At 68.4% G+C, this 55450-nt stretch carries 52 protein-coding genes and 3 tRNA genes (2 of these 55 running past the window's edge); 10 read left to right on the top strand and 45 right to left on the bottom strand.

From position 1 onward, the window contains the following. The 15 genes from H8S61_RS00525 to H8S61_RS00455 all read right to left on the bottom strand — a co-directional run. Window positions 1-1513 carry the 5' portion of an ABC transporter ATP-binding protein gene (locus tag H8S61_RS00525; protein WP_244977705.1) on the bottom strand. Its footprint begins 383 nt before the window's first position, so 1513 of the gene's 1896 nt are visible here — the first part of the coding sequence; the start codon lies at window positions 1511-1513; its stop codon lies beyond the left edge, outside the window. Window positions 1514-1629: 116 nt separating this feature from the next. Then, the gene (locus H8S61_RS00520) at window positions 1630-2934 is read right to left on the bottom strand and encodes a chloride channel protein (protein ID WP_366457579.1); all 1305 of its coding nucleotides are present in this window, start codon (window positions 2932-2934) and stop codon (window positions 1630-1632) included. A 180-nt stretch (window positions 2935-3114) separates the two neighbouring features. Beyond that, the gene (locus H8S61_RS00515; RefSeq protein WP_186937558.1) at window positions 3115-3822 is read right to left on the bottom strand and encodes a hypothetical protein; all 708 of its coding nucleotides are present in this window, start codon (window positions 3820-3822) and stop codon (window positions 3115-3117) included. Continuing rightward, entirely contained in the window at window positions 3819-4682 is an 864-nt protein-coding gene (locus H8S61_RS00510) for an ATP-binding cassette domain-containing protein (RefSeq protein WP_160941769.1), read from the bottom strand. Before H8S61_RS00510 ends, H8S61_RS00515 begins: the two co-directional genes overlap by 4 nt. Continuing rightward, window positions 4675-5046, bottom strand: coding sequence for a GntR family transcriptional regulator (locus H8S61_RS00505; RefSeq protein ID WP_160941770.1), 372 nt, complete (start codon window positions 5044-5046; stop codon window positions 4675-4677). Before H8S61_RS00505 ends, H8S61_RS00510 begins: the two co-directional genes overlap by 8 nt. 175 nt (window positions 5047-5221) lie before the next feature. Beyond that, window positions 5222-6796 (bottom strand): phytoene desaturase family protein, encoded by a 1575-nt coding sequence (locus H8S61_RS00500; protein WP_222617523.1) that lies wholly within the window; start codon window positions 6794-6796, stop codon window positions 5222-5224. A 1-nt stretch (window position 6797) separates the two neighbouring features. After that, window positions 6798-7373: a TetR/AcrR family transcriptional regulator gene (locus tag H8S61_RS00495; protein WP_186937556.1), complete on the bottom strand. Its 576-nt coding sequence runs from the start codon at window positions 7371-7373 to the stop codon at window positions 6798-6800. Window positions 7374-7484: 111 nt separating this feature from the next. Further along, on the bottom strand, window positions 7485-10406 hold the full coding sequence (locus H8S61_RS00490; protein ID WP_186937554.1) for a GNAT family N-acetyltransferase: 2922 nt from the start codon (window positions 10404-10406) through the stop codon (window positions 7485-7487). A gap of 151 nt (window positions 10407-10557) precedes the next feature. Further along, window positions 10558-11115, bottom strand: a complete 558-nt coding sequence (locus H8S61_RS00485; RefSeq protein ID WP_160941773.1) for a YceD family protein — start codon at window positions 11113-11115, stop codon at window positions 10558-10560. Next, entirely contained in the window at window positions 11116-11589 is a 474-nt protein-coding gene (locus tag H8S61_RS00480; protein ID WP_009304513.1) for an ATP synthase subunit B family protein, read from the bottom strand. A gap of 189 nt (window positions 11590-11778) precedes the next feature. Continuing rightward, window positions 11779-12261, bottom strand: a complete 483-nt coding sequence (gene coaD / locus H8S61_RS00475; protein WP_154334013.1) for a pantetheine-phosphate adenylyltransferase — start codon at window positions 12259-12261, stop codon at window positions 11779-11781. A gap of 26 nt (window positions 12262-12287) precedes the next feature. Then, window positions 12288-12881, bottom strand: a complete 594-nt coding sequence (gene rsmD, locus H8S61_RS00470) for a 16S rRNA (guanine(966)-N(2))-methyltransferase RsmD (protein ID WP_186937552.1) — start codon at window positions 12879-12881, stop codon at window positions 12288-12290. Between the two features lie 5 nt (window positions 12882-12886). Next, window positions 12887-15091: an ATP-dependent DNA helicase RecG gene (locus H8S61_RS00465; protein ID WP_186937550.1), complete on the bottom strand. Its 2205-nt coding sequence runs from the start codon at window positions 15089-15091 to the stop codon at window positions 12887-12889. Beyond that, complete coding sequence (locus tag H8S61_RS00460) at window positions 15084-16718, bottom strand: DAK2 domain-containing protein (protein WP_160941776.1); 1635 nt, start codon at window positions 16716-16718, stop codon at window positions 15084-15086. Before H8S61_RS00460 ends, H8S61_RS00465 begins: the two co-directional genes overlap by 8 nt. Window positions 16719-16802: 84 nt before the next feature. After that, the gene (locus H8S61_RS00455) at window positions 16803-17150 is read right to left on the bottom strand and encodes an Asp23/Gls24 family envelope stress response protein (protein WP_160941777.1); all 348 of its coding nucleotides are present in this window, start codon (window positions 17148-17150) and stop codon (window positions 16803-16805) included. 221 nt (window positions 17151-17371) lie between these two features. On the opposite strand from H8S61_RS00455, the gene rpmB reads away from it, so the two are divergent. After that, window positions 17372-17563, top strand: coding sequence for a 50S ribosomal protein L28 (rpmB, locus tag H8S61_RS00450; protein ID WP_009304520.1), 192 nt, complete (start codon window positions 17372-17374; stop codon window positions 17561-17563). A gap of 102 nt (window positions 17564-17665) precedes the next feature. Here rpmB and H8S61_RS00445 read toward each other — a convergent pair whose 3' ends face one another. The 5 genes from H8S61_RS00445 to rpe are packed head-to-tail and all read right to left on the bottom strand — an operon-like array spanning window position 17666 to window position 22169. Next, window positions 17666-18385 carry a zinc ribbon domain-containing protein gene (locus H8S61_RS00445; RefSeq protein ID WP_160941778.1) on the bottom strand — a complete coding sequence of 240 codons (720 nt, stop codon included), beginning with the start codon at window positions 18383-18385 and terminating at the stop codon, window positions 17666-17668. Between the two features lie 48 nt (window positions 18386-18433). Continuing rightward, on the bottom strand, window positions 18434-19342 hold the full coding sequence (locus H8S61_RS00440; protein WP_186937548.1) for a Nif3-like dinuclear metal center hexameric protein: 909 nt from the start codon (window positions 19340-19342) through the stop codon (window positions 18434-18436). Between the two features lie 46 nt (window positions 19343-19388). Then, the gene (locus H8S61_RS00435) at window positions 19389-20198 is read right to left on the bottom strand and encodes a histidinol-phosphatase HisJ family protein (protein ID WP_160941780.1); all 810 of its coding nucleotides are present in this window, start codon (window positions 20196-20198) and stop codon (window positions 19389-19391) included. Window positions 20199-20250: 52 nt separating this feature from the next. Beyond that, window positions 20251-21456: a cysteine desulfurase family protein gene (locus H8S61_RS00430; protein ID WP_186937546.1), complete on the bottom strand. Its 1206-nt coding sequence runs from the start codon at window positions 21454-21456 to the stop codon at window positions 20251-20253. A 5-nt stretch (window positions 21457-21461) separates the two neighbouring features. Beyond that, window positions 21462-22169 (bottom strand): ribulose-phosphate 3-epimerase, encoded by a 708-nt coding sequence (gene rpe, locus H8S61_RS00425; RefSeq protein ID WP_160941782.1) that lies wholly within the window; start codon window positions 22167-22169, stop codon window positions 21462-21464. Window positions 22170-22340: 171 nt separating this feature from the next. Here rpe and H8S61_RS00420 point away from each other — a divergent pair, with 171 nt between their 5' ends. From H8S61_RS00420 to H8S61_RS00410, 3 genes are all read left to right on the top strand, one after another. Continuing rightward, a complete protein-coding gene (locus tag H8S61_RS00420) occupies window positions 22341-22820 on the top strand; it encodes a methylated-DNA--[protein]-cysteine S-methyltransferase (protein ID WP_186937544.1) in 480 nt (159 codons plus the stop codon). An 87-nt stretch (window positions 22821-22907) separates the two neighbouring features. Beyond that, complete coding sequence (locus tag H8S61_RS00415) at window positions 22908-24923, top strand: NAD(P)H-hydrate epimerase (protein WP_186937542.1); 2016 nt, start codon at window positions 22908-22910, stop codon at window positions 24921-24923. 361 nt (window positions 24924-25284) lie between these two features. After that, window positions 25285-26067, top strand: a complete 783-nt coding sequence (locus tag H8S61_RS00410) for a class I SAM-dependent methyltransferase (protein ID WP_186937540.1) — start codon at window positions 25285-25287, stop codon at window positions 26065-26067. Between the two features lie 9 nt (window positions 26068-26076). Here the strand turns inward: H8S61_RS00410 and H8S61_RS00405 are convergent, their stop codons facing one another. From H8S61_RS00405 to H8S61_RS00345, 13 genes are all read right to left on the bottom strand, one after another. Continuing rightward, the gene (locus tag H8S61_RS00405) at window positions 26077-27078 is read right to left on the bottom strand and encodes an NAD(P)H-dependent glycerol-3-phosphate dehydrogenase (RefSeq protein WP_186937538.1); all 1002 of its coding nucleotides are present in this window, start codon (window positions 27076-27078) and stop codon (window positions 26077-26079) included. Window positions 27079-27084: 6 nt separating this feature from the next. Continuing rightward, window positions 27085-27744 (bottom strand): glycerol-3-phosphate 1-O-acyltransferase PlsY, encoded by a 660-nt coding sequence (gene plsY, locus H8S61_RS00400; protein WP_186937537.1) that lies wholly within the window; start codon window positions 27742-27744, stop codon window positions 27085-27087. Between the two features lie 6 nt (window positions 27745-27750). Further along, window positions 27751-29067 carry a ribosome biogenesis GTPase Der gene (gene der, locus H8S61_RS00395; RefSeq protein WP_186937535.1) on the bottom strand — a complete coding sequence of 439 codons (1317 nt, stop codon included), beginning with the start codon at window positions 29065-29067 and terminating at the stop codon, window positions 27751-27753. 33 nt (window positions 29068-29100) lie between these two features. Further along, complete coding sequence (locus H8S61_RS00390; RefSeq protein WP_186937533.1) at window positions 29101-30561, bottom strand: DUF512 domain-containing protein; 1461 nt, start codon at window positions 30559-30561, stop codon at window positions 29101-29103. Further along, window positions 30558-31394, bottom strand: a complete 837-nt coding sequence (ispH, locus tag H8S61_RS00385; RefSeq protein WP_186937531.1) for a 4-hydroxy-3-methylbut-2-enyl diphosphate reductase — start codon at window positions 31392-31394, stop codon at window positions 30558-30560. The genes H8S61_RS00390 and ispH overlap by 4 nt, the downstream gene beginning before the upstream one ends. Then, window positions 31391-32305, bottom strand: coding sequence for a lysophospholipid acyltransferase family protein (locus H8S61_RS00380; RefSeq protein ID WP_186937530.1), 915 nt, complete (start codon window positions 32303-32305; stop codon window positions 31391-31393). The genes ispH and H8S61_RS00380 overlap by 4 nt, the downstream gene beginning before the upstream one ends. Continuing rightward, window positions 32302-32979 carry a (d)CMP kinase gene (gene cmk / locus H8S61_RS00375; RefSeq protein ID WP_160941792.1) on the bottom strand — a complete coding sequence of 226 codons (678 nt, stop codon included), beginning with the start codon at window positions 32977-32979 and terminating at the stop codon, window positions 32302-32304. Before cmk ends, H8S61_RS00380 begins: the two co-directional genes overlap by 4 nt. Then, a complete protein-coding gene (aroA, locus tag H8S61_RS00370; protein ID WP_186937528.1) occupies window positions 32976-34304 on the bottom strand; it encodes a 3-phosphoshikimate 1-carboxyvinyltransferase in 1329 nt (442 codons plus the stop codon). The genes cmk and aroA overlap by 4 nt, the downstream gene beginning before the upstream one ends. Beyond that, window positions 34294-35466: a prephenate dehydrogenase/arogenate dehydrogenase family protein gene (locus tag H8S61_RS00365; RefSeq protein ID WP_160941794.1), complete on the bottom strand. Its 1173-nt coding sequence runs from the start codon at window positions 35464-35466 to the stop codon at window positions 34294-34296. The genes aroA and H8S61_RS00365 overlap by 11 nt, the downstream gene beginning before the upstream one ends. A gap of 87 nt (window positions 35467-35553) precedes the next feature. Then, window positions 35554-36438 (bottom strand): pseudouridine synthase, encoded by an 885-nt coding sequence (locus H8S61_RS00360; protein WP_160941795.1) that lies wholly within the window; start codon window positions 36436-36438, stop codon window positions 35554-35556. Next, on the bottom strand, window positions 36431-37240 hold the full coding sequence (gene scpB, locus H8S61_RS00355; RefSeq protein ID WP_154334038.1) for an SMC-Scp complex subunit ScpB: 810 nt from the start codon (window positions 37238-37240) through the stop codon (window positions 36431-36433). Before scpB ends, H8S61_RS00360 begins: the two co-directional genes overlap by 8 nt. A gap of 4 nt (window positions 37241-37244) precedes the next feature. Further along, on the bottom strand, window positions 37245-38036 hold the full coding sequence (locus H8S61_RS00350) for a segregation and condensation protein A (RefSeq protein WP_186937527.1): 792 nt from the start codon (window positions 38034-38036) through the stop codon (window positions 37245-37247). A gap of 13 nt (window positions 38037-38049) precedes the next feature. Then, window positions 38050-38727 carry a site-2 protease family protein gene (locus H8S61_RS00345; RefSeq protein WP_160941798.1) on the bottom strand — a complete coding sequence of 226 codons (678 nt, stop codon included), beginning with the start codon at window positions 38725-38727 and terminating at the stop codon, window positions 38050-38052. A 324-nt stretch (window positions 38728-39051) separates the two neighbouring features. Between H8S61_RS00345 and H8S61_RS00340 the strand changes: the two genes are divergently transcribed. After that, window positions 39052-39837: a glucose 1-dehydrogenase gene (locus H8S61_RS00340; protein WP_186937525.1), complete on the top strand. Its 786-nt coding sequence runs from the start codon at window positions 39052-39054 to the stop codon at window positions 39835-39837. A gap of 77 nt (window positions 39838-39914) precedes the next feature. On the opposite strand, the gene H8S61_RS00335 is transcribed toward H8S61_RS00340, so the two are convergent. Next, window positions 39915-42518, bottom strand: a complete 2604-nt coding sequence (locus tag H8S61_RS00335; protein WP_186937523.1) for a cell wall-binding repeat-containing protein — start codon at window positions 42516-42518, stop codon at window positions 39915-39917. Window positions 42519-42622: 104 nt separating this feature from the next. Beyond that, window positions 42623-43702 carry a 3-phosphoserine/phosphohydroxythreonine transaminase gene (gene serC, locus H8S61_RS00330; protein WP_186937522.1) on the bottom strand — a complete coding sequence of 360 codons (1080 nt, stop codon included), beginning with the start codon at window positions 43700-43702 and terminating at the stop codon, window positions 42623-42625. A 548-nt stretch (window positions 43703-44250) separates the two neighbouring features. Here serC and H8S61_RS00325 point away from each other — a divergent pair. Then, window positions 44251-45897, top strand: coding sequence for an FAD-dependent oxidoreductase (locus H8S61_RS00325; RefSeq protein ID WP_186937520.1), 1647 nt, complete (start codon window positions 44251-44253; stop codon window positions 45895-45897). Window positions 45898-46010: 113 nt separating this feature from the next. Further along, window positions 46011-46934 carry a LysR family transcriptional regulator gene (locus tag H8S61_RS00320; RefSeq protein WP_186937518.1) on the top strand — a complete coding sequence of 308 codons (924 nt, stop codon included), beginning with the start codon at window positions 46011-46013 and terminating at the stop codon, window positions 46932-46934. On the opposite strand, the gene H8S61_RS00315 is transcribed toward H8S61_RS00320, so the two are convergent. The 4 genes from H8S61_RS00315 to H8S61_RS00300 form a co-directional block, all read right to left on the bottom strand. Further along, on the bottom strand, window positions 46931-47401 hold the full coding sequence (locus tag H8S61_RS00315) for a tRNA (cytidine(34)-2'-O)-methyltransferase (protein WP_186937517.1): 471 nt from the start codon (window positions 47399-47401) through the stop codon (window positions 46931-46933). The genes H8S61_RS00320 and H8S61_RS00315 overlap by 4 nt on opposite strands. Beyond that, entirely contained in the window at window positions 47398-49458 is a 2061-nt protein-coding gene (locus H8S61_RS00310) for an ABC-F family ATP-binding cassette domain-containing protein (RefSeq protein ID WP_186937515.1), read from the bottom strand. Before H8S61_RS00310 ends, H8S61_RS00315 begins: the two co-directional genes overlap by 4 nt. 187 nt (window positions 49459-49645) lie before the next feature. Continuing rightward, window positions 49646-50065, bottom strand: coding sequence for a cupin domain-containing protein (locus tag H8S61_RS00305; RefSeq protein WP_186937514.1), 420 nt, complete (start codon window positions 50063-50065; stop codon window positions 49646-49648). 39 nt (window positions 50066-50104) lie between these two features. Beyond that, window positions 50105-50644: a flavodoxin family protein gene (locus tag H8S61_RS00300; protein WP_186937513.1), complete on the bottom strand. Its 540-nt coding sequence runs from the start codon at window positions 50642-50644 to the stop codon at window positions 50105-50107. Window positions 50645-50806: 162 nt separating this feature from the next. Here H8S61_RS00300 and H8S61_RS00295 point away from each other — a divergent pair, with 162 nt between their 5' ends. Continuing rightward, on the top strand, window positions 50807-51184 hold the full coding sequence (locus H8S61_RS00295; protein ID WP_154334046.1) for a MerR family transcriptional regulator: 378 nt from the start codon (window positions 50807-50809) through the stop codon (window positions 51182-51184). Between the two features lie 90 nt (window positions 51185-51274). Here the strand turns inward: H8S61_RS00295 and H8S61_RS00290 are convergent, their stop codons facing one another. From H8S61_RS00290 to H8S61_RS00275, 4 genes are all read right to left on the bottom strand, one after another. Beyond that, entirely contained in the window at window positions 51275-51478 is a 204-nt protein-coding gene (locus H8S61_RS00290) for a cold-shock protein (protein WP_101722236.1), read from the bottom strand. Window positions 51479-51697: 219 nt separating this feature from the next. Then, a tRNA-Asn gene (locus tag H8S61_RS00285) sits at window positions 51698-51772 on the bottom strand. A 127-nt stretch (window positions 51773-51899) separates the two neighbouring features. Next, complete coding sequence (gene trpS / locus H8S61_RS00280; protein ID WP_186937511.1) at window positions 51900-52946, bottom strand: tryptophan--tRNA ligase; 1047 nt, start codon at window positions 52944-52946, stop codon at window positions 51900-51902. Between the two features lie 72 nt (window positions 52947-53018). Then, on the bottom strand, window positions 53019-54332 hold the full coding sequence (locus tag H8S61_RS00275; RefSeq protein WP_186937509.1) for an acetyl-CoA hydrolase/transferase family protein: 1314 nt from the start codon (window positions 54330-54332) through the stop codon (window positions 53019-53021). 181 nt (window positions 54333-54513) lie between these two features. On the opposite strand from H8S61_RS00275, the gene H8S61_RS00270 reads away from it, so the two are divergent. Continuing rightward, the gene (locus H8S61_RS00270; protein ID WP_154334049.1) at window positions 54514-55026 is read left to right on the top strand and encodes a DUF6125 family protein; all 513 of its coding nucleotides are present in this window, start codon (window positions 54514-54516) and stop codon (window positions 55024-55026) included. A gap of 55 nt (window positions 55027-55081) precedes the next feature. Here H8S61_RS00270 and H8S61_RS00265 read toward each other — a convergent pair. Then, window positions 55082-55156, bottom strand: a tRNA-Ile gene (locus H8S61_RS00265). 160 nt (window positions 55157-55316) lie between these two features. Here H8S61_RS00265 and H8S61_RS00260 point away from each other — a divergent pair. Continuing rightward, window positions 55317-55391: transfer RNA gene (locus tag H8S61_RS00260), tRNA-Val, on the top strand. Window positions 55392-55432: 41 nt separating this feature from the next. On the opposite strand, the gene H8S61_RS00255 is transcribed toward H8S61_RS00260, so the two are convergent. After that, window positions 55433-55450, bottom strand: the 3' end of a protein-coding gene (locus H8S61_RS00255) for a putative bifunctional diguanylate cyclase/phosphodiesterase (protein ID WP_222617522.1). Its footprint extends 2103 nt past the window's final position; the window shows 18 of its 2121 coding nt (coding positions 2104-2121); its start codon lies off the right edge, out of view — the gene reads right to left on this strand; it ends in the stop codon at window positions 55433-55435.

Below are 55450 nucleotides of genomic sequence, written 5' to 3'. Positions count from 1 at the left end.
TCGCCCGCTCGGCCGCCTCGACGATCTCGGCCGTCGTGGCGTCGGGCCGCCCGTAGGCGATGTTGTCGCGGATGGTGCCGCCGAACAGGTACACGTCCTGCTGCACGATGCCGATGGCGTCGCGCAGCGACTCCACGGTGACGGAGCGGACGTCGATGCCGTCGATCTCCACCGACCCGCTCGCCGGGTCGTAGAAGCGGGGCAGAAGCGAGCACGTGGTGGTCTTGCCACCGCCCGAGGGACCCACGAGCGCCACCGTCGTCCCCGCCGGTATGGCCAGGTCGAGGCCGCGCAGCACCTCATGGACGCCGTCGTAGCTGAAATGCACGTCGCGGTAGCGCACCTCGCCGGCCACGTGCCCGTCCGGGCCGCCGCAGCGGGCGCGCTCGGCCGCGTTGAGGTCCATCGCGTCGGGCGCGTCGGCGATGTCGGGGCGCACGCTGAGCACCTCCATGAAGCGCCGGAAGCCGGCGTACCCCTTCTGGAACGTCTCCACGAAGTTGATGAGCTGCTCGATAGGCGAGATGAAGATGCCGATGTACAGGGCGTAGATGGCCAGGTCGGTGACCTGCAGGCCGCCCGTGGCCACGAAGTAGCCGCCGCCGACGATGGTCACCGTGTACAGCACGCCGATGAACAGCGAGTTCACCGCATGGAACGACCCCATGAACCTATACGAGCTCTCCTTCGTCTCCACGAAGCGGGCGTTCGTGCGGTCGAACTTCTTGATCTCCACCGGCTCGTTGCCGAACGACTTCACCACGCGGATGCCGCCGAGCGAGTCCTGCAGGCGCGCGTTGATGTCGGCCATCTTCTTGCGGTTCTCGGTGAAGATGACGCGCTTCTGGTAGTTGCGCCAGAACGAGTACGCCGCCAAAAGCAGCGTCGCGGCCAGCATGATGGCGGTCAGCGGCACGTTGATGAAGAACAGCAGCGCGAACGAGCCCACGATCTTGAGGATGCAGATGAACAGGTTCTCAGGCCCGTGGTGCGCGAGCTCCGAGATGTCGAACAGGTCGGTGACCAGCTTGCTCATCATCTCGCCGGTGTTGTTGCGGTCGTAGTAGGAGAAGCTCAGGCGCTGGTACTGCTTGAACAGGTCCATGCGCATGTCGGCTTCCATGCGCGCGCCCATGATGTGGCCCCAGCTGGTGATGAAGTACTGGCAGGCCGTACGCACGCCGTACAGCACGACGAACAACAGCGTGATCCACCCGAGCGAGCCGATGATGGCCTCGGGGGAGCTCTGGAAGAAGTCCTTCGTGAAGAAGCTCAGGAACTGGGGGAACGCCAAGTCGACGCAGGCGAGCACCGTCGCGCACACGAGGTCGAACACGAACAGGAACGTGTAGGGCTTGTAGTAGCTCGCGAACTTCGCGAACACCTGGCGCGCGGTCACGACGGGCGCGTCCGTCGCGGGCGCGGGCGCGCTCTCGGGCGCGGGCGCCGCGTCGGCGGTCGGCTCGCTCGCGCGCGACGCCGCCTTCTGGGTGAGGTTCTTGATGGTATCCATGCCCCACATTGTAGCGCTACTCTGAGCGCCGAGCACCTCGAATCGGCGCGGCGCGCGGCGTTTCGTAGGCTTCGCGTGCGCGCGGCGCCGCGGACGGGATGCAGTTTCACGTTGCCTCATCGGGCCTCCTCGAGAATAGATTCGCCACGGCGCGCCTCGCGGCGCACGCGCGCGAGCTCGCTTGCCGCGCCGCGCCCGAACACGCCCACGTCGTAGCTGCCGGCGTACGCCGCCGCGACGGCGATCAGCAGGAACGGCAGCGCCGCCCAGCCGAATATCTCGGCGCCCATGAGCACCGCCGCCAGCGGGCAGCGGCTGGCCGCCGCGAAGAACGCCGCCATGCCGAGCGCGGCCGAGAACCCTGCGGGCTGGCCGGCCGCGAGGCCCAGCGTGCAGCCCAGCAGCGCGCCGACGGTGAACATGGGCATGATCTCGCCGCCTTTGAAGCCGAAGCCCAGCACGAGCACGGTGAGCACGGCCTTGACGGCGAAGTCGGCCGGGGCCGCCTCGCCGGCGAGCGCCCCGCGCAGAAGCCCCATGCCCGTGCCTTCGAAGGCCTGCCAGCCGAAGGCCAGCACGAGCGCCGCGAACAGCAGGCCGCCCGCCGCGACGGCGACGAGCGGGCGGCCCACCCGATGCCGCACCACGTGGCGCAGCGCGCGAAGGCCGCTCGCGAACAGCACGCCGCCCACGGCGCAGCACAGGCCCACGAGCAGGCAGTGGGCGACGGAGCCCCACGACAGCGCGGGCAGCGCGACCGCCGGGATATGGTCGCCGATGCCCACCGCCCGCGCGATGGCGTAGGCGACGAACGTGGCGAGGAGCATCGTGGGCACGTGGCGCGCCACCGCGCGGTCGAAGCGCGCGAGCTCGAGCACGAACATGCAGGAGCCCAAGGGGGCGAAGAACAGCGCGCTGAACGCCGCCGCCATGCCGAGCGCGGCGGGATAGCCGTTCGGGATGGTGCGGCCGCGGCGCCACACGGGGGCCAGCTTGAAGGGGCGGCCGAGCACCGAGCCGATCGACGCGCCCATCTGCAGCGCGCCCGACTCCATGCCCACCGAGCCGCCGCCCAGCACGGTGAGGAAGGTGCCGCCGAGGATGCCGGGGGCCACGCCGCCCGGGATGCGCTCGTTGGCGCGGAAGCGCTCGATGACGCCGTCGGTGGCGAGGTTGACGGGCAGGCGCAGCAGCTTGTACAGCCCGATGGACGCGAGGCCGAGCGCGGGCAGGGCGAACAGCAGCCAGGGATGGCGCTGCGAAAGCGTTCCCGCGAAGTCGACGGACAGGGTGAGCACGATGGAGGCCGCGGCGCCCGCGGCGCCTACGACGAGCGCGAACGCCGTATGGCGCACGAGCTGCCCGAGGTCGAAGCGACCGTCCTGCAAAGATTCCGCCTGCTCGCCGTCCTGTGCGCCCACGCGCGCCTCGCCTCCCGACCTGCTCCGAATACCGACACATCCGCTCCATGGTACGGAGCGGACGTGCGGGAGGGAGGCCGCGGCAGGAGGCGGTTGCCGTACCGTCGCGGCCCGTAGACCGGCGCGTTGACGGTGCGCCCGCCGCGGGCGCGCCGCGCACGGGCAGGGGCCGGCCGGCGCCTAGCGCACCTCGGCGCGCCGCGCGAGCAGGTAGGCCGCCAGCGCGCCCAGGGCGGCCACGGCGGCGAACAGGGCGATGGGGTACGCGAGGTTCACGCCCGCCGAGGTGAACCCGAGCGCCGCGAGTACGATGCCGCCCACCGTGTCGGCCGCGCCCGGCACGACCGCGAACAGCGTGGGGACGAGTACGAACGCCAAAAGGCCGACCGCGAGCAGCCCTGCCAGGAACGGCCGCTTCCCCACCCTTCCCTGCAGCACGATGATCGCATAGGAAAGGAACGCGATGGCGAGGTTGAGCAGCAGCGTCCACAGAAACCCGACGGGGCCGAGGCCGTATCCGTCGCCGTACTGCGCGACGAGCGACTGGAGCCGCCACAGCGGCAGCACCGCCAACAGCAGCTGGTCCACCAGGGCGAACGCGGCGGCCACCGCCGCGAACGACAGCGACGTGCTGAGAAACGCCTGCGCGCGCGTCACCCCGCACTGCAACGCGAACTTGAAGTCGATCGAGTACGACATGGTTCCGCACAGCACCAGGAACACGCACATCCACAGGTACATGCCTTGGAACGGCGCGCCCCCTTCCCCGGCGAACGAGATGATCGCCCATCCGAGCGAGAAGCAGGCCGCGAACACGATGAAGAACACGCCCATCGAGAACAGGACGTCGGCCATCTGGTAGCGGGCGATCGCTTTGAACTTCCTCATCGCGCATCCTCCTTCTCGGTCAGCTTCACGAACAGCTTCTGCAGGCTGAGCGGCGCCGTCTCGAGCCGCTCGTGCAAGCGCGTCCCGTCGGGCGCGCCGAGCAGGTACGCCACCTCCAGGCCGCCCAGCTCCTCGACGGCGAGCACGTCGCGGCCCGCGCAGTACGCCTCCACGTCGGCCGCGCGGCCCGACACGCGGTGGCCGCTCGAGCGCAGCTCCTCGGCCGACGAGGCCAGCAGCACGCGTCCGCGGTCGATGATGGTCACCTGCTCCACGAGGTTCGCCACCTCCTCGATGAGGTGGGTGGCCACGACGACGGTGCGCTGCTTCTCCACGTAGTCTTCGAGCAGCAGCTTGTAGAACAGCTCGCGATGGTTCGCGTCGAGGCCCAGCACCGGCTCGTCGAGCAGCAGGTAGTCCACGTCGAGCGACAGCCCGATGACCAGCTGGTAGATGGAGCGGTAGCCGGTCGACAACGCGCCCACCTTCTTGCGCACGTCGAGGCCGAACGCCTCGGCATGGCGCGCGGCCGCGCCCTCGTCGAACCCCTCGTAGAAGCGGCCCATCTCCTTGAACAGCTTGTCGAGGCGGAAGTTCTCCGGGAACATCTTCTTGTCGGAGGTGCAGTACACCTTGGCGAGGGCGGCGGCGTTGTCGGTGACGGGATCGCCGTCCACGAGGATGCGCCCGGCCGTGGGGATCAGGCGGTTCGCCACGAGGCCGAGCAGCGTCGACTTCCCCGCCCCGTTGCGTCCGAGCAACGCGTGGATCTTGCCGTGCTCGAAGGACAGCGACACGTCGTCGAGGGCCGTGCTCGTTCCGAACGACTTCGATACCTGGTCGGCGCGTATCTCACGCATGGCCGTATCCTTTCTCGATCATAGCGACGACCTGCTCTTTCGTCAGGCCGAGCTTCTTCGCCTCGGCGACGAGCGCGGCGACGAACCGCTCGTCGAACGCGCTCCTGCGCTTCGCGCGCACCTTGTCGGCGGCGCCCGTTTGGACGTACATGCCCATGCCCCTCCTCTTGTAGATGATGCCCTCGTCCACGAGGATGTTCATGCCCTTGAGGACGGTGTGCGGGTTGATGCCGAGCAGGGCTGACAGCTCGTTGGTCGACGGGACGCGGTCCTGCTCGGCGTACACGCCGGTGAAGACGTCCTCCTCGATGCCCTCGGCGATCTGGATGAACAGGGGCACGTCTCTTCCCGGGTCGATGTTCATAGGGCGCGCCTCCTCTCTGCTAGTTTGTTACTTGAGTAACTAACTAGCATTCTAGAGCGCGCCAGGCGGGTTGTCAAGGCGCAAGAAGGCGGCCGCCGGGATCGATCCCGGCGGCCGCCGTGCGGTGCGAACTGCGTGCGAACGTATGTTTCACGTGAAACAGCGCGGCGAAGGCCTACGCGGAGGCGCCCCTCGCCGTCGCCGTCGCGCCCTGGAACACGACGCCCTCGTCCTTGCAGAGGTGCTGGACGGCGGCGCGCGCGGTCTCCGCCGCCGTGGGCAGGCCGCCGGGTGCGACGAGGCGCTGCCCCGCGAAGTAGACGCCCTCGATGCCCGCGGGCTTCGCGGGGTAGCTCGTCTGCTTCTCGCCGGGAAGCATGTTCGACATCCACGACCCCTTGTACGAGCGGAGGTAGCGCTCGTAGGTGAGCGGCGTGGCCACGTCCCACACCTCCACCTTGCCCTCGATCTGCGGGTACTTCTTCGACAGCGCCGCGATCACCGCTTCGGCCAGCTTCCGCTTCTCCTGCGCGTAGGTGCCGTCGGCCCTGCGCGCGGCCCACCAGTCGTACGTGTCTCCGTTCATGAACAGCGTCATGGCCGTGCAGCCCTCGGGCGCGTAGCCCTCGTAGGCGGCGTAGTTGTTGAAGGCGAGGGCGTCGTGCCGCTGGTCGCCGCAGAAAACGGGTTCGTCGAGGGGGAACCCGACGCATTCCGGCACGTCCGAGAGGTCGGCGCGGATGCCGAGGCTCACGAACGTGTCGAGGATCGGATGGACGTTCGCCCGCAGCCTCTCCGCCCACTCCTCGCGTATCGGCGGGTCGAACAGCGCGTCGATGGCGACGCGGGTGTCCTGCGTCACGATCACGGCGTCGAAGGGGCGAAGCTCGCCGTCCACGACCACGCCGACCGCCCGGCCGCCCTTCGTCTCCACCCGCTCGACGAGGCGGCGGTACTCGATCGCGCCTCCCAGCTTCTCGAAGGTTTCGGCGATGCGCGCGGCCATGGCGAGCGAGCCGCCGAGCGGGTACCCGCCGTCGCCCGCGGCGAGCGTCGCGAGCGTAAACGCGAGCCCCATCGCACTCATATCCTCGCCGACCATGCTCGCGAACAGCGTGCGCAGCAGCGGGTTGGAGAAGCGCTCCGCGAACGCGCGGGCAGTCTGGTTCGCGTAGACGGACATGCGCGTCATCGCCGGCAGCATGGCCAGCATGGCGCGCAGGCCCGGCGTGCGCTTGACGGCGACCTTCACGCCCTTGACGTCGACGATGGGCATGCTCACCTTCGTGAACTTCCGCACGTCCTTGATCAGGCTCCGAATCTCCCGCTCGTCCTCGGGCGCGACATCCAGCAGGTGCGCCTCGAGCCGATCGATGTCGCGGTAGAGGCAGACCGTCCGCCCCTCGAACTCGTACACGAGGAAGGGGTCGCGCACGTAGACGGGCACGTCCGGGTTGAGCGCGCCGATCTCGTTCCACACCGCGTTGAGCGCCGTGCGCGGCGACGAGCCCGTCAGCCAGTGCATGCCGCCCTCGAACAGGTACCCGCGCCGGCTCCAGCTCGTGGACGCGCCGCCGGGGATGGTGTGCGCCTCGTACACGGTGACGTCGAAGCCGCTCTGGCGCGCGTACACGCCCGCCGTCAAACCTGCGATGCCCGCGCCCACGATGGCGACGCGCGTCGGCGAGGCGCCCGCTCCCCGGGCCGCTTCCGTTGTTTCACGTGAAACATCCGTTCGCTGCATGTCCATGCTACCTCTTCCTCACGATGTCGACGATCCACGCGCTTTCCGGGCACGGCGTGCCCGGATGCAGCGACAACTCCTCGGCGATGCCCTGGACGGCGGCCCAAAACGCCACGGAGAGCGCCACCGGGTCTCCCTCGCGGACGGTGCCCTCCCGCTGCCCGCGACGGACGATCTCGGCGGTGGGCGTGTGCACGTCGAACCCCGCGAGCTTGGCCTTCACGCGCTCGGGCGCGTCGTCGTTCACGAGCGCATGGCTCATGAGCACGAACATGTCGGCCAAGGTGGGGTCGCTTTGCAGGTAGGCCATGATGCCGGCCGCCGCGCCCTCGAAGAACGCGATCGCGTCGCCCTCGCTGTCGCCCACCATCGCCATGGGGCCGTCCACGCCCACCTCGACGAGCGCCTCGTACAGCGCCTCCTTCGATTCGAAGTAGTGGAACATGAGCCCGGTGCTCATGCCCACGGCCTCGGCGATGTCGCTCACCTTCGTGGCCGCGTACCCCTTGCGCACGAACAGCCGCAGCGCCGCCCGGAGGATCTCCTCGCGACGCCGCTCCCGCTGCTCCTGTCTCGTCACCATTCGTTGAACTCCCTTTCATTGAATTTGTGTTCAACATAGTACCACGGCGGGGAGGGAATGCAAGGGAGATTGGGCGATTGCGGCTGCGCGCAACGATCGCGACGGATTGTTTCACGTGAAACATCCGTTCCCCTCTCCTTCCAGGAAGCGGGAGGGGGTTCCCCGGTGGAGGATGGTGAGGCGGTGCATGGCGCGGGTGACGGCGACGTAGAGGAGGGTGCGGTCGAACTCGGTGGAGAAGAAGCGTTCGTCGGCGTCGAGCACCACCACCTCGTCGAACTCGAGGCCCTTCGCCATCTTCACCGACGCCACCGACACGCCGTCCTCGAACGCCGTCGTGCGCTCGGTCAGCAGGCGCACGTCCGCATCGCGGCCCAGCAGCTCGGCGTAGCGCGCGGCCAGCTCGTCGGAGGCGTGCAGGATGCCGAGCGTCTTGCGGCCGCTCGCGCGGAAGGCCTCGACGGCCTCGAGCGTCCGCGCGAGCACCTCCGCCGTGTTCGCGCAGCCGACGATGCGCGGCGCCTCGCCGTGCCGCTCCACCGCCTCGAGCTCGGCCGAGGGCTTCACGCGGTTCGCGAGCGCCACGATCTCGCTCGTCGAGCGGTAGCTGCGCGTGAGCCGCACGACGCGCGCGGCCGCGTACGCCGCCGCCACGTCGTCGAGCGCGGTGGCGTTGCCCCGGTCGACCACCTGATGGCAGTCGCCCAGCACGGTCTTGTCGCAGCGGAACAGGCGCGCCACCAGCGCGTGCTGCACGGGCGTCAGGTCCTGCATCTCGTCCACCACGAGGTGCAGGACGTCGCCGTACGCCTCGAAGCCGGAAAACGCGCCCAGCAGCAGCGCCAGCGGCGCGGCGTCCTCCCATTCCACCGTGCGCTTCGGCCCCAGCGCGAGCGCGTCGTCCCAGCCGCGCTCGCGCAGGAACAGCCGGTAGAGCGCCAGCGCGTCCTTCGCGCGCAGCATGCGCGCCAGCCGGCGGCGCACCTCGCGCTTCGTCGGCACGGCGTGGCGGTCCCTCCCGACGCTCGTCGATTCCAGCTCGTAGACCACGCTCGCGGCCACGAGGTCGAGCCGCTCCTCCAGCGCGAGCCCCCCGTGCGCGCGGAACCGCGCGTCGATCCGCGCGGCCTCGACGACGCGCCGGCCGAACGCCATGTCCTCGGCCGCGAACGCGACGTCGGGCGCCCGCTCGAGGAACGCGAGCACCGCGGAGGCGAACGCCGCCGTGCCCTTCAGACGGGCGCGCTCGCGCCACGCGCCGTCCGCCTCGTCCACGCTCGAACGCGCGGGCGCGACCGTCGCCGCGCCGCCGAGCGCCCGCTCGACGACGGCGCGCAGGTCGAGGGCCGCGATGGGCTCCTCGCCCAGTTCGGGCAGGACGCCGGAAACGTAGTCGGCGAACACGCGGTTCGGCGACAGGATGGCCACCGCGCGCGAGGACAGCGCGCCCCTGCGGCGGTACAGCAGGTACGCCACGCGATGCAGCGCGATGGACGTCTTCCCCGAGCCCGCCACGCCCTGGATGACGAGCGTCCCCGGCTCCTCGTCGCGGATGATGCGGTTCTGCTCGGCCTGGATGGACGCGACGATGGTGCGCATCTTCTTGTCGGACGAACGTCCCAGCTCGCGCGCCAGCACCTCGTCGCGCACGGTCGAGGCGCTGTCCGCCGCGTACCCGAGCCTCCCCCGCTCCACGCCCAGCTGCCGCTTGCGCGCGAGCAGGCCCTCCACGCGGCCCGCAGGCGCATCGTAGCCGGCGGGGCCCGGCTCGTCGCACTCGTAGAACAGCCCCGCCACCGGCGAACGCCAGTCGGACACCACCGCCGCCTCGTCGGAGTTGAACGAGAAGCGCCCCAGGTAGAACGGCGTCGGCGCGTCCTCGCCCGCCGCCTGGAAATCCACGCGCGCGAAGTACGGCGCGTCGAGCAGCTTCTCCAGCCGCGCGGCGGCCTCGCGCGCCTCGGCCGCCTGGCGGTCGACCTCCTTCAGGAACAGCTCGTTCTGGTACTGCTCGCTCGGGTCGATCTCGCCGCGGTAGGCCGCCATGTAGCGCTTCGTCTCGTCGTACCCGCCGTCCACGCGCTCGAGCAGCCCCGCCGCCCGGTCGCGCGCGGCGCGCAGCAGCGCGAGCACGTCGTCGAGGTGCGCGCGCTCCTCGCGCAGCACGGCGTCCGCAGCAGCTTCGCCGCCCCCGCCCGCGAGCCCGCCCTCCGCGCGCAGCACGAACCGCTGCGTGGGGTAGCCGAACTCCTCGAGCAGCTCGGCCTCCTCGAAGCCGAGGGCCAGCAGGTCGCGCCGATGCCCCGTGTCGGCCCGGTCGCCCGCGCGGAACGTGGTCAGCGACACGTCCCGTTCCGGCAGCTCCACCGCGCGCAGCGCGTCGAGCAGCGCCCGCGCCACGTCGAGGCGGCGGTACTGCGGATGCACCGCCAGCACGTCGATGCGCGCCGCATCCGCATCGAACGCGAGCGCTCCGGCCAGCGCCTCCCCGTCCCACGCCGCCAGCGCGTGCCGCCGCTCGATGCATGCGGCGGCCCACGCCTCGTGGTCGCGCTCGTCGAAGCACGGGAACCCGTCGATCGACGAGCGCATGAGGTCCATCCACGCGGGCAGGTCGGCAGGCGCCGCGTACCCGACCGTCCAGGCGCCCCCGTCGTCCGGCACCCCGTCGCGCAGCTCGAACGGAAGCTGCAGCGCGTAGAACGCCCCGGCGGCGCGGAACCGCGCGGGCGTCGTCTTGTACAGCGCCGAGAACGCGAGCGAGAACGCCTGCTGGCTGTCGTAGCCCGCCCCGAGCGCCACCTCCGCCAGCGGCGCGTCCGTCGACACGAGGGCGCGCGCCGCCTCGGTGAGCCGGCGGCGCTTGACGTAGTCGTACACGGGGAAGCCCACCGTGGAGGTGAACAGGCGATGCAGGTGGTACTTCGAGTAGCCCGCCTCCTCGGCCAGGCGGTCGAGGTCGATCCGCTCGCCAAGGCGGCTCTCGATGCAATCGATCGTCCGGGCGATCGCGCGCTCCTGTTCCCGGCTCATGGTCGTCCTCCTTCGCTCGCGTCCGACGAACCATCCATGTAACCAGAAACGCGCGGCCGCGTCTCTATCGATCTTGCGCTCTTCGGAAAGCACACGACGAAAAAAGCGCCCGCCGTCGAGGGCGGGCGCTACGGGGAAGCGATGCGCGGTGCTAGTTCCGGGGCTCGTCGAACGGGAAGTCCTTGAGCGCCGCGAAGGGGTTCGGCGGCGTGTCGTCATCGTCGTCCGCCGTCGGCGCGCAGCCGCACGGGCCCTCGTTGAGGTCGGCGCCGCACTGCGGGCACAGGCCCTTGCAGTCCTCGTCGCACAGCGGGATGAGCGGGAACTCCAGCAGCAGGGCCGCCGTGATGATGGGCTCCAGGTCGATGACGTTGTCGGAGGACAGCACCTCGAACTCGTCGTCGTCCATGTCCTCGGGCGCGGCCTTCGTCTCGTCGAGCAGGAAGTAGCCCTCGAGATCGCCGGTGACCGGGAAGGAGAACTCGTCGAGGCAGCGCGCGCAGGCCGTCTTGGCCTCGCCCTCCACCGTGCCGGTGACCAGCAGCGCGTCGCCCGTGTTCGTGATGTCGGCCTGCCAGGCCAGCGGCCCCGCGAAATCATACAGGTCCGGGCCCGCCTTCATGACGGGGATGGCGACGGTTCCCTCAAAATGAGAGCTCTCCGCCGGCGCGAAGAGCTCAGAGGGTATATGGATGCGCAACGATTCCATTTAGCGCCCCGATGCGAGGGAGTTGGCGTTCAGGCGGTCGCGGCAGCGGCGCACGTTGTTGAGCAGCGTGTCGAGGCTCTGCTCGACGTGGCCGAACACCTCGTCGGCGTAGTCCTCGGCGCCGGCGCGGGTCTGGCGCTCCAGCTCGCGGGCGTCGGAGAGCACCTGGTCGGCCTGCTGCTGGGAGATGCGGACGATCTCCTGCTCGCTGGCGATGGTCATAGCCTGGCTGCGCGCGTCCTCGATCATGCGGTTGGCTTCGGCCTCGGCGTCGTCGAGCAAGCTCTGGCGCTCGCGGACGATCTGACGGGCCTGGGCGAACTCGCTGGGGAACGTGTCGCGGATCTCGTCCATGATCTCGAACGCCGCGGCGATGTCGACCTGGCGCATGTTGCCCTTGCCGAAAACCGGCTTAGAGTCCTCAAGCAGAATCGAGAGCTCTTCCAACAGCCCCAAGACTCCTGTTTCGTCCATGATTGTCCTTCCACCCAGGCGTGCTGCGTTTCATCTGCGTTGGCGCGCACGGGTATCCTCGCGTGCATGCGTCGCAATATTCTAGCATGTATGCTGGGAAAACCAACCTCCAATGCACAAAGCGTGCACATTTTACCCGGTCGGACCCGTGCCGACACCGAACGGTGACCTGCGGGCGCGCAGGATGCGCTACGCGTCGGCGAACTTCTTCAGCAGCGCCTCGTTCACGCACGCGGGCACGAACTGCTCCACGTCGCCGTGGAGGCTGGCGATCTCGCGCACGATGGAGGACGACAGGTACATGTACTGCGGCGGCGACATGATGAACAGCGTCTCGAGCTCCTGGTTCAACTGGTAGTTGAGGGCCGTCATCTGGAACTCGTACTCGAAGTCGGTGATGGCGCGCAGGCCCTTGATGACCACGGTGGCGTCGAGGCGCGCCGCGAGGTCGACGAGCAGCTCGTCGAACGGCTCGACGCGGACGTTGGGCAGGTGGCTCGTGGCCTGGCGCACCAGCTCGGCGCGCTCCTCGAGCGCGAACAGCGGCTTCTTCTTCGGCGAGGCGGCCACGGCGACGACCACTTCGTCCACCAGCTGCGCCGCGCGGGTAATGACATCGAGATGCCCGCTCGTGATGGGATCGAACGTTCCGGGCGTCAGTGCACGTTTCATGTAAGGTTCCGTTCCTTCTTGGGTTCTCAGTCGATCGCGTCGCGCGGCGCCGAGGAGCGCAGCACGTCCACGACAGTATCCCCGTACTTCTTGCGCTGCGCAATAGACAAATCGCGCGCTTTTGCCGCCTCGTCCACCGCGCCGTTCGCGCTCGCGGCGTGCTCGTACACCACGATCGCGTCGTCGGCGAGCGCCGCACGCGTGCGCAGCGCGGCCACGAACCCGAGCACCTCGTCGGCGTCGCACGCGTACGGAGGGTCGAGGAACACGAGGTCGAACGGCGGACGGGCGTAGGGCACGTCCTTCAGCACGTCGCCTTTGCGCACGCGGGCGCGGCGCGTGTCGAGACCGAGCAGGCCCACGTTCGCGTTGAGCGCCTTGAGCGCCTCGCCCGCGCGCTCGCAGAACTGCGCGCTGCGGGCGCCGCGGCTGAGCGCCTCGAGCCCGAGCGCGCCCGACCCGGCGAACGCGTCGAGCACCACGGCGCCGTCGAACCCGCCGCGCGCGCTGTGCACCGTGCTCATCATGGCCTCGCGCACCCGGTCGGTGGTGGGGCGGGTGCCCTCCCCCTTCGGCGCCTTGAGCGTGCGCCCGCGGAACTCGCCTGCGATGATCCTCATACGTATCAGCCTCCCTGCGCCACGTGGTCGTGGGCGTACATGATGCGCACCTCGCGCGCGAGCGCGCGGTGCGCGGGCAGCTCCAACTCGGGGTCCTCGGCCATGATGGCCGCCGCGTCGGCGTGCGCGGCCTCGATCACCGCGCCGTCGCGCACGACGTTCACCAGCTTGAGGCCCGACGCGCCGTGCTGCCGGTTGCCGAGGATGTCGCCCTCGCGGCGCAGCGACAGGTCGTAGCTGGCCAGCTCGAAGCCGTCGTCGGTGCTCACCATGGCCGCGAGGCGCGTGAGGGCGGCGTCCGACTTCGACGCCGACACGAGGTGCACCTCGGCGGACTTGCTCCCGCGGCCGACGCGCCCGCGCAGCTGGTGGAGCTGCGAGAGGCCGAAGCGGTCGGCGTCCTCCACGATCATGACCGTGGCGTTCGGCACGTCGACGCCCACCTCGATGACCGTGGTGGCCACGAGCACCTGCGTGTCGTTGTCGCGGAAGCGCTGCATGACGGCCTGCTTCTCCGCGCTGGGCATGCGCCCGTGCAGCAGCTCCACCCGGTAGTCGGCGAACAGGGTGGTCTGCAGGTAGGACGCCTCCTTCGCGGCGGCCGCCACGTCGTCGCCCGCCAGGTCGTCGTCGGTCTCGATGCTGATGGCCGCGTACTCGTAGGCTTCCTCGTCGGCCTCGCGGCGGCGCCCGCCGCTGCCGCCGTCCGCCGCCTTCGCGTCGCGCTCTCCCCCGTCCTGGCCGATGAGCGGGCACACCACGTACACCTGCTCGCCGCGCGCCAGCGCCGCGCGGGCGGCGTCGTAGGCGTGTCCGCGGTCGGCCTTCTGGTGTACGAACGTGGTGCGGCGCGCCGCGTCGTGCGGCCGGTGCTTGAGGTAGGACAGCGTCAGGTTGCCGAACAGCGCCAGCGCCAGCGAGCGCGGGATGGGCGTGGCCGTGAGGTACAGCGCGTCGGGCGCCTCGCCCTTCGCCAGCAGCTTCGCGCGCTGCTCCACGCCGAAGCGCTGCTGCTCGTCGATGACCACGAGGCTGAGGTGCCGGGGCGCCACGTCGTCTTCCAGCAGCGCGTGGGTGCCGATGAGCACGTCCGTCGTGCCGCCCGCCACGCGCGCGAGGATGGCCTCGCGGTCGGCCGGCGAGGTGGAGCCCGTCAGCACCTCCCAGGTGACGCCGGCCGCGTCGAACAGCGGCCCCAGGCTCTTGCCGTGCTGGCGCGCGAGCACCTCGGTGGGGGCCATGAGCAGGGCTTGCGTGCCCGTGTCGGCCGCCGCCGCCAGCGCGAAGGCCGCGACGACGGTCTTGCCGGTGCCCACGTCGCCCAGCAGCAGGTGGTTCGCGGTCTGCGGCGCGGCGAGCGCGGCGAGGATGTCGCGCTTGGCCTGCGCCTGCTCGCCGGTGAGCTCGAAGGGCACCGCGTCCTCGAGCGCGGCCAGGTGCGGCCCGTCCACCACGTGCACGGCGGGCTCGCACCCGTCGCTGCGCTCGCGCGACTCGCGCATGAGCATGAGCTCGAGCAGCAGCAGCTCCTCGTACACGAGGCGGCGGCGCGCCTCGGCCACCTCGTCCATCGTGTGGGGGAAGTGGATGCACGACAGCGCCGCGCCGCGGCTCATCAGCCGGTACTTGGCGCGCAGCTCGAGCGGCAGCGGGTCGTACAGCCCGCTGGCCGCCGCCAGCGCGTTGCCCACGAGCCGGCGCATCCACGCGGCCGATATCTTCTCGCAGGCGGGGTGCACGGGGATGATCATGCCCTCGGCCATCCGCTCGCCCTCGAGCACTTCCAGGTAGGGGTTCGTCATGCGCTTGAAGCCGTAGTTGAACTCGAGCTTGCCCGCCACCGCGATGCGCATGCCGGGCTTCACCTGGTCCATGAGCCACGGCTGGCGGAAGCACGTCACCATGAGCACGCCCGTCGCGTCCACGAGCGACAGCTCCACGAGGGAGAGGCGCGGCTTCGGCTTCTTCAGCTTGATCTCGTGCACCGCGCCCTCGACGGTGCACGACTCGCCGATGCGCGCGGTGGCCACCTCGGCCTTGCGCGAGAGGTCGATGTAGCGCCGCGGGAAGTGCGTGGCCAGGTCGCGCACCGTGCGGATGCCGAGCCCGTCGAGCGCGCGGGCGCGCGTCGGGCTCACCAAACGAACGCGCCCGACCGATTCGTCGAGCGCGAGCGTTGCTGCCAGTCTGTCGGGCTGGTCGTTACTCAACGGACATCACGACGGGGTACAAGGGCTGGTCGCCGCGGTGGGCGTCGATCTCGAGGTCGTCGTAGGCGCCCTCGATGCGCTCGAGCAGCGCGGCGAAGGCGTCCTCGCCCAGGTCCTCGCCGGCGAGGATGGTGAGGGTGTCGGCGTCGGCGGCCTCCATCGTGTCGAGCAGCGCCATGACCACGTCCTCGGTCGTGGAGCCCACGGCCTCGATGGACCCGTCGGCGATGCCGATGACGTCGCCTTCCTTGATGGGGTTGTCGTGAGCGTCCTTGGAGTCCTTGATGGCCGTGGTCACCTCGCCGGTCTTCACCTCGGCGTACGCCTCGGTCATCGACTCGACGTTCTCCTCGAGGCTCGCGCCCTCGTCGAAGCCGAACAGCGCGGCGAACGCCTCGGGCACGCTGCGCGTGGGCACGACGGCGCACGGCGTCTCGGACAGCTCGCAGGCGCTCTGGGCAGCCATGATGATGTTCTTGTTGTTCGGCAGGATGATGACGGCGTCGGCGTTCACCCGGCCGGCGGCGTCGAGCAGGTCCTTCGTGGAGGGGTTCATGGTCTGCCCGCCGGACACCACCACGTCCACGCCGAGGCTCTTGAGGATCTTCGCGTTGCCCTCGCCCGCGGCCACGGCCACGAAGCCGAGCGGCTTGGGCGTCGCCTCCTGCTCGGCGGCCAGCGCGTCGGTGCGCGCCGCGCTCTGCTGCTGCATGTTGTGGATGTGCACCTCGGAGATCTGCGCGTCGTGCGTGAGGAACCAGCCGAGCACCTCGTCGGGACGGTTCGAGTGCACGTGCACCTTGAAGTTGGGGTGCATGCCCACCATGAGGTCGCAGTCGCCCATCGTGGGCAGGAAGTCCTTGGCGGCGTCCACGTCCACCGTGTCGGAGTGCACGAGGAACTCCGTGCAGTAGCGGTACGCCGAGCCCTCCCAGTCGTTGATCTGCTCGATCTCCACCTTCGGCGTCGCGCCGCGCGCGAACGCCAGCTCGTCCACCATGGGGCCCTCTTTGCCCGTGAGCGCCGAGGCGAACGCGTCGAAGAAGATGGCCAGGCCGAAGCCGCCCGCGTCCACCACGCCGTTCTCCTTGAGCACGGGCAGCAGGTCGGGCGTACGCTGCACGGAGGCGTAGGCCTCCTCCACCACGTAGGCGAGCGCCTCGTCGGCCGAGAGCTTCTTCTTGCGGGCGCGCTTCGCGGCCGACGCGCTGTCGCGCAGCACGGTGAGGATGGTGCCCTCCACCGGCTTGCGGACGGCCTGGAACGCCACCTCCTGCGACTTCGCGAACGCCGCGTCGATGCTGTCGGCGTTCAGCTCGTCGTGACCGACGCTGCCCTCGCACAGGCCGCGCAAAATTTGCGAGGTAATGACACCGGAGTTGCCGCGTGCGCCCATGAGCGCGCCGGTCGTGATCGCCTTGCGAATTTCCGCGCCGCCCGCCCCGATGGGCAGGTTGGCCAGGTTCTCGACGACGGTTTCCAACGTGAGCGACATGTTCGTGCCCGTGTCCCCGTCGGGCACCGGGAACACGTTCAGACGGTTGATCTCGTCCTTGCGCTCGCTCAGGGTCTTGCTCGCAACGGCGATGGCATTGAGCAGATCGTTCGCGGTATAGGGTTCTGGCATGCTGATCGATTCTCCTTAAACGTAATGCCGCGGAGCGCCGCGCCCCTCTCGGGCGGGCAGCGGCTCATCATGGCAGGGCGAGCGCTACTTGCGCACCTTCACGCCCTGCACGTGCACCTCGACACCGTCGAGCGGGACGCGGGCGTATTCGGTCAGCGCGAACGTGACCTGGTCGATGAGGTTCTGGGACACCGTGTTGATGTTCGTGCCGTACTCGATGACGACGTACAGCTCCACGTGCACGCCGGCGTCGGTCGTGGTGACCACCACGCCGCGGCGCAGACGGGACGTCGGGAGGATCTTCGCGATGCCGTCGACGGCGGTCGGGGCGGCCATGCCCACGACGCCGTAGCACTCGAGCGCTGCATTGCCGACCATGTCGGCCAGTACGTCATTGGCAACGTGGAGGTTGCCTGCTATCGTATCGTTCATGGCATTCCTTTCACGGCGCGGGGATCCCGCGCACGACAAAAAACCTGCTAACGCAGTATAGCGCATGGGCTCGGTGCTGTGCGATGCGCCTGATCGCAGCCGAAAGTATACTACACGAAAAATTCTTGTAACGGTTCAAGTTTATGTGCTATAGTATGAGGGCTTTTTTGTCATCAACGGTTTTTGCCGATGAGTACCCAACGTACATGGAGTGATGAACGATGTCGAAGATTTGTGAAGTTTGCGGTAAAGCGCCGAGCGCGGGACGCAACGTCAGCCACTCGCACCGCGTGACGAACCGTTGGTTCCGTCCGAACATTCAGCGCGTGACGATCAAGGACAAAGAAGGCCACGTCCGCAAGGCCAACGTCTGCACGAAGTGCATGAAGGCCGGCAAGGTCGAGCGCGCGTAACACGCCCGCTACGCCTCGACCGAGGCGTACAAGCCGACATTGAAAAAGCCCGCTTGCGCGGGCTTTTTGCCGTTTGGGAGAAGCGGATGCGGCGCGACTTCCCTATTCCAGGATGAGCAGGCGGCCGCACTGGGGGCACGGCGCCACGTTGCCCTGGCCCTTCATGTCGATGAGGCGCCCGCCCTCGATGGCCATGCGGCACACGCCGCAGTTCGACCCCTGCAGGCGGCCCACCGCCACGCCGCCCGTGCGGGCGGCCGTCTTCTCGTAGGCGTCGAGCAGCTCCGACGGCAGCGAGGACGCCAGCATGGCGCGCTCGGCGTCGATGCGCGCCACCGCGTCCTTGAGCGCGCCGCCTTCCTTCACGAACGTCGCGGTGGCCTCGGCCTCCTGGCGCTCCAAGCCCGCCAGCGCCGCCGCCACCTGCGCCTGCACGCCCTCGATCTTCGCCAGCTCGTCGCCGATGGCGGTCAGCTCGGCCTCCAGCGTGTTGCGGCGCTTCGCGAAGCCGTTGAGCTCCTTCGTGCGCGCCTCGACGCCGCGGTAGTCGCCGCGCACCGCATCGATCTCGCCCTGCACCTGACGCTGCTTCTCGGCCAGCGACGCGTCCTCGTCGCCGATGCGCGCGAGCTGGGCGTCGGCCTTCGCGTGGAGCGCGTCGAGCTGGGCGCGCTTCTGCTCGATGGCCTTCTTCTTCGAGCGCGCCTCGAGGATGACCGCCCGCTGCGGGAGCGCCTCGAGCTTCTTCTTGGACTGCATCGCCTCGAGGTCGAGGTGCTGCATCTTGAGCAACGTGGCGAGGTCGTCGGTGTCTACGTGCATGCGCATCCTTTGTTCGAACGGAGCGCCGCCGCTGCGGCGCTCCCTGTATTATACCCGTACCGTTTCAGGGTACGACCAGTTATCTCCCTGATCGAGCACCGTGACCAGATCACCGGGAATGCCCACGGTTTCCACGGCGGCGGCCAGCACGGCCGCGAGCGGCAGCTCGCTCGTGTCGTGGCCGAGGTCGACGATGGCGAGGCCAGCCTGGGAGAGCTCGAGGGCTTTGTGGTACTTGATCTCGCCGCACACGAGGCAATCCACCTGCGCGCGCAGGCAGGCGCGGCCGAGGTCGTCGTCGAGCGACCCGGTGCAGGTGACCACGCGATCGAGCTCGCGGGGGAAGTCGCCCCACACGCGCGGCGCGCGGGCGAACACCGAGGTGCAGCGCGCGGCCAGCTGGCCGAGCGTGAGGCCGTCGTCCTCGCCGAGGGCGCACAGCTGCCCGTAGCCCTTGTCCCGCGACCCGGGAAGGGGCACGAGCACCTGCTGGAAGTCGAGGCCCAGCATGCCGGGCAGCACGCGCTGCGCGCGCACGCTCACGTCGAGCGCCGTGTGGTACGACAGGATCGACACGCCGCGCTCGACGGCGCGCCACACGCCCGCGCCCGGGTTGGCCGCCACCGAGGACGCCGGCATGAACGAGTCGGGGGGCGCGAGGAACGCGGGATGATGCGTGACCAGCACGTTCGCGCCTATGTTCGCGGCCGTCTCGATGGCCTCCACCGTCGGGTCGAGCGCGACGGCCACGCCCGTGACGAGGCGGGCCGGATCGCCCACCGACATGCCGGTGCGGTCCCACGGCTCGGCGTCGGCCGCCGGGAACTCGGCCAGCAGCGCCCGCTCGAGCGCGCCGGTGGTGACGGCCGTGATGGGCTTGGACAGCGGCCCCGACGCGCGGCGCGCCAGCCCTTCCCGACCCTTGACATCCTTCTGGTTCTTCTTCGCTGCAACCATGGCGCGGCTCCTTCGCTCGTGTTCGAACAGGTCGTTCGAACCCACGTTACTCGATTGCGATGGTTCGGCGGTCGCCGTCGGCTGTCGGGACCGTTACCGTTCTATAACCCGCCTCGTACATGAGGCGGTAGGCTTTCTCGATGTCGCGCGCGACGTTCGACGGCACGTGCGCGTCGGTGCCCACCGTGCAGGGCACGCCGGCGCGGCAGAACGCGGCCAAGAGCGCCGGCGCGGGGAACATCTCCTTGCAGGCGTAGTAGGACCCCGACGTGTTCACCTCCACCATGCGCCCCGCCGCGGCGCACGCCTCGGCCGCCCGGTCGTAGAGGGGCTGCGGGTCGAAGCTGGGGTAGAAGTTGAACTTCTTGGCGAGGTCGGGGTGCGCCATCACGTGGAAGGGCGCGTCGGAGGAGACGGCTTCGCACCACACCTCGAAGTAGCGCCGCCAGATATCGTCGGCGCCCACCTCGTCCCAGCGCCCGCGCTGGGCGGGGTCGTCGAACGGCCAGCGGTCGACGAAGTGCACGGAGCCCAGGATGAGCTGGAACGGGGCGAGATCCTCCGCCGTGATGACGCGGTCCTCGTCGTCGCCCAGCCAGTCCATCTCGCAGCCGGCGATCACCTCGATCTCGGGATGGGCCGCGCGCGCGGCCTCGATGGCGGCGAGGTAGTCCCCCATGCGCTCGGCGGGCATCGACAGGTAGCGGTCGGGGTCGAGCGCCGCGGTCATCGGGTAGTGCTCGGTGACGGCGATGGTGGACACGCCCGCCGCGACGGCGGCGGACACGAGCTCCTCCACCGTCCCCTCGCCGTGGTTGGTGAAGCAGGTGTGGGTGTGGGTGGTGACCAGTTCCATGGGCGCTGCGCTCCTCGACGTGTCTCGGGTATCGGTAGTCGGCTATCGGTTCTCAGTTCCAGGCAAGGGTCTTCGCCGTGGCGGCGACGAAGGCGTCGACGTCGGCCTCGGTGGTGTAGCGCCCCAGGGAGATGCGCAGGGCGCCGTGCGCGCGGTCGGCGTCGATGCCGAGCGCCCGCAGCACGTGGCTCGGCTCGAGCGAGTGCGACGAGCAGGCCGACCCGCCCGACACGCCGAAGCCCTGCATGTCGAAGCGCAGGATGAGCGTCTCGCTCTCCAGGCCGTCCACCAGCACGTGCACGATGTTCGGCAGGAAGTCGCGGCTGCCCGGCTCCACGTCCACGGTGGCCTCCACCGCGTCGAACGCGCCCAGCTGCGCGTACAGCTTGTCGCGCAGGGCGCGCAGGCGCGCTGCCTCGTCCTCCTGCATCGCGCACGCCGCGCGCACGGCCGTCGCGAAGCCGACGATGCCGGCCACGTTCTGCGTGCCGCTGCGCCGCCCGCTCTCCTGGCCGCCGCCGATGGCGTACGCCTGGAACGGCGTGCGGGCGCGCAGGTACAGCGCGCCGACGCCCTTGGGGCCTCCCACCTTGTGGGCCGAGAACGACGCGGCGTCCACGTCGAGCTCCTGGAGGTTCACGGGGACCTTCCCCAGCGCCTGCACGGCGTCGGTGTGGAACAGCGCGCCGGCCGCGTGCGCGACGCGGGCCAGCTCGGCGATGGGCTGGACGCTGCCCACCTCGCTGTTGGCGGCCTGCACCGACACGAGCACCACGTCGTCGTCGAGCGCCGCCTCCAGCGCGCGCACCTCGACGAAGCCCCGGCGGTCGGGCACGAGGCGCGTGACGCGGAAACCCTGCGCCTCGAGGCGCTTCGCGGGCGCGAGCACGGCGTCGTGCTCGACCGCGGTGACGACGACGTGCGGCGCGAACGCGCCCGCGCCGCGCCGGCGGCGCTCGTCGGCGGCCGCCTGGGCGATGCCCAACAACGCCGCGTCGTCGGCCTCGGTGGCGCCGCCCGTGAACACGATCTCGTCGGGACGGCGCGCGCCCAGGTCGCGGGCGATGGACTTGCGGGCGTCCTCGAGCGCGGCGAACGCGGCGCGCCCGGGGGCGTGGAGCGAGTTGGCGTTGCCGCCTGCCGCGAGGTTCGCGCGCCCGGGCACGAAGTAGGGCGCCATGGCCGCGGCGGCCTCCTCGCAAAGCGGCGCCGTGGCGGCGTAGTCGAGGTACACGTAGTCTTCGGGCATCGAGGCCATCGCGCCTACGCCTCCTTCGCGCTGTCCAGCGCGGCGGCGCGCGCCTCGTCGGCCGCGGCCTGCACGGCGGCCAACGCGGCGGCCGGGTCCTCGGCCGCGAACACGGCGTTGCCGCACACGAGCACGTCGGCGCCGGCGGCGGCCACGAGGGGCGCCGTCTTCACGCCCATGCCGCCGTCCACCTGGATGAGCGGCGCGGCCCCCACGGCACGCGCCATCTCGGCGATGCGCGCCACCTTGGCGTCGCTGCCCTCGATATAGCTCTGGCCCGAGAAGCCCGGCTCCACGCTCATGACGAGCACCATGTCCACGTCGGCGATCACGGGCGCGAGCGCGCCCGCCGCCGTGCGCGGCTTGAGCGAGACGGCGGCCGACGCGCCCGCGGCGTGGATGGCGGCGATGGCGCGCGCCAGCCCGTCGGCGTCGAGCGCCTCGGCGTGCACGGTGACGGAGTCGGCCCCCGCGTCGAGGAACCAGGGAAGCTGCTCCAGCGGGTTCGAGATCATGAGGTGCACGTCGAGCGGCAGATCCGTGGCCTTCTTCAGCTGCTTCACGACGGGCACGCCCATCGTGAGGTTGGGCACGAAATGGCCGTCCATCACGTCGACGTGCACGTACCCCGCGCCCGCGCGCTCGATGAGCTCGATGTCGCGCCCCAGGTGCATGAAGTCGGCCGACAGGATGGATGGTGCGATCTTCACCGGTTCGAACATGCTCAAGTCCTTCCTCATCGTTGTTGCGCCCATTCTAGCGCAAGGGCCCCGCCCGCCGCAGCGGTGCCGCGGGCGATGGAGGAAAACAACACGATGACGGCGGGGATCAACCGCTTCCCCGCTCAGGCGCGCGCTGCATTATAATGAAAGCCCCCTCTGGAAGAAGGCTCCATGGCTGCACGCGCTGGCACGCACTACGCATATCGGACGCCGCACGGCCCGGTCACCATCGCCGCGAACGAGCGCGGCGTGACCCGCGTCGTGTTCGGCGACGCGCCCCTGCCCGGCGAGCGCCGTCCGAGCGAGCTGGCGAACCGCACGGCCACCGAGCTGCTCGAGTACTTCGCCGGCAAGAGGCGCGCCTTCGACGTGCCCCTCGCCCCCGATGGAACCCCCTTCCAGCTGGCCGTATGGAGCGCCATCGAGCGCATCCCGTACGGGCAGACGCTCACCACGGCCGACGTGGCCGCGCTGCTCGACAAGCCCACGTCCTACCGGGCGGTGGGCAGCGCCGTGCACAAGAACCCGCTGGCGGTGCTCGTGCCCGACCACCGCATCGTGGGCGCGGGCGGCGCGCCCATCGGCCCGAACGCCCGGCTGCGCGGCGCGCTGCTGGCCCTCGAGCGCGCAGGCGCGCACGACGGCCGCTGACCCGCCCGCCTGCCGCCCTCCGGCACGCCGGCCCCCGACCCGCCGCTCGCCCGCAACCGTCCCGAACCCCGAAAGGCACCCTCCCGCATGAACGTCTACGTTTCCAACATCTTCACGGCCGCGCTCTCGTTCCCCCTGATCGCCTTCCTCATCACGCTGCCCTACATGGTCTACCAGTACCGCAAGTTCGGGTCCATCCCCTGGCTGCGCACGCTCGTGGTGTACTCGTTCGTGTTCTACCTTCTGTGCGCCTACTTCCTCGTGCTGCTGCCGCTGCCCGAGGACCGCTCGGCCATCGTGCCCTACGCGCAGACGCCCCAGCTCGTGCCGTTCAACTTCGTGCACGAGTTCCTGGCCGAGACCTCGTTCTCGATCGGCGACCCCTCCACCTGGCTGGCCACGCTGCGCGACCCGTACATCTACGAGGCGTTCTTCAACGTGCTGCTGCTCGTGCCGCTGGGCATGTACCTGCGCTACTACTTCCGCCGCACGTGGTGGCAGACGCTCATCATCGGCTTCCTGGTGACGCTGTCGTTCGAGACGACGCAGCTCACGGGCTTGTGGGGCCTCTACGAACACCCGTACCGCCTCTTCGACGTGGACGACCTCATCATGAACACGCTGGGCGCCATGACGGGCTTCTGGATGGTGGGCCCGGCGATGCGCGTGCTGCCCGACATCCGCCTCGTGAACGAGGAGGCGCGCGAGGCGGGCATGCGCGCCAGCGTGACGAAGCGCGCCCTGTCCTTCCTCATCGACGCCCTCATCGTGTTCGCCGTCTCGCTCGTGCTCCTGTTCGGCGTGGCGGGATCGGGCGTGGCCGACCGGCTGATCGCGCAGGAGGGCGTCTGGAACGCCGCCGCGTACGGGCTCGACCTGCTCGTCCTCGGGACGTTCTTCGTCATCGTGCCCGTCCTGACGCGCGGGCAGACGCTCGGGCAGAAGCTGCTGCGGCTGCGCATCGTGCGCTCGGACGCGTCGCGCGCGCACTGGTACCAGTACCTCGCGCGCTACGGCCTGCTGTACCTCATGATCTGGGCGCCGTTCGCCGTCCTGAACGGGGTGGCGGAGCTCGATCCCGCGACGACGAGCGAGATGGGCTCGCTCGTCGGGTTCGCGGCGCAGCACCAGGCGGCCCTCATGCTGGCTTGGGTCGTGCTCATGGTCGCCTGGGGCGTCTCGCTCGCGGCGCGCGCCGTGCGCTCGTGGCGCCTGAAACAGCCCTTCGTCATGCTGAACGGCGTGCTGTCGAACACGCGCGTCATGACCCAGGCCGGCGTGGAGCTGGCCCGCGAACGGCGAGCCGTGCTCGACGTGGACGAGGTGGCCGCGCTCGAGCGCGCCATCGCCGAGGACGGCACGCCGCTCATCGAGCTCATGGACCGCGCGGGGCGCGCCGTGGCCGAGGAGGTGCGCGCCTGGGTGCCCGACCCCGCGCCCGTCGTGGTGCTGGCGGGCTCCGGCAACAACGGCGGCGACGGCTGGGTGGTGGCGCGCACGCTGGCCGAAGCCGGCTACCCCGTGACCCTCGTGGCCTCCGACCTGGCCGAGCGCCTGCACGCCGAGCCTGCGCGCACCACGGCCCTCGACGCGTTCGCGCAGGCGGCCGAGGACGGCCTGCCGCTCTCGGTGCTCATCGCGCCCGACGCCGACGTGCTGGCCGACGCTATCGACCGGGCCGAGGCCGTGGTGGACGCGCTGCTGGGCACCGGCTTCTCCGGCGACGAGGTGCGCGAGCCGTACGCGAGCTGGATTCGCGCCGCCAACCGCCGTCGCTTCGAGGGATCGCGCGGCAAGGGGCGCGGGCGGCATCGCAAGCGCACGCACGAGCGCGGCGACCACGTGCGGGCGCGGCGCTCGCTGCCGGCGAAGGTCAAGGACGCGCCCTTCGCCGTGGCCGTCGACGTGCCGAGCGGCCTTGCGGCCCAGACCGGCGCCGTGGCGCGTCCCGCGTTCGCGGCCGACATGACGGTGACGATGCTCGCCTTCAAGCCGGGCCTCGTCGCGTCCGCCACCGCGCCCTGGACCGGCATCGTGAAGCTGGCGAAGCTGGACGTGGACGTGGCGAGGTACCGGGAAGCCGACGCCCTGCTCGACCGGTAGGCAGCCGGGCGTCGCGTTGCCGCGTTGCCGCCGCAGGGTATGCGGGCAATAAAAAGCCTCCCTTGGGTTGGGGGGACCCAAGGGAGGCTATGCAGTACGCACAGAGGAGAAGGGGAAGGTGCGTATGCTGACGGCCCGTCGGAGGTTTGAGAGAGTGAGAGAGAGGGGGGGGGTTCACACGAGAGACGAGACGACGGGCGCTCGGATAGGTTGTCAATTGCCGTGTTGTGCTGGCAAGGACTAGAGTACCCGCACTCCCGCGATGCCACAATACGTTCGCGCGTTCGGTAAAACCCCGGTCAACGCCTTGTTGCCCGTGCGAAAGAATACGACGGTTTTCCTCAGGAAGAAGGGCGGGACCATGGATTGGGATGCGGAGCTCTACGACCGGCAGCACGGCTTCGTCGGCGCCTACGGCAACGACCTCGTGGACCTCGTGCGCGCCATCGCGCGCGAACGCGAGGACGGCGGCGGGCGGGCGCTGCGCATCCTCGACGTCGGCTGCGGCACGGGCGCCCACCTCGACGCCCTCGGAGAGATCGGCGACGCGGTGGGCGTCGACGCCTCCCCCGCCATGGTCGCCCGCGCGCGCGACGCGCACCCGCGCGCCGACGTGCGCGTCGCCGACGCGTGCGCGCTGCCGTTCGAGGGCGCGTTCGACGTGGCGTTCTCGAACGCGGTGTTCCACTGGATACCCGACCAGGACGCGCTGCTGGCCAGCGTGGCCCGCGCGCTCGCCGACGGAGGCGTGCTCGTGGCCGAGATGGGCGGCGCGGGGAACAACGCCTGCATGCGCGCGGGCATCGCCGCCGCGCTCGAGAAGCGCGGGCGCGCCTTCGCGGAGCCGTTCTGCTTCCCGCGCGACGAGGAGCAGGGAGAGCGGCTCGCCGCGGCGGGGTTCGACGTCGTGTCGCTGCGCTCGTTCGACCGCCCCACCCCGCTCGCGGGCGGAGCGGCGGGGCTGCGCCTGTTCGCCGAGCAGTTCTACGCGGGCAGCCTCGAGGGCCTCGACGCCGTCGAGCGCGCCGCCGTCCTCGACGAGTACGAAGCGGCCTGCCGCGACGAGCTCTGGGACGCCGCGGAGCGCCGCTGGACGGCCGACTACCGGCGCCTGCGCTTCGTCGCCCGCAAGCGCCCGGCGTGACGCGCGCCCCTACAGCCCGTAGAACTCGGTGGTGAGGGGGCGGCTCGTGAGGGTCTGCGCCACGTCGTGCGGGTCGGCGCCCTCCCAGGCGATGCTGCGCACGACGTCGGTGATGGGAAGCTCCACGTCGTAGTGGCCGGCCAGCGTCTCGAGCGTCCTGCACGCCAGCGCCCCCTCGGCCACCATGTGCGTCTGCGCGGTGAACTCGTCGAGCGTGCCGCCCTCGGCCAGCAGCTTGCCGAAGCGGCGGTTGCGCGAATGCTCCGAGGTGCACGTGGCCACGAGGTCGCCCGTACCGGCCAGCCCCATGCACGTGATGGCCTGCCCGCCGCAGCGCACGACGAGGCGGCTCATCTCGGCCAGGCCGCGCGTCATGAGCATGGCGGCCGTGTTGTCGCCGTAGCCGAGGCCGTAGGACACGCCCACGGCGATGGCGATCACGTTCTTGAACGCCGCGCACAGCTCCACGCCGCACACGTCGTCGCTCACGTAGGTGCGGAACGTCTCGGAGGCGAACAGCTCCTGGAAGAACGTCGCCGTGCCCTCGTCCGAGCTGGCGATGACGGTGCCCGACGGGATGCCCCGGATGACCTCCGCGGCGAAGTTCGGGCCCGACAGCACGGCCAGGCGGCTCGCGTTGCCCATCTCGGCCTCGAACACCTCCACAGGCAAGAGGCCGCTGCCCTCCTCGACGCCCTTCGAGCAGATGATCACCGGGAAGTCGGCGTCCACCGCGTCGGCGAGCGTGCAGGCCACGTCGCGCATGAGGTTCGACGGCGTCACGATGACGGCGGCCGCCGCCCCCGCCAGCGCGTCCTCGTACGAGGTCGAGGCCACGATGTTCTCGGACAGGGCGACGTCGCTCAGGTAGCGCGGGTTCGCGTGGCTCTCGTTGATGGAGCGCACCACCTCGGGCTTGCGGGCCCACAGCCCCACCTCGTGGCCGTTGCCCGCCAGCAGCTGCGCGAGCGCCGTCCCCCACGACCCCGCCCCGATAACGGCTATCTTCATGGTCGCCTACGCTTTCTTCTTGTCGCCGATCTTGCTTTCGGTGCCGGCGACCAGGCGCTTGATGTTCTCGCGGTGCGCCCAGACCACCGTCAGGCCCGCCACGGTGCAGAACAGCCAGGCCAGCCAATCGCCCCAGAAGAAGTACAGCGCGAAGAACGGGCACGCGGCCGCTGCCGCGATGGAGCCGATGGACACGCGCTTCGTCGCCACGACGAGCACGATGAAGATGAGCAGCTCGAGGCAGGCGCCGACCCAGCCGAACGTCACGAACAGGCAGCCCACCGCCACCGCGATGCCCTTGCCGCCCTTGAAGCCCAGCCACGGGCAGAAGATGTGGCCCCAGACGCAACCGAGGAACGCCACGGCCAGCATGGTGTCGTACGTGACGAGCGCCCCGGGCTCGAACCCGCCGCCCGGCAGGAACCACGTGCTGAACGCCCAGGCCAGCACGCCCGACAGCAGGCCCTTGCCGAAGTCGAGCACGAACACGGAGTAGCCGCCCACCTTGCCCATCGTGCGGATGGCGTTCGTGGTGCCGATGTTGCCGCTGCCGTGCTCGCGCAGGTCGGTATGGTAGAACACCTTCGAGATGATCAGCCCGAAGGGGATGGACCCCAACAGGAACGCGGCCGCGAACAGCCCGGCCGCAACCAGCAAATCCCCCATGATTCCTTAATCCTTCTTCTTGAACTTGATTCTGACCGGCGTGCCCACGAGGTCGAAGCCCTCGCGCAGGCGGTTCTCGAGGTAGCGCTCGAAGTTGTCGTCCACGAGGTCGGGGCGGTTCGCGAAGAACGTGAACTGCGGCGGGCACGTGGCCGTCTGCGTCACGTACTTCATGCGCAGCACCGCCTTGCCCTTGCTCACCGTGTGGCCGAACTCGCGGATGCCCGCGAGCCACGTGTTCAGGCGGTTCGTGGGGATGGTCTGGCTGTAGTTCTCGTAGGCCGTGTTGACGGCGTCCCAGATGCGGTCGACCTTCTTGCCGGTGAGCGCCGAGATGGCGATGACCGGCGCGTAGCCCACGAACGTGAGGCGGTCGGCGATGCGCTCGCGGATCTCCGCCTTCGCCTCGGGGCCTTCGATGAGGTCCCATTTGTTCAGCACGATGACCATGGCGCAGCCGCGCTCGGCCGCGAAGCCGGCGACGCGCTGGTCCTGGTCGGTGAGGCCCAGCGTGGAGTCGATGACGAGCAGCGCCACGTTGGCGCGGTCGATGGCGCGCATGGCGCGCACGAAGCCGTAGTACTCCACGTCCGCGTCGATCTGGCTCTTGCGGCGCAGGCCCGCGGTGTCCACGATGGTGTAGCGCTGGCCGTCGTGGACGATGTGCGTGTCGATGGCGTCGCGCGTCGTGCCCGCCACGTCGGAGACGATGGAGCGGTCGTTCGCGGTGAGCTTGTTCGTGAGTGACGACTTGCCCGCGTTCGGGCGGCCGATGATGGCCACGTTGATGCCGTCGTCCTCGTCGGCGTCGGCGGGCCGCTCCACCTTCTCGAGCTCCTCCACCACCGCGTCGAGCAGGTCGCCCGTGCCGTGGCCGTGCATGGCCGAGACCGGCCACGGGTCGCCGAGGCCCAGCTGGTAGAACTCCCAGATCTCGTCTTCCCGGTTCGGCGTGTCCAGCTTGTTCACCACGAGGAAGACGGGCTTGGACGTCTTGCGCAGGATGCGCGCCACGGCCTCGTCGTCGGCGTTGACGCCGGTCTTGCCGTCCACGATGAACAGGATGACGTCGGCCTCGTTCGCGCCGGCCAGCGCCTGGTTGCGGATGGAGCCTTGGAAGGCGTCGTCGTCCCCCATCTCGATGCCGCCGGTGTCGATGAGCTTGAAATCGACGCCGTTCCAGTCGGCTTCATGGTAGGAGCGATCGCGCGTGACGCCGCGCATCTCGTGGACGATGGCCTCGTCGGCCTGGGCTATGCGGTTGACGAAGGTGGACTTGCCGACGTTCGGCCGTCCGACCACCGCGACGATGGGTAAAGGCATGCGGTACCTCACAGATTGCTTCGGTTGGTGCGGTCAGGGGGTCGGAGCGTTTCGTCCGACCAGGTCGATGATCTCGAGGAGATAATCCGACGCGTTACAGGATACCACGGCCAGCGGCGCGCCCGCCCGCTTTTCCATATCCTCCAAACTCATGTCATCGAGCGTTACCGCGTTGTCGTTGAACACGACGCGCGGGATGAGGGCCAGCCGCAGGCCGCGCTCGCGCTCGGCGCGCACGGCGTCGGTCATGTCGCAGCCGCACAAAAGCCCCGTCACGTCCACGTTGCCGCCGAAGAAGTCGTTCTTCACGAACAGCGGCACGAGCCGTCCCGCCAGCGGGCTGGCCGCGACGAGCGGGCCGAGGAAGTGGCGCGTGGCGCAGCCGGCCACGTAGTGGACGCGCGCGTCGGCGGCGCGCAGGGCCTCGGCGCAGCGCTCCACGATGCCCGCGCGCTCGGCCTGCTCCCAGTCGTCGACGAACGAGCGGATGATGCCCACGCCGTCCTCGAACATGCCGAAGTCGCCGTAGTGCGCCGACGGCGGCAGGTTCTCGAGCAGCGCGGGCCCGTAGGCGTTGTGGTAGAACTCGTCGGCCGGGAACGCCCACATGCTCCCGCGCTCCGCCAGCGCGCGCCGCTGGAATGGGATGACGAGGTCCATGACGGCGCGCGAGGACGCCGGGTCGTTGAAGCTGCGGTCGAACACGCTCTGGTGCTTCGTGAAGCCGAGCGGCACGATGCAGACGTCTTTGATGCCGGGACGCGCGTACGCCCAGGCCAGCGTGTCCTCGAGCACGGCGCCGTCGTTCTGGTCGGGCACGAGCACGATCTGCGCGTGGAACTCGATGCCGGCCGCCAGCAGCCGTTCCAGCACCTCGATGCCGTGCTGCGCGTGCCGGCCGATCATGCGGCGGCGCACCTGCGCGTCGGCCACGTGCAGCGACAGGCGCAAGGGCGAGATGCGCTGCTCGACGATGCGCCGCTCGTCTTCGGGCTTCAGGTTGGTGAAGGTGACGAACGTGCCCGCGAGGAAGCTCAGGCGGTAGTCGTCGTCGCGCAGCGTGAGCGACGAGCGCATGTCGTCGGGCAGCTGGCGCATGAAGCAGAACGTGCAGGCGTTGCGGCACTGCCTCACGCCGTCGAACACGACGCCCTCGAAGTCGAAGCCCCAGTCCTCGCCCTCCCCGCGCTCGAGCTCCACGATGCCCTCGTCGCCGTCGAGGTCGATGTAGCCCAGCTCTACGACGTCGTCGGCCGCCAGCCAGCGCCAGTCGATGAGGTCGCGCACCGGGCTCCCGTCCACCGTGGTCACGTAGCAGCCGGGCTCGAAGCCCGCATCGTCGGCCGGGCTGTCGGGCGCGACGGCGCGCACGAGCGCCCGCGGCGCCTCGCCGCGCGCGGCGCATCCCCCGCACTGCTTCGCCGCCGCCTCGCGATCGACGTCGGCCGGCGGGTACACCGGCGGCGTCGGGCGCGCGGCGGCGTCCGCGCTCATAGGGCCTCCAGGCGCTCCACTATGGCGGCGATCTGGTCCTCGGGGGTGGAGGCGCCGGCGGTGACGCCCACGCTCTCGCAGCCGGCGAACCAGGCGGGATCGAGCTCGCCGGGCGCTTCGACGTGGTGCGTGCGCGGGCAGACAGCGGCGCAGATGTCGGCGAGGCGCGTCGTGTTCGACGAGTTGCGGCCGCCGATGACCACGATGGCGTCCACCTCGCCGGCGAGCGCCGCGGCCGATTCCTGGCGCTGGCGCGTGGCGAAGCAGATGGTGTTCTTCACCTGCGCCTCGATGCCGCGCGCGGTGAGGGCGGCCACCACGGCGTCGAGCGCCTCGCGGGTCTGCGTCGTCTGCACGACGATGCCCACCGGGGCCTCGAGCGCGGCGGGAAGGTCCTCGGGCTCGGCGACGACCACGACCCGGCCCCCCGCCTCGCGGGCGTGGGCCACGAGGCCCTCCACCTCGGGATGCCCGGCCTCCCCCACCACCACGACGAGGCCGCAGCGGCGCGCGAGCTCGGCGGCGGCCTTCTGCGCGCGGGCCACGTGCGGGCAGGTGGCGTCGATGAGCGGCAGCTCGCGCTCCTCCACCGCGCGGCGCACCGCCGGCGTCACGCCGTGGCTGCGGATGATGACCGAGCCGCGCTCCACGTTCTCGGGGCCGCCGACAGCGCGGATGCCGCGCGCGGCGAGATCGGCCACCACCTGCGGGTTGTGGATGAGCGGGCCGAGCGTGGACGCGCCCTCGCCGCTCGCGCTCGCCTCGACGGCCAGGTCGAGCGCGCGCTGCACGCCGTAGCAGGCGCCGGCGTAGCGCGCCTTCACCACCCTCATGCGCGCACCTCGTCCGCAGGCTTCGCCTCGTGCTCGGCGGAGGGCTCCGCCTCCTTCGCCGCTTTCGCGGCCTTCGCGGCCGCCTTGGCCTCGATGTCGGCCACCACCTCGGCCGTCGTGTGGCGCGGCACGGGATGCTCGGCGAACACGGCCGTGAAGTCCTTGCCGCCGGGGAACAGCGCGACCATGTCGACCTCGTCGCGCGGCACGTTCAGCGACAGCGCGAAGCACTCGCGCATGGCGTACCACGTGCAACCGTCGAGGCGGTCCTCCTTCGGCAGGAAGTCGAAGTCCCCCACGAGGACGGGGTCGCCGTACTCGATGGTGATCTTCGGGAAGCGGAAGCGCTCGCCCTTGCGCTTCACGTTCTCGGCGTTGCGCACGGTCATCGGCAGGATGGGCGCGTGCCCCATCTTCGCGACGAACGCGGCGCCCGAGTGGATCTCGGGCGTCTTCGTCCCCTTGCCGCGGCGCGTGCCCTCGGGCAGGATGCCCACGATCTCGTCGTTCTTCAGCATGCGCGCGGCGCGCTTGATGGACGTGCGGTCGGCCGCGTCGCGCTTGACGGGGAACGCCCCCACGCGCGAGAGGATCTGGCCCACGAGGCCGTGGGCGTTGTCGAACAGGCTCTCGCGGCCCATGAAGCGCAGCCACTGCTTCGGACGCGTGACGATGTACATGAACGCCACGTCCAGAAACGACGTGTGGTTCGCCACGACCACGACGCCGCTCTTGTGCCAGAACCCGCGGATGCTCTCGCGGTTGTCGACGCGATAGCGGAAGCAGATCTTGAAGACGAAGGCCAAGAAGCCCCAGATGAGGTTTCCGGCCCAGTGCGGCACCTGCTTCTCGTCGGACGTGCCGCCCAGCGGCATGTCCCACATCTTCTCGTAGGGAAGCAGCAGGCTCATCGTGCGCCTTTCTCGCGGGCGAGCGCGCAGATGTCCTCGATGACCTCTTCGATGTAGCGGCCGGTGGAGTCGAGGCGCACGGCGTCGTCGGCTGGGCGCAGCGGCGAGGTGGCGCGCGACGAGTCCTGGTCGTCGCGGCGGCGGATGTCGGTGAGCACCTCGTCGTAGTCGACGGAGCCCACGCCGCGATCGACGTTCTGGCGCACGCGGCGATGCGCGCGCTCCTCGGCCGACGCGGTGAGGAACACCTTCACCGGCGCCTCGGGGAACACGGTGGTGCCGATGTCGCGGCCCTCCACCACGTAGTCGCCTGCGCGCCCGATGCGCTGCTGCTGCTCCACGAGCGCGGCGCGCACGGAGGGAGCGGCCGACACGGGGCTCACGGCGCGGTCGATCTCGGCCGTGCGGATGGCGTCGGTCACGTCGGATCCGCCGATGGACACGCGGCGCGGGACGGGGTCGCCCGCCTCGTGGGCGAAGGCGATCTCGTGGGAGCGCGCCAGGCGGCCGAGCGCCTCGTCGTCGTCGAAGGGGACGCCGTCCTGCAGCGCCTGCCAAGCGATGGCGCGGTACATCGCGCCGGTATCGAGGCAGGAGAAGTCCAGTTCGCGGGCGACGGCCTTCGCAACCGTCGACTTGCCGGCCCCGCTGGGGCCGTCGATGGCAATGATCATCGTGCCAACCTTTCGATATCGGAGAGGAACTGCGGGTAGCTGATTTTCACGGAGTCGAAGTTGTCCACTTCGACGGACGCGTTGCCGCACAGGCCGGCGAGCGCCCACGTCATGGCGAGGCGGTGGTCGTTCTTCGAGTCGAACGCGGCGCCGGCGGGCACCTGCAGGCCCGGCTGGCCTTCCACGAACAGGTCGTTGCCGTCGATCCACGCGTCCACGCCGAGGGTCTCAAGCCCTTCCACGATGGCTGCCAAGCGGTCGGTTTCCTTGACGCGCAGCTCGCTGACCTCGCGGAACACGGTCACGCCGCGCGCATGGGCCGCCACGAGCGCCAGCACGGGAACCTCGTCGACGAGGGTGGCGATCTTGTCGGCCGGCACCTCGCAGCCGTGGAGCGCGGGCGTATAGCACGCCGAGACGATGCCGTAGGGCTCCTTGCCCGCCGCGCCCGTGTGGCGCACGCTGATGTCGGCACCCATGCGCTCGAGCGTGCGCGTGAACCCGATGCGCGCGGTGTTCAGGCTGACGTTCTCCACCTGGATGGAGCTGCCGGGCTTGAGCACGGCCGCGCACACGAGGAAGGCCGCCGAGGACGGATCGCCCGGCACCTGCACCTCGCAGGCCTCGAGCTTCGCGGGGCCCGTCACGCTGGCCGTGCGGTCGGCGGCCGTGGTGGTCACGCCGAACTCGGGCAGCATGAGCTCCGTGTGGTTGCGCGAGGGGGAGGGCTCGTTCAGGGTGGTGGTGCCGTGGGCGTACACGCCCGCCAGCAGCACCGCGGTTTTGAGCTGGGCCGACGCCATCGGGGCGTCGTAGGTGATGGCGCGCAGGCCCGTGGAGCCGCACACGGCGAGCGGCAGCGTCTCGCGCCCCTCGGGCTCGAAGCGCGCGCCCATCTTCATGAGCGGCGCGGTGATGCGGCGCATGGGGCGGCGCTGCAGCGACTCGTCCCCCGTGAGCTCCACCCGCACGTTCCACGGAGCCAGCACGCCCATGAGCAGGCGCACCGTGGTGCCGGAGTTGCCGCAGTCGATCGGGCCGTCGGGCTGCGAGGGGCCGGCCGCCCCCCACCCCGTGATGCCGCCGGCGAGGCTGCCGTCGGGCTGCTTCTCGAGCGACACCTGCGCGCCCAGCTGGCTGACGGCCTTGATGGACGAGCGCACGTCCTCGGAATCGAGCACGCCCGCGATGCGCGAGGTGCCCTCGGCCATGGCCGCGAACAGCACGGCGCGGTGCGAGATGGACTTGTCGCCCGGAACCGACGCCGACCCGCGCAGGGGCGCCGGCAGGGGGTTGACGACGGTGGCGTTTGCTTCATGCGACATGGGTGTGCTCCTTTGCCGTCAGGGGGCTGAACGATACTGAGAATCCCGCGTTGATGAGCTGGGCCGACAGCTGGCCGATGTCGCCCTCGTCCGTCAGGACGAGGCTGAGCACGGCGCTGTCCTCGGTGACGTGGTCGATCTCGATGGACTGGATGTTGCAGCCCACCGAGCTGGTGACGGTGGTCACCTCGGCCACCACGCCCGGCCGATCCTCCATGGGGATGCGCACTTCCAGCAGGCGCTCCGTCGAGGGGACCCAGGCGGCCGGCAGCGCGCGGCGCGCGGCGGCCGCCTCGGACAGCAACGCGGTGAGCGCCGCCCGGTCGCCCGCGGCCAGCGCGTCGGCGAACGAGCCGATGATGTCGCGGATCTCGTCCAGCCCGTCGGCCAGCGCGTCCTTGTTGTCGAAGGCGATGCCGCACCACAGCTCGGGCGAGCCGGCCGCGATGCGCGTGGAGTCTTTGAAGCCGCCGGCGGCGAGGCGCATGAGGGCCTGCTGGTCGTCGGCGTGGCGGCTGGCCAGCTGCACGAGCGAGGAGGCCATGATGTGCGGCACGTGGCTGACCACGGCCACCGCCTCGTCGTGGTCCTCGCGCGGCAGCGCGATGACGCGCGCGCCGATGGACGTGACCAGCTCGTGCAGGCGCGGGAAGTGCTCGGCGGGCGTGTCGGCGTCGGGGCAGAGGATCCAGTGGGCGCCCTGGAACAGGTCGGGGCGCGCGCCTTCGAGGCCGTTCTTCTCCGAGCCGGCCATGGGATGCCCGGGCACGAAGTTCTCGGGATGCGGCAGAAGCGAGGCGGCGAGCGCCGTGATGCGCGCCTTCGTCGAGGCGGTGTCGGTGACGATGCCGCGGTAGTCCCACCGGGCGAGGTCCTCGAAGTACTGCGCGACCGCGCCCACGGGCGTGGCGAGCACCACGAGGTCGCAGCCGTCGCCGACGAAGCGCTCGAACGCGGGGTCGTCGGGCAGCGCGGCGGCGGTGGCCCAGCCGCGCTCGAGCGCCTCGGACAGCGTGCGCTCGTCGACGTCGACGGCCAGCACCTGCGTGTCGGGGCAGGCGGCGCGCACGGCGGCGGCGAACGAGGCGCCCACGAGGCCGAAGCCGACGACCGCTATGCGGTGGAACGCCTGATCAGGTTGCGTTTCTTGCTGGTGTGCCATGAAACGGGAGCACCTTTCTTGCGAGGGGGTTCATTCCATCGTCCGCAGACGCCCGCCGCGCGGGCCCCTGCGGATCTCATTCTAGCATTATTCGGCGCGTCCGATAGCGGTATGGAGCGCCGCGACCTCGTCGGCGTCGAGGGCGCGCCACGCGCCGCGCGGCAGGTCCCCCAGCTCGAGCGGGCCGAAGGAGTCGCGATGCAGGGCCAGCACCGGGTGGCCGATGGCGGCCAGCATGCGCTTCACCTGGCGCTTGCGGCCCTCGCGGATGCCCACGCGCACGATGGAGCGCTGCGCCGCGCGGCCTTCGCACACGGCGGCGTACTCCCTCGAGGAGCGCGGCGGCACGGCGGCGGGGATCTCCAGCAGGCGCTCCGCAGCGCGCGCGGCGCCCCCTCCCACCAGGCGCACGTCGGCGGGCTGGGCCGGGCCGTCGTCCAGCTCGATGCCGCGGCGCAGCCGCGCAAGCTCGCGCTCGGTCGGCACGCCCTCGACGCAGGCCAGGTAGCGCTTCGTCACGTGGTGCTTGGGATGGAGCAGGCCGTTGCCCAGCTCGCCGTCGGTGGAGAACAGCAACAGGCCGGTGGTGTCGAAGTCGAGCCGCCCGATGGGGAACAGCCCTGGGTAGCGCTCGGTGGGGACGAGCTCGGCCACGGTGGGGCGCCCCTGCGGGTCGGCCATGGTGGTGACGAAGCCGGCGGGCTTGTGCAGCACGATGGTGACGGGGCCGTCCGCCAGGCGCACGACCGCGCCGTCCACGGCCACCTCGTCCACGAGCGGGTCCACCTTGCTGCCCAGCTCGGTGACCACCTCGCCGTTCACCGTCACGCGCCCCGCCGTCATGAGGTTCTCCGAACCCCGCCGGCTGGCCGCCCCCGCTCGCGCGAGGAACTTCTGCAGCCGCATGGGGACGATCGCATCCCCGTGGCACGGCGCGCCGACGGCGCGCGAGAGCCCCTCTTCCCTACTCATCGTCCGTCTCGAAGGTCAGCTTGTCGAAGTCGATTTTCTCCACGAGGCCGAAGCCGCTCGCCATGGCCTCGGCGAGCATCTGCTGGGCCGCGTCGGAGGCGGCTTCCTCGCGCGGGCTTTCGGCGGCGATCACCGACGCCTCGTCGTCCAGCTCGAACTGCACGCCGTCGAGCGCGTCGGCCGGCTCGGCATCGAGCCGCGCGTCCTCGGCGATGTACACCTCGTCGCGCGTGGCGCTCAGGCGCTCGCGGATGAACGAGCGCGTGTCGTCGTCGGGCGCGAACTGGTCGAGGTCGGGCAGGTCGGCCGTCGAGCGCAGGCCGAACTTCTCGAGGAAGGCGCGCGTGGTGGCGTAGAGCGTGGGGTTGCCGGGCGCGTCGGCCACGCCCGCCTCGCGCACGAGGCCCTTCTCCACGAGCGAGTTGATGGAGCTGTCCGAGTTCACGCCGCGCACCGACGCCACGCCCGAGCGCGTCACCGGCTGCAGGTACGCCACGATGGCGAGCGTCTCCATGGCCGCCTGCGACAGCTTGCGCGTGTCCCACGACAGCACGTAGCGCTCGATGAGCTCGTGGTAGGCGGGGTGCGTGTACAGCCGCCAGCCGCCGGCCACCTCGCGCAGCTGGATGCCGCGGTTCTCGCCTTCCAGCTGGCCGCGCAGCTCCACGAGCGCGCGCTCCACGTCTCCCGGCTCCACCTCCAGCATGTCGGCGAGCGCGATGGTGCCCACCGGCTCGTCCGTGACGAACAGCATGGCCTCGATAGCCCCTTTGAGCTGGTTTTCCTGCAAGCCTTGGAACATGGGCCTAATCCTCCCCTACCGAGGTGAGCGCGTCGTCGCCCGTGAGCACGAGCTCGCCCGACCCTTCGATGTAGCGTATGTCGATGTCGCCGAACAGCTCGTCCTGCTCGATCTTCACCATGGCGCGCTTGTACAGCTCGAGCACGGCGAGGAACGTCACCACCACCACCGGCACGGGCGTGCGCTCGTCCACGAGCTCCGAGAAGCTCAGGCGCTTCTTGTTCTGGATGCGCTGGTGGATGGCGCGCACGTGCACTTCCACGGGGATGGGCTTCGCGGCGATGTGCTCCGACTCCAGCAGGAACACGTCGCGCCGCGCGAAGGCGCGCGCGGCCAGCAGCGCCAGGCCGTCGAGCGTGACGTCCTTCAGGTAGTCGGGCATGAGGTTGAGGAAGCACGCGTCGGGGCCGAACGGGCGCGGATGCATGCGGCCCTCCGACACGAAGCGCATGTGCAGCGCGCTGGCGGCGTTCTTGTACTGCTTGTACGCCAGCAGGCGCTCCACGAGGATGTCGCGCGCCTCGCTCGGCGCGAGCTCGTCGAACTCGTCCTCCACCGCGTCGCGCTCGCGCGGCAGCAGGCTCTCGGCCTTGATCTCCAGCAGCGTGGACGCCACCAGCAGGAAGTCGCTGGCCACGTCGAGGTCGAGGTTGTCCATGCGCGACACCTCGGCCAGGTACTGGTCGGCGATCTGCGTGATGGAGATGGCCCCGATGTCCACCTTCTGGCGGCTGACCAGGTACAGCAAGAGGTCGAACGGCCCCTCGAAGCTGTCTATGCGAACCTTGTACGACACGACCGCGCCTCTTCTACCCGCCGAAGGAGAACAGCAGGTCGAACACGTTGCCGGCCGTCGCGTCGAGGTAGATGCCAATGGGGTTGAAGTGCAGCACGTACGGCACGAGGAGCACCACGACGAGGAACACCGGCATCGCGTAGCGCTGCACCTTGTAGTACTGCGGCAGGTACTTCGCCGGCAGGAAGAAGGCGAAGATGGACGAGCCGTCGAGCGGCGGGATGGGCAGCAGGTTGAAGAACATGAGGTACAGGTTGATGAGCGAGAACATGGGCAGGAACAAGGTGAGGAAGTAGTAGAAGATCTCGTTCTGCGCCAGCTGGTTCACCGGCAGCACGAGCATGATCGCCGTGTACACCGCCGCTCCCAGGATGGCCAGCACGAGGTTGGCCGCCGGGCCCGCCAGCCCCACGATGAGGTCGCCCTTGCGCGGGTCCTTGAAGTAGGCGGGGTTGTACGGCACCGGCTTCGCGTAGCCGAACACGGGCATGTTCATGGCCATGAGCAGAAGCGGCATGATCACCGTGCCGAAGGGGTCGATGTGCTTGAGCGGGTTGAACGACAGCCGGCCCGCGCGTTTGGCCGTGGGGTCGCCCAGCTTGTAGGCGGCGAAGCCGTGGCACGCCTCGTGGCACACGATGGCGGGGACGAAGCTCAGGATAGAGCATATAAGGTAGGGTATCGAAATCATAGTGCCGACCAGTTTACCGCAACCGCAGGGGGCGGCATGCGCCGGGAGGGAAACTTCACAAGGAGCGAACGCCGCCCCGGGAGCCCACGGCCGGCGAGGACGCATCTTCGCCCCAGACGCACGCCTCGATCTCCCGGAGCGTGTGCTTGGGGCGAAGATGCTCGGCGGGCGTCGCCGTTGGAGAGCGGTTTCCCGCCGCTCGTGTCGCGCGGCTTCCGCGCTTGGCATGGGACGGGCCTTTCGCCGCCGGACCGCTTCAACGTGCCCCGGCGCGCATGATACGCTTCAAGCACGATTTCCCGATTTCAAGAAGGAGCAGCCGCCATGCCCGAGTCACGTCACAACCCCGTTCTCGCAGGCCAGACCGCCGTCATCACCGGAGGCGCGTCCGGCATCGGCAAGAGCATCGTCCAGCGCTTCCTGGAGGCGGGCGCGAACTGCCTGGCCGCCGACCTCAACGAGGAGGCCCTCGCCGCGCTCAAGCAGGAGCTGGCCGAGTACGGCGAGCGCCTGGACGTCGTCAAGGTCGACGTGTCGGACCGCGGCGCCGTGGAGGGCATGGTGGTCGACCGCGCCGTGCAGACGTTCGGCCAGATGGACATCATCGTGAACAACGCCGGCATCATGGACAACCTGCTGCCCATCGCCGAGATGGACGACGACGTGTGGGAGCGTCTGATGAAGGTGAACCTCAACAGCGTGATGTACGGCACCCGCAAGGCCGTGCGCTACTTCCTCGAGCGCGGCCAGGGCGGCGTCATCATCAACACCGCGTCGCTGTCGGGCCTATGCGCCGGGCGCGGCGGCTGCGCCTACACGGCCTCGAAGTTCGCCGTCGTGGGCCTGACGAAGAACGTGGCGTTCATGTACGCCGACACCGGCATCCGCTGCAACGCCATCTGCCCCGGCAACACGCAGACGAACATCGGCGTCGGGATGCGCCAGCCCAGCGAGCGCGGCATGGCGAAGGCTACGACGGGCTACGCCGGCGCCACCCGCTCCGGCACCCCCGAGGAGATCTCCGCCGCCGCCCTGTTCCTGGCCTCCGACCAGGCCGGCTTCATCAACGGCGAAACCCTCACCATCGACGGCGGCTGGAGCGCGTACTAGATCCCACGGTGTCCCCCGACTTTGCACCCAACAGCGTCCGACCAACCGGTCGGACGCTGTTCGCATCTACGGGAGAATCACGGAACCGCCCTTCGCAACGCATCGTACGTTGATGACGACACGGCGGCCGCGCCCCCAAAAACAAACCCCGACGAAATACTCGCCTTGTTAGCCTTGATAAAAGAGTCGATGGCGGACCGGTTGCCATCACTCACTAGAACGAGCGTTGCGTTCTGCTTTCCGCACAAAGCAGAACCGGCAAGCGCGTCGTAGTAGCTATCGCCCGTTGCGACGCCTACCGTACTTTTCGACATACCTTTCGAGATGCAGTAGGTTGCAATAGCGGAACTCGTCTCATAGCACGTCGCGCCGCCCTTGCGTACGCAGGAAACCCCAGAAAGCTGCTTCTCCACTTCGTTGGAAATAGCCGCCGTCCCACCGCAAATCAGCACTTCGGTGAAACCTCCGGCCAAGATCGCGGAGCGCACTTTCGCATCGAGCTTCTTTGTCGAGGAATTCGTCAAGAACACGGGAGCCGCTTTCGCATACGCCAGCGGTGATGCAGATAGCGCATCCTGGAACGTAGCCGACGTCGCGATGACGGCCGTCTTTCCCCACGATCCCTTTCCCTGCTCGTAGATTTTGAGAGCCGTGTCTATTGCGGTCGCCCCTGCGAGCCGTTTCGTGTTCAAGCTGTTGGACCGCAGCTGATCCTCAACCGCACCAGAGACAGCCGAGGTGCCCCCCGCTATGTACACCGTCTTCACTCCCAGTCGCCTAATCTGATCATACGTCTGCCACGACAGATAACGACCGTCCGTAAGGAGGATGGGGCATTCTTTCAGTCCCGCAAGCGCCGATGCGGTCAGAGCATCCCAATACCCGTCCATCGTCGCCAGGATCACGTTGTCACAGCTTCCGGCGTAGAATCCTTGCTCAGTGATCGCCGCCATGGTGTCAAGAGCGATGTCCCCGGATAGTCGATTCCATACCGTTGAGGGAGTCCCGGCAGAAGCGATGTCCTTGAACGACAGATGAGATCGATTCGCGTACGCCTCAGCTGTTGATCCCGCATACCCGTACACCATGCACATGAAGAAGGGGGTACCATCGAACTCCATGCGAGGGTTGTAGACGTAAGCTTCGTCGATCCCGCCCCCGCCCCACTCGCTCAGCATAATCGTAAAAGCACCGTCGCCGACGCGCTCGACAGTCTTGGGCAATACAACTTTTTTCATACCGGTCATCGCGAATGCGTTGGGATTGATGGTCTTCACGCTGCTCGGAAAGGAGACGGAAGCCAGAGACGCGCATTTCATGAATGCCTGCTCTTCGATGCTCGTCACCCCTGAGGGAATGTTGATCGAAGAAAGTGATCGGCAATCTTGAAAGGCCGACCGACCAATAGAGCGCACCGTCGACGGAAGCGTCACTGAAGTAAGATGACGGCTGTTCGCCAAGGCGCCGGGAGCGATGGAGGCTACCCCCGAGGGCACGGAAAACAGCGTATTCTCCCTCCCTTGCGGATATGCGACAAGGGTTTTACCATCCTTGGTATACAACACGCCATCGATCGACTTGTATGCAGGATTAGCAGCATCCACCTTATACGCCACGCAAGAAGTCAGACCGGCAAAGCAACTGTCTCCGATGCTTGTTATCGTGCTTGGGATGGCTATTTCTTTGATAAGCGTCGCGATGGAGCTCCGCATAAACGCCTCATCCTCAAGAGCCGTCATGGTCGTACCGCCAATCACGCTGGGCACCACCACGCTTGTCGCAAAACCATCGTACTGGCGAATCGTATGGTCCCGCGTGATATAGGGAGGATTCTCTTCCCAATAGAAACCGAACTCAGGAGTTGCATCGAAAACGACATACGACCCGTTGCTAAAACGAGCCACAGCATCCCTATGGGTAGGAGCCGCAGCGGCAGGGCTGCGATCTGCGTTTCTGAACCGACAGTCAACGCCTATGCGTTTTCCAACTTCCTGCATGAAATACGCACCTGACCAGCAAGTTCCCTTGCCGTAAAGCATTAAGTCTTCCCAGGAGCTGTAATTGCTATCGTACGTTAAACCTCCGGCATACTTGCATGCCTTAACCATCTTCTGATAAGGAGACAGATCGGACGTCAAATTTGCTTTGATCCAAGCATCCAGTTTCGAGGATGCTTCTTGATAAGGATCCGCCAATGCAACGATGCCCTCCGCTTCTTCGTCGCCCCCGTTGAGCGCGTAGAATCCGAAACCCTCTGCAAGCTCCGCTTCTAGATAACCTTCAAGTCCTTCGATCGAGGGGTCAATGGGACCCGGATCGACCGTCGAGACATCGGCATCTTCATCCTCGATCAGAGGAAGCGAATCGTGGGGTTCGTTTTCAACAGCTGATGGTCCCGAGTCGCTTTCAACCGATTCCTCCTTTTTTGCAGACGAATCGTTTTGATCAACATCGTCAGCACTACCGCCTGACTCCGATAGCGGAGCACCGGATTCCGGATGCTCGCTCGAAGGCTCGTTTGCGAGCGCGTGATTTGGAAAAGGCCCGCCTTCTTCAGCCTCCTCAAGCCCTTGAGCAGGTATCGGGGCAAGAGAAACCGCAAGAACCGTCGCCAACACGCAACTAAGAAAGCGCTTGCAAACACAGCCTTTCATCGAGACTCGATCGTCGAACAGCCCCATCGATACCACCCCTTACATTGATCCCCTTCAACACGACGCTCCATCCGCCGACGCAACGCACCGAAACGCACGGCGCCGGATGAAGCCCCCGCCAATCGTCCCCCCTACCCGTTCTCCCTTTCGAATTCTTCCATGAACTTCACGAGGGCCTCGACGCCTTCGCGGGGCATGGCGTTGTAGATGCTGGCGCGCATGCCGCCGACGCTGCGGTGGCCCTTGATGCTCTCGATGCCGACCTTCTTCGCCTCGGCGACGAACTTCGCGTCCAGCTCGTCGCTTCCGGTGACGAACGGCACGTTCATGATGGAGCGGTCCTCGGTGCGCGCCGTGCCCTTGAACAGCGTGCTCGCATCAAGGAAATCGTACAGCAGCTGCGCCTTCTCCACGTTGCGCTGCTTCATGGCCTCGAGGCCGCCCTGGGCCTTGAGCCACTGGAACACCTTGCCGCACATATAGATGCCGTACGCAGGCGGCGTGTTGTACAGGCTCTTCGCGTCGACGTGCGTGTCGTAGCGCAGCATCGTGGGAGTGCCGGGAAGCGGCTCGGACACGAGGTCGTCGCGGATGATGACGATGGTCACGCCGGCGGGGCCCACGTTCTTCTGCACGCCGCCGTAGATGAGGCCGTACTTCTCAACGTCCATCGGCTCGGACAGGAAGCACGACGACACGTCGGCCACGAGCGGCTTGCCGTTGGTGTCGGGCAGCTCGTGGTACACGGTGCCGTAGATGGTCTCGTTCTGGCAGATGTAGACGTAGTCGGCGTCGTCGGACAGCTCGAGGGCGCGCACGTCGGGCACGTAGCTGAAGTTCTCGTCCTCGGACGAGGCTGCGCAGCGCGCGTCGCCGAAGAGCTTCGCCTCCTTGAACGCCTTCTTCGACCACGAGCCGCTGACGACGTAGTCGGCCACCTTGTTCTTCATGAGGTTCATCGGGATCATCGCGAACTGCGTGGACGCGCCGCCCTGCAAGAACAGCACGCGGTAGTTGTCGGGGATGCCCATGAGGTCGCGGATGTCCTGCTCGGCAGCCTCCATGATGGCGGCGAACGGCTTGGAGCGGTGGCTCATCTCCATGACCGACATGCCGGAGCCCTGGTAATCGAGCATCTCGTCGGCAGCCTCGCGCAGCACCTCCTCGGGCAGCACCGCGGGACCGGCGGAGAAGTTGTACACTCGAGCCATAGGAACGACCTCCTTGAAACGTGCGCAGATAATGGGGTCAAGTATACACGCAAGCCCCCGCTCCGCGCACGCTTTATCCCGCTAAAGCAGCGAATGCGGCGCGGACGGCGCCGGGCGCGTGTGCGCAACCGCCCGAAGAGACTCGGCGACACGCGAATCGACGAATGGTAAGCAATTTTTTCGTTTTGCGTGAAAATCCGGCAGATTCGAAGGCTTTTCGGATGCGATCGTGCGGCAAGGGCCAGCGTTTTCCCAGGTCGTTGGAAACCGCTTCGCCCATTTCGGCACGAGACGCATCGAAATCGCACGCAAAACGAAAGAATTGCCTAGAATCCCGGATTTCCCGCGCCGACGAAGGCTGCGCGCGGAAGCGGGCGTTCGGGCCGGCACCCGACGACACGCCCAACGCCCCGCCAAAGCGGCTGCCAACCGCCATCGGATGTTCCCATCGCGGCATCGAAAGGGCCGATGGCGAAACCGCCCGACCCGCCCGTACAATCGGGTCACGGGCCGACGGCAAGGAGCGGCCATACGGGGAAGGATGAGATATGGACACCGAAAACGCACGAGGAGAGGACGCGTCCAAGCGTTCGGCGGAAAGCGCCGGCCTCTCTCGACGGAGCTTCCTGCAAGGGTCCATCGCGGCCGGAGCCGCGCTCGCCATGGGCGCGTTCGCCTCAGGATGCGCGCCGACGGAAAACACAGCGAAAGGCGACCCGAAAACCGAGGGGGACGACACCGCGGCAACGCAGGAGCGCACGGTGCTCACGCCCACCGAAACGCGCGATGTCGACGTCGTCGTGGTCGGCGCCGGCGTGGGCGGCATGGCCGCCGCGCTGCAAGCCGTCGAACAGGGATTGAACACGGTGCTCCTCGAGAAAGAGAGCGTGACCGGCGGAACGAGCTCGTACGCCGAAGGCATGTTCGCCATCGATTCGCACTGGCAGCAGGAAGCCGAGGTCGACTACACCACGGCCGAGGTGCTCCAGAAGGTCATGGAATACCATCACTGGATGGCGGACGCCGAGCTGACGAAGGCGTTCTTCGACGCATCGGGCGACACCATCGCCTGGCTCGAGAGCAAGGGAGGCGTGTTCAACGGCGTCGAGACCCTGGGGCCCTCGCTTCGAACCTGGCACACCTACGAAGGCATGGGCGCGGGTTTCACGAAGCGCTTGGCGGAGGCTTGCCGAAGCCAGGGAGTGGAGGTGCTCGTCAAAACCGCAGCGAAGCAGCTGGTCATCGCCGACGACGGCTCCGTGAGCGGCGTCATCGCCGAGACCGGATCGGATCTCGTGCAATTCAACGCGCGCGGCGTCATCCTGACGAGCGGCGGTTACGCGGACAACGCCGACATGATCAACGAGTACACCATGCACGACTACGACGACCTCACCGTAATGGGGACGCCCGAGTGCACGGGCGACGGCATCCAGATGGCCCTCGAGGCGGGCGCCGACACCCACGTGCTGGGCACGATGATGATGTGCGGCGGCGCCATCAAAGGCATGAGCGCATCGTCGCAGCTCAACGTATGCGCGGGGCGCCAGCCGATGCTCTGGGTGAACGAGCACGGCGAGAGGTTCGCCAACGAGGGCATCGTGACGAACTTCTCGTTCACGGGAAACGCGATGGGCCTGCAGCGCGAAGTGTTCAACGTCATCGACGCCGCCGCCATGCGGCACATCACCGAAGTCGGCTGCTACAACGGGCGCGGGGTGTACATCAGGACCGGCGAGCCCATGACCGAGTTCCACGACGAATTCGAGAAAGAACAAGCTGCCGGCAACCCCTACATCTTCAAAGCCGACACCCTCGAGGAGCTTTGCGATCTCACGGGCATGGAACGCGAGCCCTTCCTCGCCACCGTGGAGCACTACAACGAGCTGTGCGCCGAGGGAGCCGACGCCGATTACGGGAAGAAAGCCGACTACCTGCAACCCGTGAAAGAGGCGCCGTTCTACGCGTTCAAGCTGGCCAAAGCGTATTACTGCACCGTCGGTGGGCTCAAGGTGAACACGAACAACCAGGTGATAAGCACCGAGGGCAGCCCCATCGGCGGGCTGTACGCGGCAGGCTGCGACGCGGGCGGCCTGTACGGCTCGTCGTACGACGTGGGCATTGCCGCCGGATCCCAACAGGGCTGGACCGCCCACGGCGGCAGAACCGCCGCGAAGCATCTCGCATCCCTCTGACGCCCGACCCCCTCCATCGGCGTTCTGCGGTTGCGAACAGCGGTTTCATCATCGTTGCGGCTTCGCCTCGAACCTGGTAGGTTGGAGGCGAAGCCAAGACAAGGGAGGGCACGATGGACATCCACAAGCTCCGTTGCGTGGTCAGCCTGGCGAAGCTGAAGAACGTCACGCGAGCGGCCGAAGCATGCTACATGGCGCAATCCACCATGTCGAGCACCATCGCGTCCGTCGAGGCCGAAGTGGGCGCGACGCTGTTCACGCGCACGAACCGGGGCGTTTCCACCACCGTCGCGGGAGATCGGTTCGTCGAGGCCGTCGAGGACGTCGTCTCCCGCTACGACAAGGCGGTCGCCTCCGCGCAAGCGCTTTCGGAGGAACCGCCGCCCGCCATCACCATCGGCTTCAACTCCACGCTCGTCGCCGCCTCGATAGCCCCCATCGTCTCCCTTTTCGCACGCGACAACCCCGACGCGCCCATCCGGTTCTGCAAGCAATCGATCAGCGAGCTGGCCACCTGCCTCAAAGACGGGCGCGCCGACATCGCGTTCGGCAACCAGTTCGTCGCACGCAAGTTCCCGCACATGAGGTTCGTGCCCGTTGCGGAAGGGAGCCCGTGCGTGTACGTGCCGAAAGACCATGCGCTCGCCCGGAAAAACACCGCCACCATCGACGACCTCGCGCACGAGCAGCTGCTGTGCGCTTCGTCGGGATACGACCCGCACGGCATCTCGGCCGCCGCCGAGGTGCTCAAAGACGGAGGGGTGCCCTTCACCGCGACCAGCCCCGTGGACAACGAGGAGGCCATCGTGTCGATGGTGGAGTCGGGTTTGGGGCTCTATCCCGCCTCGACATGGTACCGGCGGGCGTACGAGGACCGCGTCGCCTGCGTCCCCCTCGAGCTGGACGTCGAGCGCATGCAGATCGTGATCGCCTGGAGAGACGCCGAGCTCGATGCCGTTGCGCGCGACTTCGCCGCCTGCGCACGCGTCGTGTTCGACGGGCTCGAAGAAGCGTGCCCCTCCGGGGACGCTTCCTAGCTTAGCGCGGGGTAGCCTTGCTGGCGGAGGGCCTCGTAGGCTGCCACCGCCACGGCGTTGCTCAGGTTGAGGCTGCGCAGGCCGTCGCGCATGGGGATGCGCACGCAGCGCTCGGCGCGGGCGTCGATGACCTCCCGGTCGAGGCCGCGGCTCTCGCGGCCGAACACGAGGTAGGCGCCCTCGCCGTAGGAGACTTCGGCGAACGAGCGCGAAGCATGCCCGGTGAACAGGTGCAGCTCCTCGCCGTCGCACGCCTCGAAGAACGCCGCGGCGCACGGCCAGCGCACGATGTCCACCTCGTCCCAGTAGTCGCATCCGGCGCGCGCCAGGTTCTTCTGGCTCAGCCGGAACCCCATCGGCTCCACGAGGTGGAGCCGCGCTCCCGTGCAGGCGCACGTGCGCGCGATGTTGCCGGTGTTCTGCGGGATCTCCGGCTCGACCAGCACGATGTTCAAAGGCTGCGTCACAGCTGCTCCGCCTGCTTCGCCATCTCCTCTTCCAGCTCCTCGGTGAGCAGGAACCACTCCTCCTCGGCGGCGGCCAGGCGCTGCTTGAGCTTCGTATGCTCGGCCACGGCGTCGGACGAGGCGTCCTCGTTGATGTAGAAGTCGGGGTCGGCCATCTGCTCGAGCAGCTCGGCCATGCGCGCGTTGTCGCGCTCCATCTGGCGGTCGAGATCGGCGATCCGCTTGCGGTGGTTCTTGAGCGCGGCGTAGGCGCGGTTGCGCGCCTCGGCCTCGCGGCGCTTCTGCTCCTTGGTCTTGGGCGAGCTCGCGCGCGGTGCGGTCAGCTCCGCCGAAGAGGCGCCTGAGGCCTCAGCTTTCGCAATCGGCTTCGCTTTGGGTTCCTTGGCCTTCCCCGCCGCCTTCGCCTGCCGGTCCTCGTCGAGCATCTCGTCGACGAGCGACGGCCCGCTGGGCCCGTCGCCGTCCAGCTGCCCGCTCTTGAACAGGTAGTAGTCGTAGTCGCCGTCGTAGTTCGTCGCCTTGCCGGGCTCGATCTCCACGATGCGGTTCGCCACCCCGCGAATGAGGTGCCGGTCGTGCGTGATGAACAGGATGGTGCCCTCGAACACCTTGAGCGCCTGCTCGAGGATGTCGGCGCTCGCGATGTCGAGGTGGTTCGTCGGCTCGTCGAGGCACAGCAGCGGGCGCGGCGCCACGAGCATCTTCGCCAGCGCGAGGCGGCTCTTCTCGCCGCCCGACAGCACGCTGACCTTCTTGTCCACCGCGTCGCCCGTGAACAAAAACGCGCCCAGCAGCGTGCGCACCTGCGAGATGCTCCAACCCGGGGCCGCGTGGTCGAGCTCCTCGAACACGGTGTTGCCGGGGTGCAGCTCTTCCAGCTGGTGCTGCGCGTAGTACGTCTTCGACACGTGCACGCCGTACTCGATGGTGCCCGCGTCGGGCTCGATGGCGCCGGCGATCATCTTGAGCAGCGTGGACTTGCCCGCGCCGTTGGGGCCCACGAGCGCGATCTTGTCGCCGCGGTACATGGTGAAGTCGAAGCCGTCGTACACCGCCTTGTCGCCGTAGCGCTTCACGAGGTTGCGGGCGCGCACCACCTCGTCGCCCGTGCGCGGCGGCTGCTTGAAGTTGAACTTGACGGTCTTCTTCTCCTCGGGAAGCTCGATGCGCTTGATCTTCTCGAGCTTCTTCACGCGGTCCTGCACCTGCTTGGACTTCGTGGCCTTGTAGCGGAACTTCTCGATGAAGGCCTCCATGTGGGCGATCTCCTCGGCCTGACGCGCGGCTTCGGCGCGCAGGCGCTCGAGACGCTCATCGCGCGTCTTGAGGTAGGCCGAGTAGTTGCCTTTGTAGAGGTTGACCTGGCCGTTATCCACTTCGGCCACGCGGTCCACCATGTTGTCCATGAAGGCGCGGTCGTGGCTGACCACGATGACCGTGCCGGCGTAGCCGCGCAGGAAGCCCTCGAGCCACTTCACGCTTTCCAGGTCGAGGTGGTTGGTGGGCTCGTCGAGCAGCAGCACCTCGGGGTTGCGGATGAGCAGCTTCGCCAGCGCGATGCGCATCTGCCAGCCGCCCGAGAACTCGGTGGTGGAGCGCGCGAGGTCGTCCTCCTTGAAGCCGAGGCCGAACATGACGCTGCGCACCTTCGCCTCGATGGTGTAGCCGCCCAGCACCTCGTAGGCGTCGCGGGCGCGGCCCGCGGCCGCCAGCTGCTGCGGCGTGGGGTTCTCGCCCAGCTCGGCCTCCAGCTTGTGCAGGCGGCGCTCGGCCTCGAGCACCTCCACCTGCGAGGACATGACCTCTTCGAAGATGGGCTGGTCGCACATCTCGATGGCCTCCTGCTCGAGGTAGCCCACGCGCGCGCCCTTCGCGAACAGCACGCGGCCCTCGTCGGCGTCCTCGGCCCCCGAGATGATGTTGAGCATGGTGGTTTTGCCGGCGCCGTTCGGGCCCACGAGCGCGAGGCGCTCGTATTCCTCGAGGCGGAACGTCACGTCGTGGAAGAGCTGGCGCCCTCCGAACGACTTCGAAATATGTTCGAGCTGCATGATCATGATGCGTGCGTGCTTTCTGCTTGTGCGGGTTGCTGCGGCGCCGCGCCGAATGGACGCAGCCTGCTTATGATAGCGGAAGAAGCCGCTTGTGGCGAAGCGGCTTCCCCGTTCCCAGAAAGCAACTACATCGGAGGCCGGGCGACGGGGCCGGCGCGGCCTCGCCGCCCGGCGCCCCCGCCCGGTAGGCCTACGCGAGCGCGGCGTACTCCTCGTCCGACACGGGCTCGAGCCACTCGTTCGACGCGCCCTCGGCCGGCACCGCGATGGCCACGTGCGAGAACCAGCTGTCGGGCGCCGCGCCGTGCCAGTGCTTCATCTCGGGCGGGATGCTCACCGTGTCGCCCGGCCTCAGCTCGCGCGCCGGCGCGCCCCATTCCTGATAGTAGCCGCGCCCGCCGGTGACCAGCAGGATCTGGCCGCCCTTGTGATGCACGTGCCAGTTGTTGCGGCATCCCGGCTCGAACGTCACGTTGCTCACGCCCACGCCCGCATCCGCGTCCGCGAGCGGCGCGAGGTAGCTCTGCCCTGCGAAGTACGCCGCGTAGGCGTCGTTCTTCTCCCCCAGCGGGAACACCGCCGCCGGGCCCAGGCTCTCGTTCATGTCCATGGTTCCGTCCTTTCCTCGTCGATCGCAGCCGGTGCGCGCCTACGCGCCCAGCCCCAGCTCGTACGCCTCGTCCATCGCCGGATTGCCGACGACGGCGCCCTTCTCCCACGCGCCCACGGCGTACACCGCGCCGCGCTCGACGGCGCCCGGCAGGCAGTCGGTGAAACCGCGCAGGCCCTCCATCGTGCGCTCCATGAGCGCCTTGTTCCCGTCCGCCATGACGGCGATGAAGTAGAACTCCTTGCCCGAAAACTCGGTATACCGGGCTACCGTGCGATCGATGAGCGCCTTGAGCTGGGCGTCCATCGAGTAGAAGTACACGGGCGTCGCCAGCACGATCGCGTCGGCCTCGGCCATCTTGTCCAGCACGGCCGCCGCGTCGTCGCGCAGGGCGCACGCGCCGTCGTGGCTGCGGCAGTAGTCGCAGGCGCTGCAGAAGCCGATCTCCCGCTCGCGCAGGAACACCTCGTCCACGATGTTGCCCGCCTCGAGGGCCCCTTCGATGAACCGCTCGCACAGCAGGTCGGAGTTGCCGCCCCTGCGCGGGCTCGCCGCGATCACCAGAATGCGCTTCGTCATATGCTTCGTCCTCTCGTCTTGGATGTCTGACGGGTTCCATCCTATTCCTTCGAGTTCACTCCAAGTCAAGAGGTTATATGGACCGAATCCGCTTTCGCCCGATCGCTTGACTTGGAGTGCGCTCCATGTGCTTCAATGCACGTACGAGGTAAGGAGCATCCCATGAAGATTGCCGAAGTGAGCAAAGAGTACGGCCTGTCCGCCGACACGCTGCGCTACTACGAGCGCATCGGCCTGCTGCCGAACGTCACCCGCACGGCGAGCGGCATCCGCGACTACAGCGAGCAGGACTGCATGCGCGTGCAGTTCGTGAAGTGCATGCGCGGGGCGAGCGTGTCCATCGAGGCGCTGATCGAGTACATGGCCCTGCTGGAAGAGGGCGACGAGACGCTCGAGGCGCGCAAAGCGCTGCTCGAGGAGCAGCGCGACCTCGTGCAGGCGCGCATCGCCGAGATGCAGGCCGGGCTCGACCGCCTGAACTACAAGATCGACAACTACGAGCAGACCATCCGCAAGACCGAGAAGAAGCTGCGCGGCTGACGAGGGCGCGGCGGACGCCGCGGGCGCGAGCTTCGCGACAACAAAAAAGCGGCCCCTCGGGGCCGCCTCATCAGCTCGTGCTATCAGCGCTTAGAGCACACAGACCTGGGTGGCCTGGCTCTTGCCGTTGGAGCCGGACGCGATCACGAACTCCACCTTGGCGTTTTCGTCGAGGCTCTTGTAGCCGTCGCCCTGAATCTCGCTGAAATGGACGAACAGGTCTTCGCCGTTCTCCTGGGAGATGAAGCCGTAGCCCTTGTCAGCGTTGAACCACTTAACCGTACCTTGAGACATACAAACCTAACTTTCCACCCCGAAGGGCACATACCGGCAGCGCACATCCTTGAGCGGCGCTCCCGTAGACAGGCGACATCTTGTCGCGCACCTCACTATACGCCCCGCCCCGGCGAATACGGAGAGCGCACGGGTAATAGATGCGAGCACACACGATCCACATGCGGGCCTGCAGCAAAAAAAGGAGGCCAGACGAATGTCTGACCTCCTGCAAGTTCATGGCTCCCCGGGTAGGATTCGAACCTACAACCCTCCGGTTAACAGCCGGATGCTCTGCCGTTGAGCTACCGAGGAATGTGCGCCCTTGATTGCGCAAGTGAAGATTATACCGGAACCTCATCTTTTCGCAATACCGAATTTCGGAAAATCGGGCACATGCACGATAATCGTCGATCCGGCCAGCTCATGCGCATAAAAGGGCCTAGTACACCATGTTCATGGCCGCGCGCACCTCGTCGAGCGTGGCGTTCGCGATCTCGTTGGCGCGGCGGTTGCCCTCGCGCAGCACGTCCTCGATGAAGCCCCTGTCGCCGGCCAGCTGCACGCGGCGCTCGCGGATGGGCGCGAGGAACTCGTTCACGCTTTCGGTGACGTACTTCTTGAGCGCGCCCGAGCCGCCCTCGCCGATCTCCTCGGCGATCTCGACTTCGGTGCGGCCCGTGCACAGCGCGGCCGTGGTGAGGAGCGCCGACACGCCGGGACGGTTCTCCTTGTCGTAGGTGATCAGGCGGTCGGCGTCGGTCTTCGACTTCTTGATGAGCTTGGCCGTCTCCTCCGCGGTGAGCGACAGGCTGATGGCGTTGCCGTAGCTCTTCGACATCTTGCGCCCGTCGAGGCCGGGGATCTCCACGGCGTCGTTCAACACGCCCTCGGGCTCGGGGAACACGTGGCCGTAACGCTCGTTGAAGCGGCGCGCCACCTGGCGGGTCTGCTCGATGTGCGGCAGCTGGTCCTTGCCCACCGGTACGATGTTGCCCTTGCAGAACAGGATGTCGCACGCCTGGTGCACGGGATACGTGAGCAGAAGGCCCGTCAGCGCGTGGCCCGACGCGTCCATCTCCGACTTCACCGTGGGGTTGCGCAGCAGCTCGGACTCGGTGACCAGCGACAGGAACGGCAGCATGAGCTGGTTGAGGGCCGGCACCGCCGAGTGCGTGAAGATGATGGTCTTCTCGGGGTCGATGCCGCAGGCGAGGTAGTCCACCACCATGTTGTACACGTTGTCCTGGATATGCTCGGTGGTGTCGCGGTCGGTGATCACCTGGTAGTCGGCGATGATGATGCGCGTGACGATGCCCATATCCTGCAGCGCGACGCGCTCGCGGATGGTGCCGAAGTAGTGGCCCAGGTGCAGCCGGCCCGTGGGACGGTCGCCGGTGAGCATGGTGTACTTCTCGGGATGGACGGGCAGGTCGGCGCGGATCTCGTCGGAGCGCTTGCGGCTCGCTTCAAAACTATCGATGCTCATGGTGTCGGTTCTCCGTTGATCTCGGTTCCTCGTTTGGCGTTTGCTCCGACCCAGTATAGCGGTTTTCGCCGCTCAGTACAGCAACCCGAGCGCGCGGGCCTCGCGGGCCAGCTCGTCGCGGACGTCGGGGTGCGCGATGGAGATGAGCCGCTTCGCGCGCGTGGGGATGTCGCAGAAGCGCAGGTCGACGCAGCCGTATTCCGTGCAGACGAGGTGCACGTCGGTGCGCAGCGTGGTGACGACGCTGCCGGGCGCGAGCGTGGGCACGATCTTCGACACGGGGCCCGCGCTCGTGCGCGCCCTGCTGGTGAGCGCCACGAACGACATGCCGCCCTTCGAGGCGGCCGCCCCGCGCACGTAGTCCACCTGCCCGCCCGTGCCCGAGTACTGGCGGCTGCCGAAGCTCTCGGCGCACACCTGCCCCGTGAGGTCGACCGCGATGGCCGAGTTCACCGACACCATGTCGTCGTTCGCGCGGATCATGTCGAAGTCGTTCACGCGCTCGTAGGGCGTGAAGAGCACCGCGGGGTTCCGCTCGATGAACGCGTGCAGCTGCGGCGTGCCCACGGCGAAGCCCGCCACCGACACGCCGGGCAGGTGCGTCTTGCGGCTGTTGTCGATGACGCCCTCGCGCTGCAGCTCGGCCATGACGTCCGGGAACATCTCGCTGTGCACGCCGAGGTGCCTCTTCGAGCGCAGCCCCTGCCCCACCGCGTTCGCCAGGCCGCCGATGCCCAGCTGGATACAGGCGCCGTCCCGCACGCGGTCGACGATGTGCTCGGCGATCTTCAGCTCCTCGGGCGCGCAGGCCGCCGGCGCGACGGGCGCGAGCGGCTCGGCGTGCTCGACGACGGCGGCCAGCTCGGACACGTGGTAGTCGTGGGCGGTGCCGTTCACCGCCGGAAGGCAGGGGTTGATCTGGGCGACGATGGCGCGCGCGTGGCGCAGCCCCGCCGGCGTGAAGCCCAGGGGGCCGATGTTGCACCGGCCGTGCTCGTCGGGCGGCGTCATCGGCACGATGGCCACGTCGGGCCGCACGGAGGCCAGGTAGCGCTCGGTGTTGCTGAGATGCAGGGGCACGTAGGTTGCCGAACCGGCCCTCATGCCCGCGCGCTCGTTCGCGCCGTTGAAGAACGACCGGTAGCGGAAACGGCCCTCGGGCACCGCGAGACGGTCGAGCCCCAGGTCGCCGTTCGTCATGTTGCCGTGCAGCTCGATGCCCTCCACCTCGCCCGCCAGCACGCGCTGCAGCAGCGCTTCGAGGGTGTGGCGCGCCACGTCGAGGCCGCCGATGAACACCTTCGACCCGCTCGGCGCGAAGGCGCGCACCGCGTCTTCGGCGCTCATGACCTTCTGCTCGTAGTGGCGCTCCCAGGGTTCTCCCATAGCCTCGCTCCTCGACGTTTCCCCTTCCGGAGTTCATTCTGGATGCTGCGGTTCGGGGAATGAACCCCTAAATGCGCCGATTTGAGGAACGCCGGAGGCGCGGAGGGGCCCGTCGCGCGCGTTATAATCGCTTGCATGCGAAACGAGCCCGGTCGCCGCGAGGAGAAGTTGGAGAAGCCCCATGAACGAAGCCGTGCAGAACCTGTCCAAAGACGAGCTTATCGAGCTGCTGGAGATCTACGCGAAGAACCTCATCGCGCTCGACGGCACCTGGTTCCAATCCATCGAGGCCGAGGATGGCATGGACGCGGCCATGCACCACGACGTCGAGGCATGGCGGCGGTTCAGCGTGTCGGAGGCGCGGCGCATCAAGAAGTTCCTCAAGCTGGACGAGCGCCCGGGCATCGAGGGGCTGGCGCGGGCGCTCGCGCTGCGCTGCCAGTCGGCCGCGAACGTGGACGAGATCGTCGTGGACGGCAACGAGCTCGTGTACCGCATCGTGGACTGCCGCGTGCAGAACGCGCGCGAGCGCAAGGGCATGGGGTTCCACCCCTGCAAGAGCGTGGGCGTGGTGGAGTACGGCGTGTTCGCGTCCGCCATCGACGACCGCATCGCCACCGCGTGCCTCAGCTGCTACCCCGACATCGTGGACGACACCTGCAACTGCGCCTGGAAGTTCACGCTGAAGGCGTGACGGATATGGAAAAGCCGGCTGCACGAGGTCGTCGCGCAGCCGGCTTGCGGTTTCGTGGTGGGCCCAGCAGGGCTCGAACCTGCAACCAAGGGATTATGAGTCCCCTGCTCCACCATTGAGCTATAGGCCCGTACAGCGTCCCGCTATTCTATCCCAAAACGCGCGCGGATGCCAAGAGGGTAACGAAGACCCGCCTGAAAACCAATTTCGGGAAAATTGAAAAAAGGGCCTTGCGCGTATCTGGAACTACCGGTAAAATATCCAAACGTTGCGAACGACGCAGCCGATCCGGTCGCTTGGCTCAGCGGGAGAGCATCGCCTTCACACGGCGGGGGTCACAGGTTCAAATCCTGTAGCGACCACCATGAATTCAAAAGCCTTCCTTCGGGAAGGCTTTTTCGTTCCCTCAGTCGACCTCCGCGCC

This window comes from Eggerthella hominis (assembly GCF_014287365.1).
Taxonomy (GTDB): Bacteria; Actinomycetota; Coriobacteriia; order Coriobacteriales; family Eggerthellaceae; genus Eggerthella; species Eggerthella guodeyinii.
This window is presented reverse-complemented; position numbering and strand designations above follow the sequence as displayed.

Excerpts from the sequence above, each read along its gene's own strand:
- H8S61_RS00515 (WP_186937558.1), bottom strand. The coding sequence starts at position 3,822 with ATGAGGAAGTTCAAAGCGATCGCCCGCTACCAGATGGCCGACGTCCTG.
- H8S61_RS00510 (WP_160941769.1), bottom strand. The coding sequence starts at position 4,682 with ATGCGTGAGATACGCGCCGACCAGGTATCGAAGTCGTTCGGAACGAGC.
- H8S61_RS00505 (WP_160941770.1), bottom strand. The coding sequence starts at position 5,046 with ATGAACATCGACCCGGGAAGAGACGTGCCCCTGTTCATCCAGATCGCC.
- H8S61_RS00500 (WP_222617523.1), bottom strand. The coding sequence starts at position 6,796 with ATGGACATGCAGCGAACGGATGTTTCACGTGAAACAACGGAAGCGGCC.
- H8S61_RS00495 (WP_186937556.1), bottom strand. The coding sequence starts at position 7,373 with ATGGTGACGAGACAGGAGCAGCGGGAGCGGCGTCGCGAGGAGATCCTC.
- H8S61_RS00490 (WP_186937554.1), bottom strand. The coding sequence starts at position 10,406 with ATGAGCCGGGAACAGGAGCGCGCGATCGCCCGGACGATCGATTGCATC.
- H8S61_RS00485 (WP_160941773.1), bottom strand. The coding sequence starts at position 11,115 with ATGGAATCGTTGCGCATCCATATACCCTCTGAGCTCTTCGCGCCGGCG.
- H8S61_RS00480 (WP_009304513.1), bottom strand. The coding sequence starts at position 11,589 with ATGGACGAAACAGGAGTCTTGGGGCTGTTGGAAGAGCTCTCGATTCTG.
- coaD (WP_154334013.1), bottom strand. The coding sequence starts at position 12,261 with ATGAAACGTGCACTGACGCCCGGAACGTTCGATCCCATCACGAGCGGG.
- rsmD (WP_186937552.1), bottom strand. The coding sequence starts at position 12,881 with ATGAGGATCATCGCAGGCGAGTTCCGCGGGCGCACGCTCAAGGCGCCG.
- H8S61_RS00460 (WP_160941776.1), bottom strand. The coding sequence starts at position 16,718 with ATGCCAGAACCCTATACCGCGAACGATCTGCTCAATGCCATCGCCGTT.
- H8S61_RS00455 (WP_160941777.1), bottom strand. The coding sequence starts at position 17,150 with ATGAACGATACGATAGCAGGCAACCTCCACGTTGCCAATGACGTACTG.
- rpmB (WP_009304520.1), top strand. The coding sequence starts at position 17,372 with ATGTCGAAGATTTGTGAAGTTTGCGGTAAAGCGCCGAGCGCGGGACGC.
- H8S61_RS00445 (WP_160941778.1), bottom strand. The coding sequence starts at position 18,385 with ATGCACGTAGACACCGACGACCTCGCCACGTTGCTCAAGATGCAGCAC.
- H8S61_RS00440 (WP_186937548.1), bottom strand. The coding sequence starts at position 19,342 with ATGGTTGCAGCGAAGAAGAACCAGAAGGATGTCAAGGGTCGGGAAGGG.
- H8S61_RS00435 (WP_160941780.1), bottom strand. The coding sequence starts at position 20,198 with ATGGAACTGGTCACCACCCACACCCACACCTGCTTCACCAACCACGGC.
- H8S61_RS00430 (WP_186937546.1), bottom strand. The coding sequence starts at position 21,456 with ATGGCCTCGATGCCCGAAGACTACGTGTACCTCGACTACGCCGCCACG.
- rpe (WP_160941782.1), bottom strand. The coding sequence starts at position 22,169 with ATGTTCGAACCGGTGAAGATCGCACCATCCATCCTGTCGGCCGACTTC.
- H8S61_RS00420 (WP_186937544.1), top strand. The coding sequence starts at position 22,341 with ATGGCTGCACGCGCTGGCACGCACTACGCATATCGGACGCCGCACGGC.
- H8S61_RS00415 (WP_186937542.1), top strand. The coding sequence starts at position 22,908 with ATGAACGTCTACGTTTCCAACATCTTCACGGCCGCGCTCTCGTTCCCC.
- H8S61_RS00410 (WP_186937540.1), top strand. The coding sequence starts at position 25,285 with ATGGATTGGGATGCGGAGCTCTACGACCGGCAGCACGGCTTCGTCGGC.
- H8S61_RS00405 (WP_186937538.1), bottom strand. The coding sequence starts at position 27,078 with ATGAAGATAGCCGTTATCGGGGCGGGGTCGTGGGGGACGGCGCTCGCG.
- plsY (WP_186937537.1), bottom strand. The coding sequence starts at position 27,744 with ATGGGGGATTTGCTGGTTGCGGCCGGGCTGTTCGCGGCCGCGTTCCTG.
- der (WP_186937535.1), bottom strand. The coding sequence starts at position 29,067 with ATGCCTTTACCCATCGTCGCGGTGGTCGGACGGCCGAACGTCGGCAAG.
- H8S61_RS00390 (WP_186937533.1), bottom strand. The coding sequence starts at position 30,561 with ATGAGCGCGGACGCCGCCGCGCGCCCGACGCCGCCGGTGTACCCGCCG.
- ispH (WP_186937531.1), bottom strand. The coding sequence starts at position 31,394 with ATGAGGGTGGTGAAGGCGCGCTACGCCGGCGCCTGCTACGGCGTGCAG.
- H8S61_RS00380 (WP_186937530.1), bottom strand. The coding sequence starts at position 32,305 with ATGAGCCTGCTGCTTCCCTACGAGAAGATGTGGGACATGCCGCTGGGC.
- cmk (WP_160941792.1), bottom strand. The coding sequence starts at position 32,979 with ATGATCATTGCCATCGACGGCCCCAGCGGGGCCGGCAAGTCGACGGTT.
- aroA (WP_186937528.1), bottom strand. The coding sequence starts at position 34,304 with ATGTCGCATGAAGCAAACGCCACCGTCGTCAACCCCCTGCCGGCGCCC.
- H8S61_RS00365 (WP_160941794.1), bottom strand. The coding sequence starts at position 35,466 with ATGGCACACCAGCAAGAAACGCAACCTGATCAGGCGTTCCACCGCATA.
- H8S61_RS00360 (WP_160941795.1), bottom strand. The coding sequence starts at position 36,438 with ATGAGTAGGGAAGAGGGGCTCTCGCGCGCCGTCGGCGCGCCGTGCCAC.
- scpB (WP_154334038.1), bottom strand. The coding sequence starts at position 37,240 with ATGTTCCAAGGCTTGCAGGAAAACCAGCTCAAAGGGGCTATCGAGGCC.
- H8S61_RS00345 (WP_160941798.1), bottom strand. The coding sequence starts at position 38,727 with ATGATTTCGATACCCTACCTTATATGCTCTATCCTGAGCTTCGTCCCC.
- H8S61_RS00340 (WP_186937525.1), top strand. The coding sequence starts at position 39,052 with ATGCCCGAGTCACGTCACAACCCCGTTCTCGCAGGCCAGACCGCCGTC.
- H8S61_RS00335 (WP_186937523.1), bottom strand. The coding sequence starts at position 42,518 with ATGGGGCTGTTCGACGATCGAGTCTCGATGAAAGGCTGTGTTTGCAAG.
- serC (WP_186937522.1), bottom strand. The coding sequence starts at position 43,702 with ATGGCTCGAGTGTACAACTTCTCCGCCGGTCCCGCGGTGCTGCCCGAG.
- H8S61_RS00325 (WP_186937520.1), top strand. The coding sequence starts at position 44,251 with ATGGACACCGAAAACGCACGAGGAGAGGACGCGTCCAAGCGTTCGGCG.
- H8S61_RS00320 (WP_186937518.1), top strand. The coding sequence starts at position 46,011 with ATGGACATCCACAAGCTCCGTTGCGTGGTCAGCCTGGCGAAGCTGAAG.
- H8S61_RS00310 (WP_186937515.1), bottom strand. The coding sequence starts at position 49,458 with ATGATCATGCAGCTCGAACATATTTCGAAGTCGTTCGGAGGGCGCCAG.
- H8S61_RS00305 (WP_186937514.1), bottom strand. The coding sequence starts at position 50,065 with ATGGACATGAACGAGAGCCTGGGCCCGGCGGCGGTGTTCCCGCTGGGG.
- H8S61_RS00300 (WP_186937513.1), bottom strand. The coding sequence starts at position 50,644 with ATGACGAAGCGCATTCTGGTGATCGCGGCGAGCCCGCGCAGGGGCGGC.
- H8S61_RS00295 (WP_154334046.1), top strand. The coding sequence starts at position 50,807 with ATGAAGATTGCCGAAGTGAGCAAAGAGTACGGCCTGTCCGCCGACACG.
- H8S61_RS00290 (WP_101722236.1), bottom strand. The coding sequence starts at position 51,478 with ATGTCTCAAGGTACGGTTAAGTGGTTCAACGCTGACAAGGGCTACGGC.
- trpS (WP_186937511.1), bottom strand. The coding sequence starts at position 52,946 with ATGAGCATCGATAGTTTTGAAGCGAGCCGCAAGCGCTCCGACGAGATC.
- H8S61_RS00275 (WP_186937509.1), bottom strand. The coding sequence starts at position 54,332 with ATGGGAGAACCCTGGGAGCGCCACTACGAGCAGAAGGTCATGAGCGCC.
- H8S61_RS00270 (WP_154334049.1), top strand. The coding sequence starts at position 54,514 with ATGAACGAAGCCGTGCAGAACCTGTCCAAAGACGAGCTTATCGAGCTG.